Consider the following 56,746-nt stretch of genomic DNA (forward strand, 5'->3'; position numbering starts at 1 on the left):
AGCTCGAATGGTTTCTGCACGACACGAACGACCCGGCCCTGCATATCGACCCCGGCCGGCTGGCAGACGCCGTCAGCGGCCTGGAACAGCTCCCGCTGAACGCCGGGCTCACCCGTGAGCCGGGCGGCCAGATAGAACTCAGCTCCCGCCCCGCCGACTCCCTCGCGCAATGCGTCGAGGAGACCTCGGCCGACCTGGCCGCCGTCCGCGGCCATCTCAAGGCGCGGGGCCTCGTCGCCGCAGGCCACGGCCACGATCCCTACCGCACACCACGCCGCATCCTGGACCTCCCGCGCTATGTCGCGATGGAGGAGTACTTCGACCGGGCGGGCCCCGCCGGCCGTTCCATGATGTGCAGCACCGCCTCCGTGCAGGTCTGCGTGGACGCGGGCACCGACAGCCCCGGGCCGCACGGCATCCGTTCCCGCTGGCGGCTGGCCCATCTGCTGGGCCCCGTCCTGGTCGCCGCGTTCGCCAACTCACCGCTGCGCCAGGGCGTCCCCAGCGGCTGGCGGTCCACCCGTCAGGCCGTGTGGTCCCTGATGGACACCGCCCGCACCCTCGCCCCGCCGCTGGACCGCGAACCCCGCGCCGCCTGGGCCCGGTACGCCCTCGACGCGCCGGTGATGTGCATCCGGCAGCAGGACGGCCTGCCCTGGACCGCGCCCACCGAACTCACCTTCCGCGACTGGATCGGGAACGGCGGCCCGGACGGCTCCGCACCCACCCTCGACGATCTGCGCTACCACCTGACCACCCTGTTCCCGCCCGTCCGGCCGCAGGGCCACCTGGAACTGCGCATGATCGACGCGCAGTCCGGCGAGGACGGCTGGATCGTGCCGCTGGCCGTGGTCACCGCCCTGTTCGACGACCCCGTCGCCCACCAGGCGGCGCTCCAGGCCCTGCTGCCGCTGGGCGTGGGCGGCCCGGCCGCCCCGCGCAACCCGCTGTGGGTCCGCGCGGCCCGCCGGGGCCTGACCGACCCGGCCCTGCGCCGGGCGGCCGACGCCTGCTTCCGGGCCGCCCTCGAAGCGCTGCCGCGGATCGGCGCACCCGCGCACGTCCAGGCCACCGTCACCGAGTTCGCCGAGCGCTACATCGCGCGCGGCCGATGTCCCGCCGACGACCTGATCGACCAGGTCCGCTCCGCGTCCGGCCGCCCGCCGGCCCGGACCGGCACGCCGACCAAGGAGGACCGCGCGTGAACGACAGCACCGCCCCCGGGCGGGCCCCCGGGCAAAACGATGACGCGCTGCGCGCCCGCATCGCGGCGGCCCTGACCACCGCGCGCGCCCGCACCCGGACCCTGACCGAATGCGTCGAGGACCCGGACCTCACCGCCCAGCACTCACCGCTGATGTCACCCCTGGTCTGGGACCTCGCACACATCGGCAACCAGGAGGAGCTGTGGCTGCTGCGCACCGTCGGCGGCCACGAGCCGATCTTCCCCAGTGAGATCAACTCGCTCTACGACGCCTTCGAGCACCCCCGCGCGGAGCGGCCCCGGCTGCCCCTGCTGCCGCCCGGTGAGGCCCGCGGATACAACCACGAGGTCCGCGGCCGGGTCATGGACCTCATCGAGAAGACCCCGCTGCACGGCAGCGGCCTCCTCGACGCGGGATTCGCCTTCGGCATGGTCGCGCAGCACGAACAGCAGCACGACGAGACCATGCTGATCACCCATCAGCTGCGGACCGGCCCCGCCGTCCTCACCGCACCGTCGCCGCCCGCCGCACCCGCCGACGCCGCGACACTGCCGCGCGAGGTCCTGGTACCCGCCGGACCGTTCACCATGGGCACCTCCACGGAACCCTGGGCGCTGGACAACGAACGCCCCGCGCACAGCGTCCAGGTCGACGCCTTCCACATCGACACCACACCGGTCACCAACGGCGCCTACTTGGAGTTCATCGCGGACGGCGGCTACGACGACCCGCGCTGGTGGACAGGACCCGGCTGGGAGCACCGGCAGCGGGCCGGCCTGTTCGCCCCGCTGTACTGGAGCCGTGAAGGCGGCCAGTGGCTGCGCCGGCACTTCGGCGTCACGGAACCGGTGCCCGCGGACGAGCCCGTCCTGCACGTGTCCTGGTACGAGGCCGACGCCTACGCCCGCTGGGCCGGACGCCGGCTGCCCACCGAGGCCGAGTGGGAGAAGGCCGCCCGCCACGACCCGGCCACCGGCCGCTCCCAGCGCTACCCGTGGGGGGACGAGGACCCGGGTCCTGAACACGCCAACCTCGGCCAGCGGCACCTGCGGCCCGCCCCCGCCGGCAGCTACCCCGCCGGAGCCTCCCCGCTCGGGGTGCGCCAGCTCATCGGCGACGTCTGGGAGTGGACCGGCAGCGACTTCCTGGCCTATCCCGGATTCGCCGCGTGGCCCTACCCGGAGTACAGCGAGGTCTTCTACGGCGGCGACTACAAGGTGCTGCGCGGCGGAGCGTTCGCCGTCGACCAGGTCGCCTGCCGCGGCACCTTCCGCAACTGGGACCACCCCGTACGCCGGCAGATCTTCTCCGGCTTCCGCACCGCCCGCTCCCAGGACGGCCGCTGATGTGCCGGCATCTGGCCTACCTCGGGCCGCCCGTCGCGCTGCGCACCGTGCTCACCGAGCCGGCACACAGCCTGTACCGGCAGTCCTGGGCGCCCCGCGAGCAGCGCCACGGAACGGTCAACGCCGACGGATTCGGCGTCGGCTGGTACGCGGACCGCGATCCGGTGCCCGCCCGCTACCGCCGCGAAGGACCGATCTGGGCCGACGCCTCCTTCCCCGACCTCGCCCGCGTCATCAGCACCGGCGCGCTGCTGGCCGCCGTCCGCTCCGCGACCGAGGGCGGTGCGGCGGGCGAGAACGCCGCGGCGCCGTTCGCCGCCGACCGCTGGCTCTTCAGCCACAACGGGGCGCTCACCGGCTGGCCCGCGACCCTGGAGCCCGCCGCCGCGCGGCTGTCCGCCGCGGAACTGCTCTCCCTGGACGCGCGCTGCGACTCCGCCTTCGTCTGGGCGCTGGCCCTGCACCGGCTGCGGGCCGGGGAGCCGCCGGGCGACGCGCTCGCCGGCACCATCGCCGACCTCGCCCCGCACGACCGGGGGCGCCTCAACCTCCTTCTCACCGACGGTGCCGTCATCGCCGCCACCACCTGGGGCGACACCCTCTACTACCGCCACGAGCCGGGCCGTTCGGTCCTCGTCGTCTCGGAACCCCACGACGACGAGGACACCTGGGTCAGGGTCCCCGACCGGACCCTGCTCGTCGCCACCCCCGACGAGATCCAGCTCACGACGCTCAAGGAGCCGAACCGTTGAGTACCTTCACGCTCACCCGCCGCCTGCCCGCCGACGCCACCGCCGACGCCCTGCGCGCCGACGTACGCGAAGGGCTCACCGCCGACCCCAAGTGGCTGCCGCCCAAGTGGTTCTACGACGCCCGCGGCAGCGAGCTCTTCGAGGAGATCACCCGGCTCCCGGAGTACTACCCGACCCGCGCGGAACGGGAGATCCTGCAGTCGAGAGCGAAGGAGATAGCCGCCGCCACGGGAGCGGCCACCCTCATCGAGCTCGGCTCCGGATCGTCCGACAAGACCCGGCTGCTCCTCGACGCGCTGCTCGCCGCCGGGACGCTGAAGACGTACACGCCCGTGGACGTCAGTGAGGCGGCCCTGCAACAGGCCGGGGAAGCGCTGCTCAAGGAGTACCCCGGGCTGCGGGTCGACGCCCTCATCGGCGACTTCCTGGGCGACCTGCGGGTGCCCGGGGCCGAGGGGCCGCGGCTGGTCGCCTTCCTCGGCGGCACCCTCGGCAATCTGCTGCCCGTCGAACGCGCCCGCTTCCTGGCCGCGGTCCACGCCGGACTCGCCCCCGGCGACGCGCTGCTGATCGGCACCGACCTGGTGAAGGACGAGGCCACCCTCGTCGCCGCCTACGACGACGGGGCCGGGGTGACCGCGGAGTTCAACAAGAACGTGCTGCACGTCATCAACCGGGAACTCGGCGCCGACTTCGACGCGGGTGAGTTCGACCACATCGCCCTGTGGGACCGGCAACGCGAGTGGATCGAGATGCGGTTGCGGGCCCGCTCACACCAGACGGTGAAGATCCCGGAGCTCGACCTCGCGGTCACCTTCGAGCCGGGCGAGGAGATGCGCACCGAGATCTCCGCGAAGTTCCGCGAGGAGGGCCTGCGCGGGGAGCTCGAAGCCTCCGGGCTCGACCTGCGCCACTGGTGGACGGACACGGGCGGCCGGTTCGGGCTGTCGCTGTCCGTCGCCCGGTAACAGCGCTTCTCCGCGGGCACCGTGGCCGGCTCCCGCACCGCCGACGGCGGTGCGGGAGCCGGCTCATGTCAGGGGTGTTCGAGGGGTGTCACTTCCGGCGGGCTCGGCCCATGAGACTCTGGGCACCGCTGAACTGATGTACGACACCTACAGGAGGGGTCGCGGGTGCCCGCGATACGTTTGACCCGGACGCACCGGATTCTTGTCGGTGTGGTGGTCGCCGGTGCGGTGGTGATCGCCGCGATCGGTTTCGCGGGATCGTATGCCGCGGTGCGGGAGCTGGCGCAGAACAAGGGCTTCGGCTGGTTCGCGAACGTGTTCCCGATCGGTGTGGACGCCGGGATCGTGGTGCTGCTGGCGCTGGATCTGCTGTTGACGTGGATGCGGATCCCGTTCCCGCTGCTGCGGCAGACCGCGTGGCTGCTGACCGCGGCGACGATCGCGTTCAACGGTGCGGCCGCCTGGCCCGATCCGGTCGGGGTCGGGATGCACGGCATCATCCCGGTGCTGTTCGTGGTCTGTGTCGAGGCCGCCCGGCACGCGGTGGGCCGGGTCGCGGACCTGACGGCCGACAAGCACATGGAGTCGGTCCGTCTCACCCGCTGGCTGCTGGCCCCGTTCCCCACCTTCAAGCTGTGGCGCCGTATGAAGCTGTGGGAACTGCGCTCCTACGACCAGGTCATCCGCCTCGAGCAGGACCGCCTCGTCTACCAGGCCCGCCTCCAGGCCCGCTACGGCCGCGCCTGGCGCCGCAAAGCACCCATCGAAGCCCTCATGCCCCTGCGGCTCGCCCGCTACGGCATCCCCCTGGCCGAAACCGCCGCCCTCGGCCTCGCCGCCGCCGGCATCACCCTTCCCGCCGTGCCCGCGGTCACCGCCGGTCCCGGCGGAGCGGACAGCGCCACCGCTGAGGCCGCAGCCGCGGACGGTGAGGACACCGGGGCCACCCGCCATGAGCAGTCCGCCGCTCCGGACAGCGTCGACGGCCGGGCGCACCCGGGACAGCCGGCGGGGGACGACGGGAACGACGGGTACGAGAACCTCTGGTTCACCCCGGTCCCGGTGCTGCCCGCGGACGAGTCGGGCGAGCTCGGCGACTACCCGGCGCAGGACGACGGCACGGCGCCCGAACCGGCACCGGTGGCCGCCCGGGAGCAGCCGGCCGCCGCGCCCGCGGGTCCGGCCGGCGCCGCCTCGCGCCTCGACACCATCTACGCCGCGTTCGTCGAACTGACCGACGCGCTGGGCCAGTACCCGACCTTCGACGATCTCGCGAAGAGTCTCTTCGTCCGCTACAACGTCTCCGGCCGCGGCGGTCAGCCGCTGAGCCCCGACAGCCTGCGCCGCTACGCCGGCCAACTGCGGGAACGGTACGAGGCGGAGCGCTCGGGCGCGGAGTACGGCGTGGAGGTTTGAGAGCAACCTCCCCCGGAGGAGTGACCGTTGCGGGAAGTTGTCCTCCTGGGTGCCGACGGGCTGGGACACTCCAGTAAGAGCGGTTCGGCATGATCCGGTACCAATGCGTCGTATGGACGGGTTCGCCTCACCCGCCGCCAGCTGCCCCGCGCGGCCGGCGAGACAAGGAGGTGGCGGCGCTGGTGATCATGGTTCTGGAGTGGCTCGGTCTGTGGGTCGGGGTCAGCCTTGCCGCGGGTCTGCTGATCGCCGTGGCCGGATATCGTCGCAACACCCTGCGCCGCCGTGCCGAGGAGTCCCGCCGGATCGACCCGCCGGACGGCGAGCCCCAGGACTGACGTGCGGATCTGCCTCCGGACGAGGGGGGCCGGCGCGCTATCGCGACGGCGATCCGTGCGCAACACTGGATCCATGACGCCCGAGCAGCAGCGTGTTCTGGACACGATCGCGTTCCGGCTAGCCGCACGACTGGGCATCGACCGGGCCGAGGCCCGGATCGCGGTCGAGGACGCGGCCGACCGGCGTGGTCCCCATCTCGCCGAGGTCGACGCGGAGTTCCGCGCCGTGGCCGCGGAGCTGGCCGCCGCCGGGCAACCGGCCGTCCGGTTCGCCGCGGCGCTCCACCGGGCCGCCCGGCGCAGCGTCCGCGACGCGGTCCGGGAGCGGGAGCGCGGCAAGCGCTTCGTCGCCCGGCATCCGGACCTGGTCGCCCTCGACCACCGGCTCGACAGGCTCTACGAGCGCCCCACGTCCTGACGGCGGCCGCCGCTCCGGCGCGCTATCCGCCGCCGTGCCCGCGCTCCGCCACCGCGTGGCCGAGGTCCGTGCGGCGGTAGCGGATCTCGTGCCGGTGGCGCTCGCCGACGACGAAGCCCGCGTCCCGCAGGACCGAGAGGTGCTCCGAGACGGTGCCGCCCGCGAGGGCATGGCGGTGGGCGAGCGCCGAGGTCGAGGCGGGTTCCGTCAGACCGGTCAGCAGCGCGGCCCGGGTGCGCCCGATCAGCCGGGCCAGCGCGGCGTCCCCGGTGCCGCGCGGCGGCTGCCACAGGGTGCCGAGACCGCGCACCGGGTAGATGGCGGTGGGCTGCCAGGGCGGGTCGACGACGATGACGACCTCGTCCCACTTGAAGGCGCTGGGCACCAGCACCAGTCCCTCGCCGTGCAGATCGCGCCGGTCGTCGTCGCCGAACTCCCTCGTCAGGACGTTGTCGTGCCACCGCAGCATGGGATGGAGCTCGGCGAAGAGCCGGTCGAGACCGCCCTCGGCCAGCCGCCGGGACTGGAAGCCGACATCCGCGTCGAGCAGGTTGCGCACCCGCGGCCAGACCGGTTCGACCAGCGTGTGCCATGCCTCGCGGACCAGCCGCGTCAGCAGCGCGAGAACGCCGGCGGGCTCGCCGAGCAGCAGCCGGCCGGTCTCGCTGTCCGACGCCCCGGGGCTCTCCTGGAGCGAGCGGACGATCTCGGCGCGGACCTGTTCCGGCGGGGTCGCCGCGATGCGGGCGAGGTCCTCGTCGAACGTGGCGAGCGGACCGGTCGGCGGCGACAGGAAGTCGGGGGTGTATCCGCGCCGGGGCTGCAACAGGGTGATCGGCCGCAGGTCCAGCGTGCCGAGCGCGGGGCGGACCGAGTCCAGCCACCGCTGGTGGTGGCCAGGACCCTGTTCGCCGGTGGCGACGCGGACCGCGGCGAGCGTCTCCAGCGCCGGAGAGACCGCGAAGCGGCATCGCCGCAGGTCGGCGGGGCTGAACCGCAGAGTGACGGCGATGGTGTGCTCCCCGCGGAGATCGGGTGTCCCGGTGAGTGATTCGGTCCGGGCCGAATGACTGGTGGGAGCGTAGCAAGGCTCGCAGGATGGCCCCCATGAGCAGCGCCACCGCCGCCCGGCGGGGCGACCGTGAGGGGAGCACGACATGAGCGACACGACGAACGCGGCCGGTGCGGCGAACGCGACGGCGGGAACGGCCGGGACGGCCGCGACGGACGCCGGGTGGGAGCGGCGGACGGCCGAGCTGTGGGCGGCCATCGACGACCACAGCGAGGAGGACTTCCAGGCCCGGATGGAGAAACTCGCCGCCGAGCTGCCCCCGGACCATCCGGTGGGGGTGTTCGAACGCGCCGCCTCGTTCGACTCGACCGGCCACTCCGACCTCGCGGTCCCGCTGTACCGGCAGGCGCTCGGCCTCGGACTGACGGGTGAGCGACGCCGCCGGGCCGTGATCCAGCTGGCCAGTTCGCTGCGCAACCTCGGCCGCGCGCCGGAGAGCGTCGCCCTGCTGACCGCCGAGCGGGACGCCGGCTCCGACCACCTGGACGACGCCGTCACCGTCTTTCTCGCCCTCGCCCTGGCGGACACCGGCCGCGAACGCGAAGCGGTGTCGATCGCGCTGACGGCGCTGGCCGGCCATCTGCCCCGCTACCAGCGCTCGGCGGCCAACTACGCCCGGCTGCTGGTGGAGCCCGATCCCGCCGAGTAACGCCGCCCGGCCCGGCCCGTGCCCGGTGTCCGGACGTGCGCCGTCCCCCGTCTCCGGTTCGCGGAACGATGGCATGATGTCGGCCTTCGCGAGCGAGAGGGGACGCCACCGTGCGCATTCTGTTCACCTTCGTCGGAGGGAACGGCCACTTCGAACCGCTGATCCCGATCGCCGACGCCGCACGGGAGGCCGGCCACACGGTCGCGTTCACCTGTCGTCCCAGCATGGGCAGGACGGTGGCGGCGGCGGGATTCGACGTCCTGGAGGGGGACGCCGGCCACGAGTGGCAGGCGGAGCGGCGTCCGCTGCTCGCGGTCAGTACCGAGCGCGAGGACCAGGTGCTGCGGGACGCCTTCGCCGGCCATATGGCACGTGAGCGCGCCGCGAGCGGGGTCGGCCTGTACGCCGCGTGGCGGCCCGATCTGCTGGTGTGCGAGGAGATGGACTTCGGCAGCGTGATCGTGGCCGAACGCCTGGGACTGCCGTACGCACGCGTACTGGTCATCGCCGAGGGCTCGTTCGTACGGCACCACCTGATCGCGGAGCCGCTCAACGCGTTGCGCGCCGCGCACGGCCTGCCCGCCGATCCCGGGCTGGACATGCTCGGCCGCCATCTCGTCCTGGCGCCCTTCCCGCCCGGCTTCCGGCACCCGGACTTCCCGCTGCCGCCCACCGGGCAGGCGCTCCGGCCGCGCGGCCTCGACGCGGCGGCGGAGGAGGCCGAACCGAAGTGGATCGGGGAACTGGGAGACGCGCCGACCGTCTACTTCACCCTCGGCACCGTGTTCAACGTGGAGTCGGGGGACCTCTTCGCGCGGGTGCTGGAGGGGCTACGGGAGCTGCCGGTCAACGTGGTCGTGACGGTCGGCAAGGACATCGACCCCGCGGAGCTCGGGCCGCAGCCCGGCCATGTGCGCATCGAGCGGTTCGTTCCGCAGGCGGCGCTTCTGCCGCACTGCGACGTGGTCGTCTCGCACGGCGGGTCCGGGAGCGTGATCGGCGCGCTGGCGTACGGTCTGCCGTCGGTGCTGATCCCGATGGGAGCCGACCAGCCGCAGAACGCGGCCCGTTGTGCCGCGCTGGGCGTCTCCCGGGTGCTCGACGCCGTGCGGGCCACCCCGGACGACGTCCGCGAGGCGGTCGTCGAGGTACTGGCGGACGCGTCCTACCGGCTGGCCGCCGAACGCCTGCGGGACGAGATCGCCGCCCTGCCGGACGCCACCCGGGCCGTCGCGCTCCTGGAACGTCTGGTCGCGGAGTAGGGCCTGTTCGGCCCAGTCGGCCGGGCTTTGGTGAACGATTTCAGCGTGTTGGTCATTTTGGCAGCTTTTGGGATGTTTTAGCGTCTGGGGTGGTGTGGTTGGCGGGTGGCGTGGACTGTGGAGGTTCGGGTGGCGTCGTGCGGTGAGGCCGAGTGCACGGGATGCGCGTGCGATACGGACCGGGAGCGTACGGCGCCTGCTGGAAGCAGATTCGGCATCGAGTCCCGCTGGTGGCCGCTGGCGGCCTACTGGGTGGCCTCGCGGCTGGTGATGCTGGCCATGCTGCGCACCGGGCACGGGGACATCGCGGAAGAGGTGCACCGGCTGTACACGCGCTGGGCCGGGGAACTGGAGGCCGGATCGTTCCCGGCCAGGGACGTCACCTGGCAGTACCCGCCGGGCGCCGGGCTGGTCATGCTCGCGCCCACTCTGCTGCCCGTGGTGTCGTACCTGCAGGGGTTCGTCGCGCTGATGGTGCTGGCCGACGCCGTGGTGGTGCTGGCCCTGGTGCGCGCCGCGCGCGGCGGCGGCCCGGCCGGCGAGTCCGGCAGCGCGGCCGGCGCCTGGCTGTGGGCGGGTGGCCTGCCCCTGCTGCTGGCGCTGCCCTTCGCGCGGTTCGATGTGGCGGTCACCGCGCTGGCCGTGCTCTCCCTGCTGGTCATCGGCCGGCGGCCGTGGCTCGGCGGCACCCTCGCCGGACTCGCCGCGATGATCAAGGTGTGGCCGGCGCTCATCGTGCTCGGCACCCCCAGGGGCCGGTCCACCCGCGAGGCGTGGAGCGCGGTGCTGGTGTCCGCGGCGGTGCTGCTGACGGTGCTGGCGCTCGGCTTCCGCGGAACGTTCGGGTTCCTCTCGTCGCAGGGAAACCGGGGCGTCGAGGTCGAGTCGATGGGCGGCACCCTGCTGCACCTGGCCCGGCTGGGCGGCTGGCCCGGCCGCGTCAGGATGCACTACGGCTCGTTCGAGTTCCTCGGTCCCTACGTCTCCAGCGTCGCCCGCGGCTCCTTGCTGCTGACCGCGGTGGCGTTCGGATGGCTGCTGCTGTGGCGCTGGCGCGCCCGGGTCTGGAGCGAGGCCACCGTCTACGACGCGGCCCTCACGGCGGTGCTGCTGTTCACCTCCACCAGCCGGGTGATCAGCCCGCAGTACCTGATCTGGCTGATCGCCCTCGCCGCGGTGTGCCTGACGGTGCGCGGCACCACCCAGCGCCCGGTGGCGGTACTGCTGCTTCTCGCCACCGCCGTCACCGCCGTGGACTTCCCGCTGTTCTTCGGCGCCGTGCTGAACAGCTCCTGGCAGGGCGTCGCCGTCCTGGTGACGCGCAACAGCCTGCTGGCGGCCGCGACGCTGCTGTCCTGCGTACGGCTGTGGCGCGCGGCGGTCCCGGCCCGCCGCACCTCCCGCACGACCGGACGCCGCGCCGGACTGCGGCCGCTGCCCCTGGAGAGCGGAGCCGTCGGCGGCGGCTGACCCCATCCGGGCCACGCCGGGCCGCGCCGGCTTTAAGGTCGTGTCATGGCTGCAGACGAGGGGACCGTACGGGTCGACAGTTGGATCTGGTCCGTACGGCTGACGAAGACCCGGTCGATGGCCGCCGCGGCGTGCCGCGCCGGCCACGTCAAGGTCAACGGTGAACGGGTGAAACCGGCCCACACGGTGCGGGCCGGGGACGAGGTACGGCTGCGCGGGGAGGGCGCCGAGCGGATCGTGGTCGTCTCGCGCATCGTGCGCAAGCGCGTCGGTGCGCCCGTCGCGGCGGAGTGCTTCGTCGACAACAGCCCGCCGCCGCCCGCCCGCGCGGACCTGCTGGCGATCGGCCACCGCGACCGGGGGGCGGGCCGCCCGACCAAGCGCGACCGGCGGGAGTTGGAACGCCTCCGGGACATCGACGCCTGACCACGCCCGGGACGCGGTCACCGGCCGCCGCACGGCGGCCGTCAGGGGTCGCGGACCGCTTGCCGTGGGAGATCGGCGCACATAGCGTGAGTCGTGCCGGCCGGGCTCCCGGCCCACCGGATCGCGCAGCGCGGACCTGGGAGGCGATCATCACGGACCCGATCGAGTTCCCGGACCGCGTGCCCGCTCCCGCACCTCTCACGGGTGCGGTGCCGCTCCGGCTGCCCGGATCAGAACGGTAGGCCCCGCCATGTTCTCGATGTCGCGGGCGGCCCGGCGGAAAGCGGACGGGGCAGGGCAGCCGGGCGTGGCCGGGAAGCCCGGCGGGACCGGGACGGCCGGGGAGATCCGCGTCCGGTCGGCCGCCGGGCGGTGGGTGCTGGTGGCCTCGGTCCTCGGGTCGGCGCTCGCCGGTATCGACGCCACCGTCGTCAACATCGCCCTGCCGGCGATCGGCCGTGACTTCGGCGCCGGCTTCGGCACCCTGCAATGGGCGGTCACCGCGTACACCGTCGCACTGGCCTCGCTCATTCTGCTGGGCGGAGCGCTGGGCGACCGGTACGGCCGGCGCCGGGTCTTCAACGTCGGCGTCCTGTGGTTCGCCGCCGCGTCACTGCTCTGCGGGCTGGCGCCCACGGCCGGCCTGCTGCTGGCCGCACGAGCGCTGCAGGGCGTCGGGGGAGCGCTGCTGATGCCCGGCAGCCTGGCCATGATCCAGGCGTCCTTCCACCCGGAGGACCGGGCGCGGGCGATCGGTTCCTGGTCCGCCTTCGGCGGCGTCGCCACCGCGATCGGTCCTTTCCTCGGCGGCTGGCTCGTCCAGGCCGCCTCCTGGCGCTGGGTGTTCCTCATCAACGCCCCGCTCGCCGTCGCCGTCGTCCTCATCTCGCGGCGGCACGTGCCCGAGACCCGCGATCCGGCGGCCACCGGCCGGATCGACGTGCTCGGCGCGGCCCTGAGCTGTCTCGGACTGGCAGGCGTCACCTACGCGATCATCGCCGCCCCGGAGCACGGGGCCGGGTCGCCGACGGTGATCGTCAGCGGTGCGCTGGGCATCGCCGCCCTGGCCGGCTTCCTCGTCGCGGAAGCGCGCCAGGCACACCCGATGCTGCCGCTGAGCATGTTCGCCTCACGCCAGTTCAGCGCCGCGAACGGCGTCACGTTCGCCGTCTACGGAGCCTTCGGCGGAGTGTTCTTCCTGCTCGCCGTCCAGCTGCAGGTCGTCTCCGGATTCTCGCCGATCGCCGCGGGGACGGCGATGCTGCCGATCACGATCATGATGCTCCTGCTCTCCGCGCGCTTCGGCCGGCTCTCGCAGCGCATCGGGCCCCGGCTGCCGATGACGGTCGGACCGCTGATCTGCGCGGCCGCGATCCTGCTGATGTTCCGCGTCGGGCCGAACGCCGACTACCTCCGGGACGTGCTGCCCGCCGTCGTCGTGCTGGGCTTCGGCCTGGCCGTGCTGGTCGCCCCGCTCACCGCCACCGTCCTGGACGCCGTCGGCGCCGAGCACGCCGGTGTGGCCTCGGGGGTCAACAACGCCGTCGCCCGCGCGGCCGCCCTCATCGCCATCGCCGCGCTGCCCGCCGTCACCGGACTGTCGGGCCGCAGCTACGACGACCCCGAGGCGTTCTCGCACGGCTTCCACCTGTCGCTGGTCATCGCGGCGGCGCTGCTCGTGGCGGGCGCCGTGCTGGCCGCCACCATGATCCGCACCCCGACCGCGCCGCCGGCCGAGGTGCCGGCAGCGCCGCAGGAGGAGGAGCCGTCCGCGCCCCGTATGCACTGCGCGGTGGACGGCCCGCCGCTGACCGCCCGCGAATGCGACAGCGGCTGACGGCGGTCGGTCCAGCCGCGAGTGCGACAGCGGCCGACAGCGGTCAGTCCAGCGTCCGCCGCATCGTGTAGATGGAGTACGTCCCCATCTCGCCCCCGGGATCCAGCTCCCTGACCTTGTCGAGCATCCAGGCGGGTGCCATCCCCCGCGCGCTGTACTCGGCCTCGCCGCGCGCCTCGAGCAGCCAGCCCTCACCGCCCAGCCGGTCGAGCCGGGCCAGGATCAGCGTGGGGGTCTGGAGCGTCGAGTCCTCCAGCGCGACGATCTCCGCTCCTTCGCCGGTGACCACCAGCTCGTAGACCTTTCCCGCCCCCGGGGGCCCGTAGTACCCGATGTACAGAAAGCCGTACTGCCAACGCTCCACTGTCGTCCTCTCCAACCGGTCGGATGGTGGCGCGGTCACGTCACTGAGGACGCTTGCGCTCATACAGCCCCTGCCCCGCCAGCGCTCCCGCATAGATGACGAATCCGATGCCGATCAGCCAGGACTGGACGATCAGGACGGTTCCGATGGGCCCGTACGAGACCGCGCTGCTGGCGATCAGCGGTGAGAAGACGGTGATGGAGAAGAACCGGAGCCCGACCAGCCCGCCCACGGTCAGCAGGGCGCCCGGCAGCAGGAGCCGCCGGGCGATGCGGCCGCACAGCAGGAAGTGCTGCATCCACCAGAAGAACGCCACGCCTCCCACCGCCGTCACGACGATGCGGATGAGGGGCTGCAGCGGCGTGTCCTGCAGGACGTGGTCGCAGTACTCGGCCGTCAGCAGATAGCCGACCAGGACCGCGAGAGCCAGCGCCCGCCGCCAGGTGGCGTGCCAGGGTGCGGACGGCAGTTCCCAGATGCGTTCGTAGGCGGTCTGGATGGCGGCGATGAAGGACAGCCCGAAGACCGCCAGGGACGCGAGGCTGAGCGCGGTCGTCGTACTCAGCACCCGCGCCGGGCTGCTGAACAGGCTCTCCACCGCGCGCGCGGAACCGCCCGTCACCCCGAGCGCGTCCCGCACCCACGCCACGAACCCCTGACCGTTGTGCCCCAGCGCCGCCGCGACGACGATCAGCAGCGGAATCAGCGTCACCAGGCCGAGTGCGGCGAAGCCCATCGACCGCTGCATCAGCTCTATCTCGACGCCCCGCCGCCAGATCCGGCGCAGCACCCGGGCAGCCTTCGGCCCCCGGCGGGACGACGGACCGTCCGAGCCGGAGTGCGCGGTGCGGCGGGTACCGGGAACGGACTCCGAGCCCATGCAGGTCTGCTACCCCGTCCTCGGGCGTGTGCACGGGCCGACGGCCGTCGGTACGACCGTGTGCGGTTCCGCGGCGGGGGGAGCCGGATTCGGCCGAATGACCCGCTGCATCCGGCGATGCCGGGGCCGGGTGGCTGATCTCGGGCCGGGGAGGGCGTACCGGGCGGGACAGCCGGGTACGCGCAGCGCGTGGACGGGTCTCCCGTTCGTCTTGGCCGCAGATCACGAAGGACGGTAGTACGACATGGCGGAGTTCCTGACCGACATCGAAACGCTCCGGAGCCGGGCACGCAAGGAGATCGAGAAGGGTCCGGTGACGGATGCCTACGGCGCCGACCTCAAGCGGGTCATCCAGGTGCTGAACGAGGCGCTGGCCACCGAGATCGTGTGCACCCTGCGCTACAAGCGGCACTACTTCACGGCCACCGGGCTGTACTCGGAGCCCGTCGCGGCCGAGTTCCTGGAGCACGCCCAGGAGGAGCAGGCGCACGCGGACAAACTGGCCCAGCGGATCGTCCAGCTGGGCGGGGAGCCGGACTTCGACCCGGACACCCTCACCAAGCGCTCGCACGCCGAGTACGACGCGAGCCTCGGCCTGATCGACATGATCAAGGAGGACCTGGTGGCGGAGCGGGTCGCCATCGCCTCCTACACGGAGATCGCCCAGTGGCTCGGCAACGGCGACCCGACCACCCGCCGGGTGTTCGAGGAGCTCCTCGCGCAGGAGGAGGAGCACGCGGACGACCTGCGCGGGCTGCTGGAACGCATCCCCCAGGAGAAGTCGGGCCTCTGACGGCCCGAACTCCCGCCTGTCCGCCGCGGACCGGTGCGCAACACGCCAGAACTCCCGGGCGTGCAGCGCACCGGTCCGCGGCGCGTCGTGGGGTGCGCTCGGGTCCTCGTGGACCGCGGGAGCCCTGTCACGCCCCGGGCGTTTGCCGCCCCGCGCCGGGGGAAGCGGCTTCAGTACAGAGTTCTCCGGCCGGCCGGCGGACCTCCGCCCCCGTGCGGAGCTGAACCGGCCGGAGACCTGCCACCACGAGGTGTACGACGGCACGGTGCGGAGCACGGAGTATCGTCCGGCCGGAAGCACGGCCGGCGTTGACGAAGGAGTGCACGAGGCGGCCTCCGCCCTGGGGGCCAGACATCGCGGAGATACCCCATGGACGCTGACGAACACTCACAGCTCACACCGGACTTACCTGCCCTGGTCGAGGTTCCCGATCTCCCCGGAGCGGCCGCGTCGGCAACCGAGCGCGCCGCCCCTCCGGCCTCCGGGAAGCACGGTGCGGACCGCCGCGCCATCAGTCCGCTCAGCCGCACGGGGGAGGGACCCACACGATGGGCGCTGTAGAACTCACCGACGAGGAACGCCGGATCCTCAGCAGCATGGAAGTCAACTTCCGCCGTGAGGGACGGTTCCTGCGCAGGCTGGCCAGTTGGGTCGGCCCCGCCCGCCGCCGGGTGCGACGCCCGCCGGTCCGCTGGCTGGTGGCGCTGCTCGGCGGGCTGGCCGCCGGATCCCTGGTCCTGCTGATCGAAGCGGTACGCGCGGACGCACCGACGCTGATCTACACCTTCGTCGGCACCTGGACGGTCACGCTGATCGGACTCGGGGCCCTGACCCGCCGCGCCACGACCGTCTCCGTCCACCGCCCCCACTGGCACCGGAAGCACCGCGCACACCAACCGGACCGGGCCTCGCGAAGCGCGCCGCGGCACGAGGCCTCCTGAGCCGAACGGCCCGGGTCAGCTCGCGAAGCCGTTCCCGGCCAGGATCGCGTCGATGCGGGCACGATGCGCCGCTTCCCAGGCGTCGAGGGATTCGCCGGCCTCCTTGGCCAGCTTCGTGCGGGCCTCGGCCAGCACCTGCTGCTGACGGGCGCCGGGAGTGACGACGATGCCCTCCTCGTCGGCGACCACGATGTCGCCGGCGCTCACCCGCACGCCACCGCACCGCACCGTGCCGTTGAGCGGCACAACGGCCTTCTTGGTCCCCGGGATGGGGATGACGCCCCTGGCGAAGACGGGAAAGCCCATCTCGCGCACTTCGGCGAGGTCACGGATCACACCGTCGAGCACGAACGCCGCGATTCCCCGGCGCTGGGCGACGGCGCAGACGTTTCCGCCGGCGAGCGCGTAGTCCACGTCACCCGCTTCGACGACGATGACCGAGCCGGGCTCCGCGCGGTGGACGGCCGCGTGCAGCATCAGGTTGTCGCCGGGAGGGCACCGTACGGTGAACGCCGGGCCGGCGACCCGCGGCGACGGCCACAGCGGGCGAATGCCGATGTCCATGACCTGCTCACGGCCGAGGACATCGGCGAGGGTGGTCGGGGAAACGCTGGTGAATCTGGTGACGCCGTCCATGTTCTTCCTTCGCTCGGGAGCACCCGACTCGGGTCGCTCCCAGGCTAAACCGTTCCCCTGGCCCGCGATCAGCGGGGAGTTCCCGCGAGCAGCGAGTCGACTTCGGCCCGGGTGGGCAGCGCGTTCTGCGCGCCGTGGCGGGTGGCGGCCACGGCGCCGGCCGCGCAGGCCCGGCGGACGGACTCGGCGAGCGGGCGGCCGAGGCCCAGTGCGATGGCCAGTTGGGCGCAGAAGGCGTCGCCGGCACCGACGGTGTCCACCGCGTCGGCCGGGAAGCCCGGTTCGCTGAGCCCGCCCCGGGCATCGGCGGCGACCGCGCCGGCGGCGCCGAGCGTGACCACGACGGTCCCGGGCCCCAGCAGACGCAGCCGCTCGGCGCGCGCCGTCCAGTCCTCGTCCCGGCCCGCGGACGGTGCGTCCGGGAGGCCGAGCAGCCCGGCCGCCTCGGTCTCGTTGACGATCAGGACATCGACCGCGCGCAGCAGTTCGGCCGGCAGCGGGCCGGGACCGGGCAGCGGAGCGGCGTTGAGCACGGTCAGCGCCCCGGCGGCGCGCGCCTCACGGGCCGCGGCCAGCACGGTGGGCAGCGGCACTTCGAGCTGGAGCAGGACGGTGTCGGCGCGGTTCGCGACGGTCCCCTCCGTGAGGCTTCGCAACGTGGCTTCGTCCAGGTGGTGGTTGGCGCCGGGGGACAGGGTGATGGTGTTCTCGCCGTCGTGCTGCACCACGATCAGCGCCAGTCCGGAAGCGGTGGCCGGGAGGGTGCCCACCGTGCTGTCGTCGATCCCCTCCGCCGTCAGGGCCGCCCGCAGTTCGACGCCATGGGTGTCGTCACCGAGCATTCCGACCATCCGGACCCGTGCGCCGAGCCGCGCCGCGGCGACCGCCTGGTTGCCGCCCTTCCCGCCGGGCCCCCGCACGACATCGGCACCGGAGACCGTCTCGCCCGGCCGGGGGAGCCGCGGCACGGTGACCGAGAGGTCCATGTTGAGACTGCCCACCACGACCAGCCGTTCGTCCATCACCGATGTCCTTCTCTTCGTCGTCGCGACCGGGCCGCCCCGGAGCGCCGGGGTCATTCCTCCGCGAGCAGTCCGGTGATCGCGCGGCCGAACATCAGCCGGCCGGACCGGACCGTCAGGCCGTCGAACAGCCGCGGCAGTCTCCGTACCCGCAGATCCTCCCGCCACACGATCCGCGATCCGGTGTCCCGCGCGCCCACGTCGATCTCGGCCCACCCCACGACGACCGTGCCGCGCTTCTCCAGCCGGCAACGGCCGGTGCCACCCGGCGCGGGCGGTTCCCAGCGCACGACCTCCATGGGGTCGTCGAACCCGACAGGGCCCAGGCCGGTACGCGCCACGAAGACGGTGCCCAGTCGCGTGGGTGGCGGGGTCGTGACGGTGATGCTGGTCAGCGGCACATGGGCCGCGTGCCGCTCCCAGTGGGTGAGCCGCCGCCACACCTCCTCGACGGGCAGTGGGGACGAGCGCTCGATCCTGATCAAAGCCACCACACGACCCTATGCGAGCGCGCCCACGGGGCGCCGGGACCCGCCGTCGTGTCCTGATCCCGTCCCACGCCGTACTCACGCTCGCGGCTTCCCCTAGGATGGCCGGACTCCGAGCACCGCTCCCTGGAAGTACGCCGCAAACGGGAGCGCGCCCGCACGTCATCGCTCGTGCGAGATCACGGAGGGGCGGCATCGATTTCGTCCGCCCTTTCTGAGGAGTCCCGCATGAACATCGGTCTCGGTCTTCCCGTCGACGACCCCGGTCGGCTGCTGAGTTGGGCCCGTCGTGCCGACGCCGGCCCCTTCACCACCCTCGGACTGCTGGACCGGCTGGTACACGACAACCCCGAACCACTCATCACCCTCGCCGCCCTCGCCGGCGCCACGCACCGCATCCGGGTCCAGACCGAGGTACTGCTCGCACCCCTGCACCGGACCGCCCTGCTGGCGAAGCAGACCGCCACCCTCGACCGCCTCTCGGGCGGCCGCTTCACCCTCGGCATCGGGATCGGCGGACGGGAGGACGACTACCTGGCCACCGGAGTCGACGTCCACCGGCGCGGCCGCCGGCTCGACGAGCAGATGGCGGTACTGCGCCGGCTCTGGGCGGGCGAGCCCTACGGCGACGGTGTGGGACCGATCGGACCCGCGCCCGCGACCCCCGGCGGCCCCGAAGTGCTCTTCGGCGGCTTCACCCCCGCCGCGCTCGCCCGCGCCGCCCGCTGGGGTGACGGCTTCCTCGGCGCCGCGCCCTCACCGCACTTCACCGACCGCCTGTTCCGCCAGGCGGAACAGGCCTGGCGCGACGCCGGGCGCACCTCGGCGCCCCGGCTGGTGGCCCAGGTCAACGTCGCCATCGGACCGGACGCGGTGGTCGCGGAGGCCCGCGAGAACGTCGCCCGCTACTACGCGTTCCTGGGTGACGCCACCCACTTCGCCGACGGTCTGCTGGGCGATCCGCAGGAGATCAAGGCCGCGGTGAGTGCGTACGCCGACCTCGGCGCCGACGAAGTGATCCTCTACTGCTGGTCCCCGGACCCCGACCAGATCGACCGCTTCACCGACACCCTGTTCTGAGGTTCCGCCGGCTGTTTCGTGAGTGTCGTTCCCGGCCTGCCCGGGGCTGGAAGAGCGTCGGAACCGCGGATCACACCAGCCTGTGGAGCGCCAACGGCCAGTTCACCGTCGGCCGGGACATCAGCCCCGCGACACCCGGGGCAGCGGGCGCCCCCAACGCGTACTGGGACGGGACCGTGCACGGTCTCACCCCGCAGCTGAGTGCCCGGGTGACCGGCACCGACCCCTCCCGGCCGGTCCGTGCGCAGTTCTTGCTCCGGGACAACACCGATGCAAGCCTGCCGCAACCCGTCCTGATGGACGGTCCCGGCTCCGACACCCTGGACCCCGTGGGCTCGGTGGGCTCGGGAAGTGTCGCGGGCTCGGGCACCGTTCGGGTGTCCACTCCGAAACTGATCAGCGGTCACTCCTACGGCTGGTACGCAAGGACTGTCGAGGGTCCCCGCCACGCCCTCGCCCGCTCGTCCCCCACCAGCGCCGTCTGCCATTTCATCGCTGTCGCCGGCTGACTTCCGGAGGAGATCCGGCGGAAGGGGCGCGAGGCACGCCGGGAGGACGGTGCCGACCGCGCTCACGGGCGCGGGTCGTCCTCCGCCGCCGGGGGCGCGGGGTGGTGGCCGAGGTGGAGGGCCGGCTCGGGGGCGGTGTGGGGGGTGTCCAGTTCGGGTTCCAGGCCCTGGGCCGCTGAGGTGTGGGCGAGGCCCGCCTCCTGGCGCCAGGTCTGGAACGCGGCGGTGGTGGCGGCGAGTACGGCCAGCCCGAGCAGCCAGCCGCCCACCACATCGCTCGCCCAGTGCACGCCCAGGGCGACCCGGGTGTAGCCGACCCCGACCACGGAGATCACCGCCGCCGCCCACGGCAGCGCCCGCAGGCCGCGGGGGACCAGGGGCAGCAGGACGAGCAGCAGCACTCCGCAGGACGTCGTGGCGGTCATGGCGTGGCCGGAGGGGAACGAATAGCCGGGGGCGTGGGCCACCGGGTCCGGCAGTTGCGGGCGGGCGCGTTCCACGGCCGTCTTCACCATCACTCCCACCATGGAGCTCAGGGCGGACGTGACGGCGGCCCAGGCGGCCAGTCGCCAGGCCCGGCGGTACAGCAGCCACACCACGACCCCGGCCACCAGCAGCCGCATGACGGTGGGCGACCACGGTCCGTTGGTGAGGAAGCGCAGCACCGTCACCCATGCCGGGTGGTCCAGCGCCGCCCGGTGCAGGTTCTCGGCCGCGCTCCGGTCGGCGCGGTGCAGCGGGCCCCAGTGGGCCTCCACAAGGACCAGGACGAAGGCGAACGGCACGGTGGCGACGGCGCACACCGCCGCCGTGACCAGCAGCCGTACGCCGAGGCGCTCGTCCGCGCCGCGCAGCCGGCGGATCAGGTTTCCGGGGAATCGCGACAGTGCCCTCATGCCGGTGACGGCTACCCGCTCCGGCGGAGAATCATCAGTGCCGGGGCGAGAGGCCGGCCCGGCCGGGATCCGGCGCCGCACCGCTCAGACCCCCGGATCCTGGAGAACCGGCTCCTTGACGCGGGCGCGGACCGCCTCCAGCTGGGCGGCGAACGCGATGCCCATGAAGAGCGCTATCGCCGTCAGATAGGACCACAGCAGCAGTGAGATGAAGGCGCTCAGCGGGCCGTACACGGAGTTGAACGAACTGCTGAACTCGACGTACAGGCTGAGCAGCCAGGTCAGCAGGGTCCACAGCGCCAGGTAGACGGCCGCACCGAAGGCCAGCCAGGTGTAGCCGGGCTGCCGGCGGCGCGGCGAACTGCGGAAGACGACGGAGGCGGAGAACAGGGCGAGAAGGATGCCCACCGGCCGGCGCAACAGGTTCCAGGCCGTCGTCTGGTCCGGCGTCCAGTGGTACACCTGGGCCGCCGCTCCGGCGATGTCGGCGCCGCCCACCATGAGGATGGAACCCAGGCCCAGGGGCAATCCGGCGAGCAGCATCATCACCAGCCCGCGCCGGTACTTCAGGTGGAACGGCCGGTCGCGCTCCACGCCGTAGATGCGGTTCGCGCCGCGTTCGATCTGGCTCATCGCGGTGGTGACGTTGACCAGCGCGAACAGCAGACCGAACCACAGTGCCAGCTGTCCACCCTCGTCGGCGTGCCGGCGGCTGTCGGCGAGGGCGTTCTGCACGACATCGGAGCTCGGACCGCTCGACATGCGCAGCACGGTGAGTTCGGCCACCCGCCCGATGCCCTCGGCGTGCAGCACCGTGGACAGCCCGACGACGGCGATGGCGAACGGCACCAGCGACAGGACCGTCTGCAGTGCCAGTGCCCGCGCGTGGCTGAACCCGTCGGCGTACCGGAACCGCAGAAAGGCGTCACGGACCAGCTTCCATCCGCCGTAGCGGCGCAGGGTGGCCCAGGCCTCATCGCCCGAGAGCTCGTCGCCCGTGATGTCGCGGGTCTGCGGAACTCGTGTTGCCGTACCCATCGTGTGCTCCTGTCAGGGCTGCCGGTTCTTCGGTGCTCGCCGGCGCCGAGGACGATGCCGTGGGTGAGGCCGCCGGCAGCCGCATCAGCAGGGCGCCCGGATCGACCTCGATCACCAGGCGTACGCCGGGACCGACCGGTTCACCGTCCAACTCCCGTTCCTGGGGACGTTCGAAGGTCATCTCGATGCGCCGTGCGGTGAAGTACTCCAGCGCGCCGTCGGCGAACCGTCCACCGCGGCCCGGTGGCCGTGGCGTCCCGTCGTGGTGCGGCCGAGTCAGCACATGGGTGGCGGCGCGCAGCCAGCCGAGCGGTCCTGCCGGGTTGAGCAGCACGACGTCGAACAGCCCGTCGTCCGGCCGCGCGTCCGGGAGCAGCGGTACGCCGCCCTGCAGCGTGCCGACGTTGCCGACCAGCACCATCCGTGCCCGGTGGCCGAGCTCCGGTCCGTCGTCGAGCCGCAGCGTCAGCCGCATCCCGGGATCGCGCAGATGGCGCACCCCGGACACCAGATAGGCCGCCCAGCCGATGCCCGCCTTCATCCGGGAGGAGGCGTCCCCGACCACGGCGGCGTCGAACCCGGCACCGGCCATGGCGGCGAACCGGGCCCCGGAGATCCCGTCGCCGTCGGCCGTCCCGAGGTCGATGGGGTGGGTGGTGCCCTCCAGCGCGGCGACCAGCGCGGCGATGGGATCGACCGGGTAACCGAGGTTGCGCGCCAGCAGGTTGCCGGTGCCGCAGGGCAGGACGGCGACCGGGATACCGCTGTGCGCCAGGCCGTCGGCGCAGGCCATCACCGTGCCGTCCCCACCGCACACGACGATCAGGTCGGGTTTCCTGAGCGCGGCCCGCCGTCCGGCGCCGCTCCCCGGGTCCTCCTCGGTCGTCCCGTGCCAGGAGACGTCCTCGAAGCCGTGCCGCCCCAGCGTGCGGCGGATCGCGTCGTGCAGCGCATCGTCCACGACGGTCGGATTCACCACCACGGCGGCCCGCCGTCCGTACCGGGCGACGGCAGTCGCATCCGGAGAGGTGTCAGGACCGGCCTGTCCCGGCAGGTGCGGCCGGGCGCGCGCCGGCAGCAGCGAACGCCCCATGATCAGCAGGATCCCGGCCCCGTTGAGCAGGCCGAAGACCACATCGGTGGGATGGTGCATCCCCCGGTACAGGCGGGACACCGCGACCAGGACGGGAACGGCGAACAGCACCGCGGCCGGCACGAAGCGCCAGGTTCCGCGGAACCGGAGGAGGACGAGAACGGCCAGACCGCCGTACAGCGCCGTCGAGGCACCGGTGTGTCCCGACGGGAAACTGGACGTCGGCGGGGCCACATCCAGGTGTGCCACGTCCGGACGGGCCCGGTCGATGGCCGCGGTCACCATGAGGAAGACGACCGACTGCAAGGCCACCGCGGCGCCCAGGAACAGGGCTTCGCGGTTGAGCCGCTCGTACACCGGCAGCAGGAGCAGGGCCACCGACACCGCCGTCGTCAGCACGACGGCATGGGTGTTGCCCAGCTGGGACAGCCAGTACGTGACACTGTTCCAGCCCGCCGACCGGTGCGCGGCGAAGGCCCGGTTGACCGCGTCCTCCGAGGTGAACGGCGGGACCTTCACCAGCCATCGGGTGAGCAGCAGGCCGAAGCCCATCAACAGCGCGCCGTGCATCACGAGCAGCACGCCGACGCGTCGCGCGGCCACTTCGTCGCTTGGTCTCATAGGCGGCTTCTTGCCCGTCCCGGCCGAACAACTCCTGCCGCGGCCGGGTGTTCCGCTCCGGATTGGCGTGGCACTCGGCCCTTTCGCCGCTCTATAAGTTGTGCAAACGCTCGAACACGATGTGTCCTTTCACTCGCGTCACTCCAGGATCGCGCCCCGCCGGAGAGGGCGTCAACGGTCCCGGAAGGCAAGTGCGGGAAGCACGGATCCGCTGCGGGGAGAGCGGGAGCGAACTCGAACTGTTCGCCGAGTTTCTCCCGCGCGGAGCGAACGCGGGGTGCCGCGGGACCGGCCGGACGGTACCCGGCCGAGTGCGGCAACTCCCGCCGGGGCGAAAGGAATTCGCCATCCGGCCCGCCACACTTCCAGGTCAACGGGGGACGCTGCTCCTATCCTCCCGCGCCCGAAAGATGTAACCTCCCGGACGGGATCCGGGGAACCGAGTTGGCTTTCGCGGACGTTGACTGGGATGGTCTTACTCATACGGATGTCGGTGCAGCTCGGTCCGGCCCGGACCACGGGGACGTGATGTGAGCGTCCGTTTCGAATATCCCCTCATACGTTGATGGCTACCATCACGGTCATCAATGACGCGAAGTGAGCAACGAAAGGCGAGTGGTGTCCATGTCGGACGTCATGTCCAAGAGCCAGAGTCTGCAGGGCGAGTACGAAGCCCGCGTCGCCGCCGATCTGCGGCAGAACGACGGTGACCGCGACCGCGTTCTCGCGCAGATCGACGTGCTCCAGAAGGAGCTGGAGGTCCTCGTCCAGGACCGCGAAATGCTGCTGAGCATGCAGAGCGCCGTCGGCGCGACGAAGCAGCACTCCGCCTCCGAACAGGGCGAACCGCAGAAGAGCGAGCCGGAAGCGCACGTCGCGCCGCACACGAAGTCGGCGAAGGTGCCCGGCGCCAGGCGCCGTACCGCGCGCAAGTCGGTCCCGACCCAGGGCCGGGCCGGCCGCGGCCGCAAGACCGACGCGAAGAGCGCCGTGGCCGACGCCGCGCACGCCACCAAGGCGGCGCCCGCCAAGACCGCGACCGCGAAGGCCACCCCGGCCAAGACCGCCACCGCGAAGCCGGCGAAGGCCGCCGCGACGAAGGCCGCCACGGCCAAGTCCACGACCGCGAAGCCGGCGAAGACCGCCACCGCGAAGACCGCCGCTCCGAAGGCGGCCGACGCCAAGACGGCCGCCCCCAAGGCGGACAAGCTCGTGAAGGTCGTCGAGAACTACCTGGTCAAGCAGGGCGGCCCGGCCTCGGCGGCGGAGGTCGCCACCGCCATCTCGACGCCGGAGCGCTCCGTCACCATCATGAGCGTGCGTACCGCGCTCGAGGGCCTGGTCCGCAAGTCCGCGGCCCTGCGCTCCAAGCAGTCCCGCTCGGTCTACTACGAGTCCGTCCCGGCCGGCACCACCGTCACCGCGGCCGTCGAGGCCCCGCAGCAGAGTGAGCCCGTCACCCAGTAGGTCCCCGGCTGCCCACGTCGGCCAGGTACTGAGTGAGCAAGCGGAGGGCCGGCGCGGCTGCGGGGTGACGACCCCGCGGCTCAGTCGTCGATCGCCCGGTACGCCGAGGTCCAGAAGTCCTGGAAGACCGCGGGAGAAGTGGTGGAGTCCATGTGGCGCTGGGTCAGCAGAATGCCGACGAGGTCTTCCCCCGGGTCAGAGTAGGCGGAGGTGCCCGTACCGCCGTTCCACCCGAACCGGCCCGGGGTCGTCGCCAGATCGGAGCGCCGCACGGAGACGGAGACACCGAAACCCCAGCCCTCGTCGGGACCGAGGAAGCTGCGGGTTCCGGACCGCTGCTCCGCTGCCAGATGGTTGCTGGTCATGAGTTCGACCGAGGGCCGGGACAGCACCCGTCCGCCGCCGTGCCGCCCCCGGTCCAGCATCATCCGGCAGAAGGCCAGGTAGTCGTCGGCCGTCGAGACGAGCCCGCCACCACCGGACGGGAACGCCACCGGACGGCCCCAGCGGCTGTCGGCGGGATCGTCCTGGAGCACGAGTTCGCCGGTCGCGGGACGGGCCCGATAACTCGGCGGCAGCCGGTCCAGCTTCTCCGGCGGCACCTGGAACGCGGTGTCCCGCATGCCGAGCGGATCGAAGATCCGGTCGCTGAGGAAGGACGCGAACGACTGGCCGGCGGCGCGCGCGATCAGCACCCCCAGCACTTCGGAACCCGTGTGGTACATCCACCGCTCGCCCGGCTGATGCACCAGCGGCAGTGCGCCCAGCCGTTTCATCCACTCGTCGGGATCGATCGCCGGCGGGTTCGGACTGGGGGAGAGGCCGGCCTCGTCCATCGCCCGCTGGATCGGGTGGGTCCCCCGGGGAGCGAGCACCGCTCCGATCCCCAGCCGGAACGTCAGCAGATCCCGGAGGGTGATCGGCCGGCGTGCCGGAACGGTGTCGTCGAGCGGCCCTTCGAGCCGCTGGAGCACCCTGCGGTCGGCGAGTTCCGGCAGCAGCCGGTCCACCGGCTCGTCCAGCCGCAGCCGGCACTCCTCCACCAGGATCATCGCGGCCACCGCGGTGACGGGTTTGGTCAGCGACGCGATCCGGAAGATAGCGTCGCGGCGCATCGGGACGGTGCCACCGGCGGCCATCGTGCCGAGCGCCTCGACCCGTGTCGCACCGCGCCGGTGCACCAGCGTCACGAGCCCGGGTACGTCACCGCGTTCGACGTAGCCGGACATGACGTCGCGCATCCGGTCGAGCCGTTCCCCGGACAGTCCGCTGCCGCTCAAGGATGGTTCCCTTCGTCAGCCGGTGGATGAGTACCGGCGGTGGTCGACTCCGGTCACAGGACGGGTGCGCGTCGCTGCTGCTGTGGGTGGGTGCGCGTCAGGCCTTTCCGGAGGCGTCGTCCAGCGCCTTGGACACGATGGCCTTCGCCTCCTCCTGCACCTTGGCGAGGTGTTCAGGACCGTGGAAGGACTCCGCGTAGATCTTGTACACGTCCTCGGTGCCGGACGGCCGGGCGGCGAACCAGGCGTTGTCGGAGGAGACCTTGAGGCCGCCCAGCGAGGCGCCGTTGCCGGGTGCCGCGGTGAGGACCGACGTGACCGGCTCGCCGGCCAGTTCGCCCGCCGGGACCTGTTCGGGGGAGAGCGAGGCGAGGACGGCCTTCTGCTCGCGGGTCGCCGGCGCGTCGATCCGGGCGTAGGCGGGCTCGCCGAAGCGCGCGGTCAGGTCGGCGTAGTGCTGCGACGGGCTGCGGCCGGTGACGGCGATGATCTCCGCCGCGAGCAGCGCGAGCAGGATGCCGTCCTTGTCGGTGGTCCACACCGATCCGTCGCGGCGCAGGAAGGACGCGCCGGCGGACTCCTCGCCGCCGAAGCCCAACGAGCCGTCCAGCAGCCCGTCCACGAACCACTTGAAGCCGACCGGTACCTCCACCAGCTTCCGGCCGAGGCCCGCCGCCACCTTGTCGATCATCGACGAGGAGACCAGGGTCTTGCCGATACCGGCGTCCGACGGCCACTGCCCGCGGTGCTCGTACAGGTAGGAGATGGCGACGGCGAGGTAGTGATTGGGGTTCATCAGGCCGGCGTCCGGGGTCACGATGCCGTGCCGGTCGGCGTCCGCGTCATTGCCGGTGGACACTTGGAAGTCGTCGCGCCGCCGGATGAGCGAGGCCATGGCGTGCGGTGACGAGCAGTCCATCCGGATCTTGCCGTCCCAGTCCAGCGTCATGAAGCGCCATGTCGGGTCGGAGTCCGGATTGACGACCGTCAGATCCAGCCCGTGGCGCTCCGCGATCCGGCCCCAGTACGCGACCGACGCGCCGCCCAGCGGGTCCGCGCCGATCCGTACGCCGGCCGCCCGGACGGCCTCCAGGTCCACCACGGCGGGCAGGTCGTCGGTGTAGTGGGTGAGGAAGTCGTAGCGGCCCGTGGTGCCGGCGGCGAGCGCGCGGGCGTAGGGGATCCGCCGGACGTCCTTGAGGCCGCCCGCGATCAGTTCGTTCGCCCGGTCCTGGATCCAGGACGTGGCCTCGGAACCGGCGGGACCGCCGTTCGGCGGGTTGTACTTGAAGCCGCCGTCGGCCGGCGGATTGTGCGAGGGCGTGACGACCACGCCGTCCGCCAACCCCGAGGTGCGACCGCGGTTGTGCACCAGGATGGCGTGCGAGACCGCCGGGGTGGGCGTGTAGCCGTCGGCGCTGTCGATCAGCACCGTGACGTCGTTGGCGGCGAACACCTCCAGCGCGGTGGCCCGTGCCGGCTCGGACAGCGCGTGCGTGTCCGCCCCCAGGAAGAGCGGACCATCGGTCCCCTGTCCCGACCGGTACTCGCTGATCGCCTGGCTGGTGGCTGCGATGTGGTCCTCGTTGAACGCGACCGCCAGCGACGAACCGCGGTGGCCCGAGGTCCCGAACGCGACCCGCTGGCCCACCTCGCCCGGGTCGGGTCGGAGCGTGTAGTACGCGGTCACCAGCCGGGCCACGTCGACCAAGTCGGCGGGCTGTGCGGGCTGTCCGGCGCGCTCGTGCGGCATCTGGCTCTCTCCTCCGGGTGCGGGTCCGCCCCGCCACCGTGGGCCCGTGCCCGTGGTGGGAGGCGTTCCGCGTCGTTCGGCATTGTTCCCATTCTCCGTGCCCGGCGCGAGAGGGCGCACTCCACCGGCCACCGGACCATTGCCGTGTCGCGGGACAAGCCGCCCGCGGCCGCCTGTCGGCGGACCCCGTGACGTTTGCCGCCTGACGATCCGGTACAGAAGAGGGCTACGAGGCCTGCACCGATCGCCGCATCCCGGGCCGGCCCCGCTGATGCCGGAGCGGAGCGGCCCCGGACGGCAACGCCCAGGGCACCGGGTGATCAGCGGAGAGGTGGGACACGGTGAAGGTCGGGCTGTTAACGCGCGAGTATCCGCCGGACGTGTACGGCGGAGCCGGGGTGCACGCCGAGTTCCTCGCGCGGGAACTGCGCGGTCTCGTCGATCTCACCGTGCACAGCTGGAGCGTCGACGACCCCGGCTCCGGTGACGACGGCCCGGACGACGTCGCGGACAAGGCCTCGGGCCTCGTACGGCACCGGGCGGCCGCCGGACTGGACGGGGCCAACAACGCGCTCCGGACGCTGTCGGTGGACCTGTCCATCGCGGCTGCCGTGACGGACATCGACCTCGCCCACTCGCACACCTGGTACGCCAACATGGCGGGCCATCTCGCCAAACTGCTCCACGGCGTCCCGCATGTGATGACCGCCCACTCCCTGGAGCCGCTGCGCCCCTGGAAGGCGGAGCAACTGGGCGGCGGCTACGCGGTCTCCAGCTGGGCCGAGCGCACCGCCGCAGAGGCGGCGGACGCGGTGATCGCGGTGTCCCACGGCATGCGCGCCGACGTGCTCGCCTGCTACCCACGGGTGGATCCCGACCGGGTCCACGTGGTGCACAACGGCATCGACACCGCCCTGTACCGGCCCGACCCGCGGGTCGACGTCCTGGAGCGCCTCGGTATCGACCCGGCCCGGCCGTTCGTCCTGTTCGTCGGCCGGATCACCCGGCAGAAGGGCGTACCGCACCTGGTGCGCGCGGCGCGTGCGTTCGCCCCCGGTACCCAGCTCGTGCTGTGCGCGGGATCGGCCGACACCCCGGAGCTGGACGCGGAGTTCCGCTCCCTGGTCACCGAGCTGCGGGAGCGGCGCGACGGCGTGCTGTGGATCCCGCAGATGCTGCCCCGCCCCGACGTCGTCCAACTCCTCACCCACGCGGCGGTGTTCGTCTGCCCGTCGGTCTACGAACCGCTCGGCATCGTCAATCTGGAGGCCATGGCCTGCGGTACGGCGGTGGTCGCCTCTGCCGTCGGCGGCATTCCGGAGGTGGTCGAGCACGGCCGTACGGGGCTGCTGGTGCCGTACGAGGAGGCCGATCCGCGCGGCTTCGAGGCCGCGCTGGCGGCCGCCGTCAACGAGGTCGTCGGCGACGGCGCCCGGGCGCGGGCGATGGGGGAGGCGGGGCGGCGGCGGGCCGTGACGGAATTCGGCTGGGACGCGGTGGCACGCAGGACCGTGGAGGTCTACGAGTCGGTACTGGGGTGACCGGCTGCCAGCGGGCAGCCGGAGACGAAGGGGGTCAGGGTGAGCGGACGACCGAACGTGCTGGGCATCGTCCTCGCAGGGGGCGAAGGCAAGCGGCTGATGCCGCTGACCGCGGACCGGGCCAAGCCCGCGGTGCCATTCGGCGGGGTCTACCGGCTGGTGGACTTCGTCCTGTCGAACCTGGTGAACGGCGGGATCCACCGCATCTGCGTGCTCACGCAGTACAAATCGCACTCCCTGGACCGGCATGTGTCGACCACCTGGCGGATGACCGGCCTGCTGGGCGACTACGTCACACCCGTCCCGGCGCAGCAGCGCCTCGGCCCCCGCTGGTACCTCGGCAGCGCCGACGCCATCTACCAGTCGCTCAACCTCGTGCACGACGAGCAGCCCGACTACATCGTGGTCTTCGGCGCCGACCACGTCTACCGCATGGACCCGCGGCAGATGCTCGACCGGCACATCGACGCCGGCGCGGGCGTGACGGTCGCGGGTATACGCGTGCCGCGTGAGCAGGCCTCCGCGTTCGGCATCATCACCACGGCGGACCGCAGTTCACGCATCGACGGCTTCCTGGAGAAGCCCGCCGACCCGCCCGGCCTCGCGGACGACCCGGACCGGGTCTTCGCCTCGATGGGCAACTACATCTTCTCCACCAAGGTCCTCATCGACGCGCTCCAGCACGACGCCGAGGACGAGAACTCCGTGCACGACATGGGCGGCAGCATCCTCCCGCTGCTCACCGAGCGCGGCCAGGCGCAGGTCTACGACTTCGACGACAACGAAGTGCCGGGTGAGACGGACCGGGACCACGGTTACTGGCGTGACGTGGGAACACTCGACGCCTACTACGAAGCCCATATGGACCTCATATCGATCCAACCGGTCTTCAACCTCTACAACCGGCAGTGGCCCATCTTCACCAACCAGGCCCAGCGGCCACCGGCGAAGTTCGTCGCCGGCGGGATCGCCGGCGAGTCGATGGTCAGCACCGGCTGCATCATCAGCGGCCAGGTCACCGGATCCGTACTGGCCCCGGGCGTGATCGTGGAGCAGGGCGCCGTCGTGCAGGAGTCCGTCCTGCTGGAGGGCGTCCGGGTCGGCCGCGGCGCCGTCGTCCGCCGCGCGATCCTCGACAAGAACGTGGTCGTCCCCGCCGGAGCCACCATCGGCGTGAACCCCGAACACGACGCCCGGCACTTCACCGTCTCCGCCGGCGGAATAGTGGCCCTGGGCAAGGGCCAGCGGGTGCCCTGACGAGCCGCGCGGGCCCCGGCCGGGCGGGCTGCGGACACAGCTCGGCCCGGTCAGCAGGGGGGGAGAGCTGGCCGGGCCGGGACTGCGAGGTAAGGGGGGCCTCTGAACACTCGGCTGCCCGGGTTCGCGGGTATCAAACCTCTTGGGCTGATGTGACCTGCGTCACGTCGGAATCGGGGCGGTGGCCGTGCTGTTGAGACGGCCGAACGCCCATGTGTGTCCTGGGACTTGAGATCGTGGCTCAGAGGGTTCGGAGGGTGATGACGACCTTGCCGCGCGCGTGTCCCTCCTCCAGGTACCGCATGGCGTCGGGGACCCCGCTCAGCGGGTACGTCCTGCCGACGACCGGGGTGAGTTCGCCGGCCTCGATGAGCTCCGCCAGGTACCGCAGGTCCTTCTCACGCTGCACGGACATGAGTCCGCGCAGTTTCTGGCGCAGGAACGGGGACAGCAGCATCGCCCGGAGCTGGCGGTCCGAGCCCTGCAGCCATCGCCCGCCGCCCTCGGCCCCGACGATGACGAGCGTCCCCTCGGGGGTGAGGGCGCGCCGCAGCAGCGACAGGGGGCGGTTGCCCGCGGTGTCGAGGATGAGGTCGTAGCGCCGGGTGCCGTCCGCGAAGTCGTCCTGTGTGTAGTCGATGACGTCGTCCGCTCCGAGGGAGCGGACCAGGTCGGCCTTGGACGTGCCGCAGACACCCGTGACCTGCGCCCCGAACGCCTTCGCCAGCTGTACCGCGAACGTTCCCACGCCCCCTCCGGCGCCGATGACCAGGACCTTCTGGCCGGCCTGGAGCCGCCCCTGGTCGCGAAGGGCCTGCAGGGCGGCGACGCCGGAGCCGGGTACGGCCGCGGCCTGTTCCGCGCTGAGGTTCGCCGGTCTGGACGTGATGCGGTCCTGCCGGGCGCACGCGTACTCGGCGAAGGAGCCGTCGCAGGTGCCGAAGACCTCGTCGCCCGGCCGGAACCGGGTCACGTTCCCGCCGACCTCCTCGACGGTCCCCGCCACGTCGATGCCGCGGACACGGGCCCTGGGTCTGCGCAGTCCGAAGCCGAAGAGCCGGATCAGGTACGGCCTGCCGGTCATGACATGCCAGTCCCCGATGCCGGCACTCGCGGCGTGCACGCGCAGCCGCACCTCCTCGTCGCCGACGACGGGCGGGTCGATGTCCCTGACCTCCAGGACATCGGCCGATCCATAGGTGTCCTGAACGACCGCCTTCATGGTCTCTCTCCTTCGTCGTCCGGTTCGTCGTCCGGGTACTGGAACACCTCGCCGAGCGGCACCCTGAAGGCCCGTGCGATCTGGAACGCCATTTCGAGGGAGGGCGAGTAGCGGCCCTGCTCGATCGCGATGACGGTCTGCCGGGTGACACCGATGCGGTCCGCCAGGTCCGCCTGGGTCATCTCGGCGTTCACGAACCGCAGGCGCCGGATGTCGTTGGTGACCTTGGTCGGCTTTCCCACGGTTAGAACCCCCGGCGGTAGGTGACGAGCTTCACCGTGGTTCCGCAGAGCGCGGAGAGCACGAACGCCAGATAGATCGCATTGGCGATCCAGAAGTAGTCGATCTCCGCCATCGCCAGGCCGAGCGGAACCAGCACGCCCACGGCGAGCACCATTCCGCCGACGTACTCGCCGTGCCGGTGGATCTCCTTGTCCCGTTGGTCGGTCCTGCCGGCCTCCTTGGGCCAGGCGGCGGCGATCACGATGTGGCCCACGATCGATGCGGCCGTCGCGGCACTCACCGCGAGGATCATCGGCATGACGTAGGCGACCGTGGTGAGCGGGACGCCCTGCGCCCTGCCGAGGATGACCGCGAGGTAGCCCGCGTAGCCGCCGATCGCGACCACGGCGTAGACCCAGGCGTTCTTCTCGTCGTATGACATGGCATGAATGTATGGCAGAGCTGACACGATGTCTATGATTCTTTACATTGGATCGCGACGGGAACTGTGCGTGCTGCGCGGGCGGCGTGTTCTGTGCGTGCTGTGCGTGCTGCGCGTCAGGCCTTCGGGCGTCCCGCCCTGCGCTGCCATCGGGTGAGGGCGAGGCCGGTCGCGAGGGAGCTGGCGAGGCCGATGCCCACGCCGCCGGCGACGACGGTGCCGATGCCGATGCCGTCATGACCCACGTTGTCGTCGGCCGCCGCCTCGCTCGTCCGGTCGGCGACCGCGTCGTAGCTCGTCGACGGGTCGTCGCAGAACGACCGGTTCCCGGGGTCCATCGCCGGCACGACCGTCAGCGTCACGGCGGCGGCGGCCTGGCCGCCGGCCCCGGCCTTCAACTCCACGGTGTAGGGACCGGGTTCGATGTCGCAGAGCACCATGGCCATGGCCTTCGCGTACAACTGCCCGCCCTTGCCGTCGTGGAACCGATCCTTCGTGACACCGACCGGTTTGACGAAGGCACGGGACTCAAGGGTGAACGTCCCCTTGCCGTGGCTCAGGTCGGACTCGTCGACGGCGACGGTGAACGTGACCTCCCGGCCCCGCTGCCGGCTGGAGGCCGGATCCACGGAGAGCGACATGCCGGAGTCCGCGAGGGCGTACGGTGCGGCGGTCAGGAGCAGGGCCGCACCGAGCAGGGTCGTGGCGGTCGCGCGGGCGAAGGGCATGGGTGATGGCCTCGGTCTTCAGGGAGTACTGCCCAGTAGGACGGACCCCGGGTCCCGATGGTTGTCCGGCCGCGCCGACCGATCCGCCGACCCATCCGCCGGCCTCCGGTGTTCGCCGCGGTGTTCGGCGCTGCGGGAGGGGTGGTCTGGTCACTCTGCTTATTGTAGCGTCGGCGTAGCGTGGATTCGTGGGGTTCGTGGGCTGCGGTCGGGGAGGCTGAAGCACGTGAAGTTGTCGGTGTCGCTGGGCTATTGGCAGGACCGGCCGCCGGAGGAGGCGCTGCTCACCGCGGCGGCCGCCGAGCGGAGCGGGTACGAGGAGCTGTGGCTCGGTGAGATGGCCACCTATGACGTGTTCGCCCTCGCCACCGCCGTCGGACTCCGGACCCGGAGCATCCCGCTGACCGTCGGCCCGCTCGCCGTGGCCGTACGGGATCCGATGACGATCGCCCGCGGGGCCGCCTCGGTGGCGGCCCTCACCGGGCGGCGGGTGGATGTGGCGATCGGCAGTTCCAGCCCGGTCGTCGTCGAGCAGTGGCACGGCCGTTCGCACCGGCGCAGCGGGGTGGCGCTGCGGGAGTCGGCGACGGCGCTGCGACAGCTGCTGGACGGGGAGCGGACCACCTCGGAGGGGGAGGTCGTACACACCAGCGGTTACCGGCTGCGGCTGCCGGCCCCCAAGTCGCAGCTGACGGTGGCCGCCTTCGGCCCCGCCGCGGTCCGCACGGCGGCCGCGTTCGCCGACCGGATGGTGCTGAACCTCCTCACACCGGCCTCGGCGGCGAAGCTGGTCGGACGGATGCGCGCGGAGGCCGAGGCGCTGGGGCGCCCGTCGCCGCGGGTGGCCGCCTGGGTGACGGCCGCCGTCGATCCGTCCCCGGAGGCGGTGGAGCAACTGCGGCGCGGGGTGGTCGGCTACCTCGCGGCGCCCGGCTACGCCGAGATGTTCATCGAGGCGGGCTTCGCCGAGGTCGTGGAGTTCGCGCGGTCACGCCCGCACCCGCGGGAGCTGCTCGCGGCGGTGCCGGCCGAACTGACCGCAGCGGTCGGGCTGGTCGGCGACCTGGACACGGTACGGGCCCGGCTCGCGGAGTACGCGGCGGCAGGGGTGGACGAGGTCGCGGTCGTCGCGTCGAGCACGGACGCCGACCCGGGAGGCGAGCGGACGCTCGCCCTGTTGCGGGACCGGTAGCTCAGCCGGCTCAGCGCAGGGGTGGACCGGCCGATCGGTGGAGGGGAGAGACATCATGGGGGCACGGAGACTGCATCCGGCCGAACGGGTCGCCGAGTACACCAGGGCGGGCTGGTGGGACGGCGAGACCACGGACTCGCTGCTGCGGGAGCGCGTACGGCGGCATCCCGGCCGGCTCGCACTGGTCGACCCGCTGAACAAGCCGGACCTGGTGGGGATGCCGGTCCGCAGGCTGAGCTGGGCCGAACTCGACGCGGACGTGGACCGTTTCGCGGCCGTACTGCTGCGGCACGGCCTCGGTCAGGGCGATGTGGTGGGGGTGCAACTGCCCAACATCGTCGAGCTGGTGTGCGTCTATCTCGCCTGCTGGCGGATCGGCGTGATCGTCTCCCCGCTGCCGGTGCAGTACCGCGAGCACGAGACGGTGCAGCTGGGCGGACTGGCGGAGTTCACCGCGTTCATCACGGCGGTGCGGGTCGGCGAGCGCGAGATCGCCGCCGAGGTCGACGCTCTGCGCGACCGGCTGCCAGGGCTGCGGCTGCTGTTCGCATACGGAGCGTACGGAGAGTTCGGAGCATCCGACGCGGCCGGCCATCACCTGCCGGCCGGGGCGATATCGCTCGACGCCGAACTGCGGTCGCCGTACGACCCGGCCGACGTCGCGGCGTACACCCGCGAGCACCCCGTCGATCCGAACGACTGCGTCACCATCTGCTGGACCTCGGGCACCGAGAGCACCCCGAAGGGGGTTCCGCGCTGCCACAACGACTGGCTGGCCATCGCCTGGACGTGTCTCGAAGCGCCGAGGATGACCGCGGACGATGTGCTGCTCAATCCCTTCCCGATGGTCAACATGGCCGGTTTCGCCGGGCTGTTCCTGCCGTGGCTCCGGATCGGGTGCGTCCTCGTCCAGCACCACCCCTTCGATCTGCCGGTGTTCCTGCGGCAGATCGCCGAGGAGCACGTCACCTACACCGTCGCGCCGCCGGCGCTGCTGACCATGCTGCTCGCCAGGGACGAACTCCTCGCGAGCACCGACCTCTCCTCGCTCACCCGGATCGGTTCCGGCTCGGCGCCGCTCTCCCCGGCGATGGTGCGCGGCTGGCAGGAGAGGTACGGGATCGGCGTCATCAACTTCTTCGGGTCGAACGAGGGCACGGGGATGCTCACCGACCCGTACGACGTGCCGGATCCGGAGGAGCGGGCGCGTTTCTTCCCCCGGTACGGCGTGCCCGGCGTCGAGTGGTCCACCCGTGGCGCCGCCTGGACGAAGGTGCGGATCGTCGACGCCGCCACCGGTGAGGACATCGAGGAGCCGGGCCGGCCGGGGGAGTTGCGGATCAGGAGCCCACAGGTCTTCGCGGGCTATCTCGGCGGCACGGACCTGCCGAGCCCCTTCGACGACCAGGGGTATCTCATGACCGGCGACCTCTTCGAGATCGCGGGCGACCGCGGGCAGTTCCTCAAGTATGTGGACCGGGCGAAGGACGTGGTGATCCGCGGCGGGATGAACATCGCCCCCGCGGAACTGGAACAGCTCCTGGCCGGGCATCCCGCGGTGGCCGAGGTCGCGGTCGTGGGCTATCCCGACGAGGTGCTGGGCGAGAAGGCCTGCGCGGTGGTCGTCGCCCGGTCGCCGCTCGTGCTGGACGATCTGGTCGGCTACCTCAAGGAGCGGCACATCGCCTCGTACAAGCTGCCCGAACGGCTGGAGCTGCGCGACGCACTGCCGCGCAACCCCGTCGGCAAGGTGCTCAAACGGGTGTTGCGCGACAGCCTGTGACCGGCGGCTCCGACCGGCGGTTCGTCGGCCCCCGCGCTACGGGACGCGTTCGAGGAGGACCGCCACCCCGAGGCCGGCGGCGCCGCTGACCGCGGCGACGCCGTACCGGCCCGCCCGGCGCTCCAGTTCCTCGACGCAGCCGCCGACCATGACGGCCCCGGTGGCGCCGAAGGCGTGCCCCATGGCGATGGTCCCGCCGTTGGGGTTGAGCCGGTCGGGGCCCGCGTCGAGGTCGCGGCGGAACCGCAGACAGAGCGCGGCGAACGCCTCGGCGAACTCGAAGACGTCGATGTCGGCGGGGCGCAGACCCACCTTGGCGATGACCCGCTCCACGGCGGTCTGTCCGGCCGTCAGCATGATCACCGGGTCGGTGGCCGCGGTGGCGGAGGCGACGATGCGGGCGCGGGGGCGCCGTCCGGAGTCCGCGCCGCCCAGCAGGAGCAGGGCGGCGCCGTCGGCGAGGGCCGGTGACGTGCCGACGGTGTGCAGGTGCTCGATCCGGCCGGCCTCGGGGTGGGCGGCCAGCGCGAGGGCGTCCTGCCCCTCCGCCCCGAGGACCGCGAACGCGGGTTCCAGCGCGGCCAGCGACTCCGGTGTGGTGGCCGGGCGGATCAGTTCGTCGTGCTTCAGGCCGCCGGTCGGGATGACGCTCGCGTCGAAGTACCCGGCCTGCCACGCGGCGGCGGCCTTGTGCTGGGTCTCCAGCCCGTAGGCGTCGAGTTCGGCGCGCGTCCAGCCGTCGAGGGTCGCGTTGAGGTCGGCCGCGATGCCCATGTGGACCGAGCCCACCCGCCGGATGGTGTCGGGGTCGCAGAACAGCGGCCCGCGGTCGCTGAACATCGGGACCCTGGAGGTGCTCTCGACCCCGCCGGCCACCGCGGTCCGCAGATCGCCGGCCCGGATCCGGGCGGCGGTCTGGGCGACCGCGTCGATACCCGAGGCGCAGAAGCGGTTGACGGTGCCGCCGGGAACGCCGTCGCCCCAGCCGGCGAGCAGCGTCGCGGTTCTGGCGAGGTTCGCGCCCTGCTCGTCGACCTGGGACGCGGTGCCGATGACGACGTCCTCGACCAGCGCGGGATCCAGCCCCCGGTCGGTGAGGGCGTGTTGCAGGCCGACGGTGAGCTCGACGGGGCTGATGCCGTGCAGAGCGCCGCGCGAGGAGCCCTTGCCCCGTGGGGTGCGTACGTAGTCGAGCACGTAGACGTCGTCCATCGCGGTCCCTTCTCCGAGTGACTCTGTTAGTTGTAGCATCGCATCGGAGGTGACGGATGAACACATGGGTGCTGGGCGGTCATCAGACGGATTTCGCCCGCAACTGGGCGCGGGCCGGGCTGGAGTTCTCCGATCTGGTAGGGGAGGTGGTCGACGGGACACTGGCCGACGCGGGAGTGGAGCCCGAGGACATCGGCGTCATCCACGTCGGCAACGCCTTCGGTCAGCTCTTCACCGGCCAGGGCCAGCTCGGCGGGATGCCCGCGACCGTGGAGGACCGGCTGTGGGGCGTGCCCGCCTCGCGCCATGAGGCGGCCTGCGCCTCCGGCGGGATCGCGGTGCTCTCCGCCATGGCCGATCTGGAGTCGGGCCGCTACGACTGCGCGCTCGTCATCGGCGTGGAGCTGGAGAAGACGGTGCCGGGCGACGAGGCGGCCCGCCATCTGGGCGCGGCGGCCTGGACCGGGCACGAGGGCCAGGACGCGACCTTCATGTGGCCGTACATGTTCTCCGCGCTCGCCGACGAGTACGCGGCGCGGTACGGCCTGGACGACGCACATCTGCGGGCGATCGCCGAGCTCAACTACCGCAACGGGCGTGCCAATCCCAAGGCGCAGACCCGGGACTGGAAGCTCACCGAGGCGAGTTTCACCGCCGACGACCACGCCAACCCCGTCATCGAGGGCCGGGTGCGCCGCCAGGAGTGCAGCCAGATGACCGACGGCGGCGCGGGCGTCGTCCTGGTCTCGGACCGCTGGCTCGCGGACCGCGCGCCCGCCGGCCGTCGCGCGCGGAAGCCGGCCAGGATCGCGGGATGGGGACACCGCACGGCCGGACTGCCGCTGCGACAGAAGACCGACCGCAGCGCGGGGGAGCCGTACGTCCTCCCGCATGTGCGGCAGACGGTGCTCGACGCCTTCGGCCGGGCCGGGATCGACGGCATCGACCAGGTCGACGGGCTGGAGACGCACGACTGCTTCGCCATGTCCGAGTACATGGCGATCGACCACTGCGGCATCACGGCGCCGGGACAGAGCTGGCAGGCCGTCGAGAACGGCGACCTGGAGATCGGCGGCCGTATCCCGGTCAACCCGAGCGGCGGACTGATCGGCGGCGGCCACCCGGTGGGCGCCACCGGCGTGCGGATGCTGCTCGACGCGAGCCTTCAGGTCACCGGCCGGGCCGGCGGGTACCAGGTCGAGGGAGCACGGCGCTTCGCCACACTCAACATCGGCGGGAGCACGACCACCACGGTCGGCTTCGTCGTGGAAGGGGAGGAAACCCATGGACGTTGAGATCGTCGGGCGCGCCCTGTCGACGCTGCCGGAGGACGACGACCACCCGTATCGCACCGGCCCCTGGCGGCCGCAGACCACCGAGTGGCGGGCGGACGATCTGGAGGTGACCGGTGAGATCCCGGCCGACCTCGAAGGCGTCTATCTGCGCAACACCGAGAACCCCGTGCACCCCGCCATCTCGCTGTACCACCCCTTCGACGGCGACGGCATGATCCATGTGGTGGGCTTCCGGGACGGGAAGGCCTTCTACCGCAACCGCTTCGTGCGCACCGACGGCTTCGCCGCCGAACAGGAGGCCGGGAAGGCGCTGTGGGCGGGCATCGCCGAGCGGCCCGCGCTGTCGCTGCGCGCCGACGGCTGGGGTGCGCGCACCCGGATGAAGGACGCCTCCAGCACCGACATCGTCGTCCACGCCGGGCAGGCGCTGAGCAGCTTCTGGCAGTGCGGTGACCTCTACCGGCTGGACCCGCTCACCCTGGAGACCATCGGCAAGTCGCCCTGGGCGCCGGACTGGGGCGTCTCCGCGCACACCAAGGTCGACGAGCGGACGGGGGAGCTGCTCTTCTTCAGCTACGCCACCGAGGCGCCCTATCTGCGCTACGGAGTGGTCGGCCCGGACAACCGGCTCAAGCACCTCACCGACGTCCCGCTGCCCGGCCCGCGGCTGCCGCACGACATGGCGTTCACCGAGAACTACGCGATCCTGAACGACTTCCCGCTGTTCTGGGACCCGGCCCTGATCGCCCAGGGCAAGTACGCCTCTCGCTTCCACCGCGACCTGCCGAGCCGCTTCGGGGTCGTCCCCCGGTACGGCACCGAGGTCCGCTGGTTCGAGGCCGACCCGACGTACGTCCTGCACTTCGCCAACGCCTACGAGGACGGCGACGAGATCGTCATCGACGGCTTTCACCAGGGCTGCCCCGAACCGGCCGACCCCCGTGGGGAGGGCGTCTACCAGCGGATGTTCCGCTTCCTGGCGCTGGAGCGGATGGAGACCCGGCTGCACCGCTGGCGGCTGAACCTGGTGACCGGGCAGGTGAAGGAGGAGCGGCTCAGCGAGCGGTTCACCGAGTTCGGGATGATCAACCCGAACCTCGGCGGACAGCCGTACCGGTACACGTACGCCGCCACCCAGCGCCCCGGCTGGTTCCTCTTCGACGGCATCGTCAAGCACGATCTGCGCACCGGGAGCGAGGAGCGGTACGCGCTGCCCGAGGGCGTGTACGGCAGCGAGACCGCGATGGCCCCGCGACCCGGCGCGACCGCGGAGGACGACGGCTACCTTGTTACGCTGACGACGGACGTGAACGCCGATCGTTCCGAGTGCCTCGTCTTCGACGCCGCGCGCCTCACCGACGGGCCGATCGCCCGGGTGCGACTGCCGGAACGGATCTCCAGCGGTACGCACTCGACGTGGGCGGCCGGCTCCGCGCTGCCGGGCTGGCAGGACGGGACGAGCATGCTGTAACGCGAACGCGGAGGGAGCCGAGTGGACGACGCCGCACCGACCCGGTTGCCGCCCGGCGGGCAGAACGCGATCGCGGTGGCACTCGGCCTGCTGGGTGACGAGTGGACGCTGCTGATCCTCCGTTACGCGCTGCAGGGCGTCCGCCGGTACCAGGACTGGCACGACCGGCTGCCGATCTCGAACGCGGTGCTCACCGCCCGGCTCACCCGGCTGACCGACATGGGGCTGCTGGTGCGCGACGCGTACCAGCAGCGGCCGGTCCGCTACGCGTACCAGCTGACGCCGCGCGGGCGGGAGATCTGGCCGGTGCTGGTCTCCATCTGGGGCTGGGAGTACCGCTGGGTCGACGCGCACAGCGAGCGGCTGCCGTGGATGCGGCACCGCGGCTGCGGGCGGCACATGGAGCCGGTCATGGTGTGCGGCGGCTGCGAGCAGCCGGTGCGTCCGCGTGAGGTGAGCAGCGTTCTCGGACCGAGCGGGGCCGCCGGACGCTCCATCCCGTCGGGCGCCACCCGGCGGCGCAGCGCCGCGGGCGCGGAGAGCGGTGCCGGGCTGTTCCCCGAGACGATGTCCCTGATCGGCAACCGCTGGTCGGTCGGGCTGCTCGGTGCGGCGTTCCTCGGCGCCCATCGCTTCGGCGAGTTCCAGCAGCGGCTCGGTGCCCCGCCGGCGATGATCGCCGACCGGCTGCGGACCTTCTGCGCGCTGGGCGTGCTGGAGGCCCTGCCGGGCGAACCGGGCCGCGGCTCGTACCGGCTCACCGCGAAGGGCCGCGCCTTCTTCCCCGTCGTGATGACGCTGATCGACTGGGGTCAGCACTGGTTCCTGGCTCCCGAGGGGCCGGCCCTGCTCTCCACCCACCTGGGCTGCGGGGCGGACTTCGCGCCGCGGCTGGTGTGCGACGGATGCCGTCAGGTGCTGTGCGACAGCGGCGTACAGGTCATCGGCGAGGAACCGGCCGCGCCCGTCCCGGCCCGGTCCAGGTGACGCGTCCGGTCCTCCTCCTGCACCGCTCGACCCGTCACAGGCCGCTGCCGTTCCGGGCCGGTCACAAACTGCGGCCGTTCCGGGAGAAGTGCTGGTAGTCGGGGTTGTCCCAGCGGCCGCCCCACTGCCAGCCGATGGCCTGCATGGCGCTGTGCACGACATCGCCCGGCCGGATCATCCCCGGTACGGACCGGTCGCGGTCCAGGAACTCCGCGGCTTCGCCGGGGTGGACCTGGCCGTTGACGTCGACATAGGGATTCTCGACGGTGTTGATGTCGATGGCGTCGCCGTAGGAGTGCTGCGACTCCGTCCCCGGATCCCCGGTGACCTGGCGGCAGTTGAACGCCGAGGTGTTGTCGGCCCGCATCGCGGCCTCGTCGTCGCCGTGGAAGTCGGCCATCACCTGCATCCGCGCGATGGGGAAACGTGCCGCGAACGCCTTGGTGAAGACTTCCACCACGGGATCGACGACGTTCTTGTGGACGATGAGTTCGCCGGGATGCACCGTCCCGTCGTAGCCCCAGTAATTCATCCGGATCAGCCGCAGATCGTCCGGACCCACCGGGCAGCCGGCGCGGTAGGTGTCGACCAGTTTCTCCAGGGGGACGGCTTCGACGGTGGCGTCGAGGGCCGGGTCCGGCGCCGCGGCGGCGATGGCCTGGGGCCAGCCGCAGAGAAGAGCGGCGGTCAGCGCCAGCGCCCCGAGCCGGTGGGCCGTGCTTCGAGAAGGTCGCATGGGAGGAGGGGTACCAGGGAGGGCCGTGGTCAACCGGCTGCGGTGGCCGGGTCGCCCGGGCGGCGCACCCCACCCGGGCGCGGTGACCCGAACGGCCCTGTGCCGAGCGCCGGGCCGGGGTGCCGGGGCCGGGCTCGTCCTGTTGCCGACTCAGCGGCAGCACGGCCAGCCCCCACCAGCGACGCGACGCAGCCGGTGGGGCGGTCACAGGTGCGGGGGACTTGCCGTCGGTGGTCACATGGGCCCCGTATCTTCCGGACGACCGGGCTGCGCAAAGGCGCGGAGCTGACCTACGGGGTCAGTATCACTCCGCCGGCTGCGCCCCACGAGTCAGCCGCCGCCGGGGGTGGTCACCACCCGGCCGGCGGCTGCCAGCGGCTCCCCGGACTCCGGTCCGGACAGCCGGGCAGCGGGACCGGCGGTGCTCGGTGATCCACTTGCCGTGCGGCGCGTGCGGGTGTGACCTGGAGAGAGACAGCGGAAGGAGTTCCGTCATGGCCGCTTCCACAACCGTGCCGGTACGGCACCAGGGCTCGCTCGGGGTGGCACTGCCCCTGACGCTGGGCGTGATCTACGGCGTCTGGGCGGCCTTCATCGCGCGCGGGGGCGAGGGGCTCACCGCAGGCGACATCGGACTCGGTGTGGTCGCCGGCTTCGCCGTGGCCGTGCTGTGCTTCCTGCTCGGCAGAACGCAGAAGGCCCTGCCGCGCGAGCTGCGCGCCGCCGCCTACGGGACACTGGCCGGCTGCTCGGTCGGATTCCTGCACAGCCTGACCGACGAAAGCATCCTCAGGTGCGTCGGCATGGGCATCGGCTTCGGCGCGGCGGCCGCGGCTGCTTCGTACTACATCTTCTACACCCACGAGCCCTGATCGCATTCGGTACCGGGTCCGGTCCCGGCGTCGTGCACGCAGCGTGCGACCTGGACCCGGTTCGAGACCTCCAGCTCGGCGAACACGCTGCCGACGTGTGTCTTGACGGTGGCCACGCCCATGTAGAGCGATGCGGCGATCTCCGAGTTCGTCAGACCCTCGCTGACCGCGAGTGCGACGTGGTCAGGATGACGATCCGGGCGGCGGTGCCCAGCTCCCGCAGTCTGCGGGTGGCGGCCGGTCCGTCCATCCGCGGCATCCGGATGTCCATCCCTGGAAGCGTGCCTGAAACCGGCTCGAAGCCGGCGTGAAGGCGGCCGGCCGCCGCCGCTGAAGGACGAGGCGGGGCGGGTCACGCCGTAGTCCTCCAGGAACGGTGAGAGAGCCGAGGCCCGGTCGACTCACAACCTTGCGGGCAGCCATCGATGTTTTGCGTCAAGTCATGGACTTGCTGCGGATCGGCTCGTAGGGTCGGGGATGCCTGGACCAGAGGTGCGTGTCATCGGCCCGAGCGAGCGCGCACAGCGCGGCCGCGTTCCGGGCCTGCGCCGCCTGATCGTCCGTCATCCGGGTGGGGGCCCGGCGGCGGACCGGTGTGGGCCGTCCCTCAGCGAGGTACGGCCCACACCCGGTATGTCAGACGGGCCGTCGCCCGTCGGCCCGAGTCTCGCCCGACCCGCGGACGATGAAACGGGTCAGCAGGATCACCGAACGCGGCGCCGAGCGGTCGCCGTCGATCCGGGAGAAGAGCAGGTTCGCCGCGGTGCTGCCGAGTGCCACCGGGTCCTGGCTCACCACCGTCAGCGGCGGGCTCAGCCGTTCGGCCAGCGGGAAGTCGTCGAAGCCGACGATCGCGATCCGGTCGAACAGACCGCCCTCGGCCTGGCCGAGACCGTCCATGACACCGATGGTGATGAGGTCGTTGCTGGTGAACAGCGCGGTCGGCGGGTGGCGCAGGGCACGCAGCTCGGCCAGCGCCGCGGCCGCGTCGGGCTGGGAGCGCAGTTCGTGCCGGACCAGTTCGGGATCCTCCGTCACCCCCCGGGCCGCCAGGGCCTCCTGATAGCCGGCGTAGCGCTCGCGCTGGGTCCAGATGCCGAACCGGTCGCCGAGATAGGCGATCCGGGTGTGCCCGTGGTCCAGCAGATGCGTGACGGCCCGGTTCGCCCCGGCACGGTTGTCGACGGTGACGGTGTCGACCGCCAGCCCCTTGGCGGGCCGGTCGACACAGACGACCCGGGTGCCGCCCTCCATGGGCTGCTTGAGGAATCCGTGGTTGCCGATGGTCGGCACGAGGATCAGCCCGTCGACCTGCCGGGCGCAGAACGCCGCGACGACCTCCTGCTCCCGGCGCGGCTCGTCGTTGGTGCTGCCGACCAGGACGAGATAGCCGCGCCGGTGCGCCTCGTCCTCCACGGACCGCGCCATCAGGGCGTAGAACGGGTTCGCCAGATCGTCCACCACCAGTCCGATGGTGGACGTCCCCAGGTTCTTCGACCGCAGGTTCCGGGCGTTGTCGTTGCGCTGGTACCCCAGCTTCCGCACCGCCTGCTCGACTCGGGCCGTGGTGTCCGGGGACACGGCCGACTCGCCGGATATGACACGGGAGACCGTCATGGGACTCACTCCCGCGGCACGGGCCACGTCCTTCATCGTCGGGCGCTTCACGGGCCTCCTCATCGACGGGTTCCGGTGCGGTGCCGGAACCCGACGCGTGGTTGATGGCCGGCGGGACCCTCCGCACACCCCGCGTGCGGTCCGGGCACCGGCGGCGCCAACGTTACCCACCCATGCCGCCGGGACCGGGGGCGGGACCGGGTGAACACCCAGGTCCCGCCCCCGGCCCGGGAATCAGCAGGCGGACTTGTAGAAGTACTTGGTGATGGCGGGATCGGTCATGTTCTGCTTCGTGATGGCGACCATGGGAGTGCCGATCTGCGCGGTCACCTTCTTGCCCTGGATCGCGGCCAGCGCCTGGTCGACGCCCTGGGTGCCGATGCCGCCCGGGTCCTGGGCGACCAGGACGTCCAGGGTGCCGTTCTTGAGTGCGGTGATCTCGTCGGGTTCCGCGTCGAACGCGGCGACCTTGACCTTGCCCTGCTTGCCCGCGGCCTGCAGTCCGGTGGACACGCCCTGGGCGGTGTTGGTGTTGCCCGCGAAGACGCCGCCGAGGTCGGGGTGCGCGGCGAGGGTCGCCTGGATCTGCGACGCGGCGGTGGCCGGCAGGTCGTTGTCGTACAGCACGGGAAGCAGCGTGATCCCGGAGTGGTTGCTCTGCATCTCCTCGGTGAAGCCCTTGATGCGGGCATCGGTGGTGGAGACACCGGGCTTGACACTGATCACGATGGCCGAGCCCTTGTCGCCCATCAGCTGCGCGAGGGCCTTCGCCGCGGCCTTGCCGCCGGCCTCGTTGTCGGAGGAGATCCGGGAGACGCCCACCGAGGCCTCGGTGACCGAGGTGTCGACGAGCACGACCTTGGTGCCCGAGCCCTGGATCTGCTGGAGCGAGGGGGTCAGCGCGGTGCTGTCCACCGGGGATATCAGCAGGCCGTCCGGGTGGGTGGCGGCGACCGAGTCGATGATCGGCCGCTGCACCGCGACGTCCCACTGCGCCGAGCCGTTGGTCTTGAGGTCCACGCCGGCCTTCGCGGCCTCGGCCTGGGCGGCGCACGCCATCGTGATGTAGAAGGGGTCGCTCTTGACTCCGGTGATCAGCTGGATGGTCTTCTTCCCGGAGCCGGATGACCCGTTGTCGTCGCTGCTGCAGCCGGCGGTGGTGGCCAACACGGCCAGCACCGCGCAGCATCCGGCGAACTTCGTGGCTCTGTGCATGGCGGAGATCCTTCTGTGAGGGTGCGGCCCGAGGGGGAGCGGAGGAGCAGGGGGAGGGTTCGGGGCCGGCGGTCAGCCGTGGTCGCGGCTGCGCCTGCGGAACTGGTCGAGGTAGACGGCGAGGACCAGGACCACGCCGATGGCGACGTCCTGCCAGTACTGCTGGACGCCGATGATGATCAGGCCGGTGGTGAGGACCGCCGGGATGAAGACACCGATCACCGTGCCGAGCACCGAACCGCGCCCGCCGAAGAGGCTGGCCCCGCCGAGCACGACCGCAGTGATGACCTTGAGGTTGTCGGTGGAGTGGCCGGCGATGGACGTGGTGCCGAAGTAGGCCAGCCACATCACGCTGCCGAGCCCGGCCAGCAGTCCGGCCAGGGCGTAGACCAGGACGAGATGCCGGTCCACCGAGATGCCGACCCGGCGCGCGCCCTCCGCGTTGGAGCCGATCGCGTACGTGTAGCGGCCGAACCGGGTGTAGGCGAGCACCAGGCCGAACAGGACGGTGGTGCCGAACGCGATGACCACCAGCCAGGGGATCTGCCCGAAGAGCTTGCCGAAACCGATGCTGTGCTGCAGCTTGCCCGACACGGCTCCGGTGAGGTCCTGCCCGCCGGTGATGATCTGGGCGAGACCCAGGGCCGCGCCGAAGCCGCCGAGGGTGACGATCAGCGGTGGCACCTTGGCCTTGGCCACCAACAGGCCCTGGACCGCGCCCCACACCAGGCCGGTGGCCAGGGCTATCAGCGCGGCGACCGTGATGGTGCCCCAGCCGGACTCGGCGCCGCCGTGGTGCACGGTGTACTCGCCGGACAGCACGGCGGCGAGCACGAGTACCGAGCCGACCGACAGATCGATCCCGGCGACGATGATGACGAAGGTCATGCCGACGCCGAGCACCAGGTAGATCGCGGCGTTGGTGGCTATCTGGGTGATGTCGTACTGGGTGAGGAAGGTGCCGGGCGCGGCGATGGTGAAGAAGGCGACCAGGAGGACCAGGACGCCGAACGTCCAGGCCTCGTTGACCGCCGCGATGCGCTTCGCCCACTCCGGCACGGTGATCCGCGGCCGCGGGGGCACCGGCGAGCCGTCCCCGGCCGGTACCGGGGACCCGGTGGGTGCCGGCTCCCCGGCTTCCGTCCCCTCCAGCCGCGGCTTTCCTGTTTCCGTCATGTCCTGTCCCGCCATTTCCGACTTCACGCCGCGCCACCGTTCGACGCCGGGTCCAGTGCCCCGGTCATGGCGCCGACCAGTTCCTCGACCGACGACTGCGCGGCGGTGAACCGCGCCACCCGGCGGCCCAGCCGCAGCACCTCGACGCGGTCGGCCACCGACAGCACCTCGGGCATGTTGTGGCTGATCAGGACGACGGCGATACCGCGGTCCCGGACGCGTCTGATGGTGTCGAGCACCCGTCCCCGCTGCACCACACCGAGGGCGGCGGTGGGCTCGTCCATGAAGATGATCCGATTGGCGAAGGCGACCGCCCTGGCCACCGCGACCGACTGGCGCTGACCACCCGACAGGGACGCCACGGGGACGCCCACATCCTGCAGATCGACCCCGAGTTCGGCGAAGGCCGCGACGGCCGACCGGCGCATCGCCGCCCGGTCGAGCACATGGAGCCGGCCGAGCAGACCGCCGCGGAACAGCTCCCGGCCCAGATGCAGATTGGCCGCCGCGTCCAGGTCCGGGGCGAGCGCCAGGTCCTGGTACACGGTCTCGATGCCGTACCGCCGGGCGTCCAGCGGGCTGGTGAGCCGCACCGGCGCGCCGTCCACCAGGATCTGCCCGCCGTCCGGTCTGATGGTGCCGGACAACGTCTTGACCAGAGTGCTCTTCCCGGCGCCGTTGTCGCCGATGAGTGCGACGACTTCGCCGGGCCACGCGGTGAAATCAGCGCCCTGGAGAGCCTGGACATGACCGAAGTGCTTGGTCACCCCCCGCGCCTCCAGGAGTGGTTCTGTCATCGAGAAGCCTCCCCGGGCCTTGGTAACGTTCTCAGCGATTCCCGGATTGTGGGGGTGGCCTGATGTTGTGTCAATACTCTGCGCACAGGTGCGTTTTAGCCGCCCAGGTCCGGACAATTTCGCGATTCTCGGCGCAGTGAGCACTCTTGACAGGGAATCAGGGACACGTCAAGAATCCTGTTTCGATTGATAACGTTCACATGCACTTCGAGCATCCTCCGTGCCTTCAGGACGCCGGCCCCGCGGCCGGCGGCCTCCCCCACGACAAGGTGGTTCTCCGTGCTCCGATCGCATTACGTCCGGCACTGTGCTGCCCCGGGCGTCAGTCCACCACCCGAACGGGCGACCCCGCTGCTGAGACTCGGTGTGGCCTTCTCCTGCCTGCTGCTGACCGCGGTCGGCGCGGTCGCGTTCGCCTCGCCCCCGGCGCACGCCGCCGTGTCGAACCCGGCCCAGTACGTCGACCCGTTCATCGGCACCGACGACAGCACCGCGCCCAACCCGGTGCCGGGCGGCGCCGGCGGAAGCACCTATCCGGGCGCGGTGGTCCCGTTCGGCGGCGTCCAGCTGAGCCCGGACACCCCGACCGCCTCACCGTCCGGCTACCGCGCCTCGGACACCACCATCGAGGACTTCAGCGCCACCCACTTCGACGGTGCGGGCTGCTCGAACAACGAGGACCTCCCGATCCTCCCGGTCACCGGCGCGCTGGGCGCCTCGCCCGGCACCAGCTGGACCAGCTACGCGTCCGGCTACACCAAGGCGAACGAGGCCGCGGCGCCCGGCTACTACAAGAACCGGCTGGACAAGTACGCCACCAACGTCGAGCTGACCGCGACCACGCGCACCGGCATGGGCAAGCTCGCCTACCCCGCGGGCACCACCTCCCGGCTGCTGATCAACACCAGCCGCAGCGCCACCGGCAACCGCAGCGGCTCGGTCCAGATCAGCGGCTCTGAGGTCACCGGCAGCGTCACCGCCGGCGGCTTCTGCGGCTCGTCGAAGACGTACCAGATCTTCTTCGACATCCGCTTCGACAAGGCCCCCACCGGCTTCGGCACCTGGAGCGGCGGCACGGTCACGGCGGGCTCGGCGAGTGCCAACGGCACCAACACCGGCGCCTACGTCACCTTCGACACCACGGCCAGTCAGAACGTCCAGTTCAAGGTCGCCCTGTCCTACGTCAGCGTCGCCAACGCGAAGACCAACCTCACCACGGAGAACAACGGCTGGGACTTCAACGCCGTACGCACCGCGGCGGACACCTCCTGGAACCAGATCCTCAACCGGGTCCAGGTCTCCAGCGGCGGCGCCACCGAACTGCAGAAGTTCTACACCTCGCTCTACCACGTCTTCCAGAGCCCGAACGTCGCCAGCGACGTCAACGGGGACTACCGCGGCTTCGACGGGGCGGTGCACAACTCCGCCCACCCGGTCTACCAGAACTACTCCGGCTGGGACATCTACCGTTCCTGGGCGGCCCTCATCGCGCTGATCGCGCCGACCGAGGCGAGTGACATCGCCAAGTCGATGGTCCTCGACGGCCAGCAGGGCGGGCTGCTGCCCAAGTGGTCGCAGCAGACCAACGAGGACTTCGTGATGACAGGCGATCCAGGACCCATCATCGTGAGCAGCATGTACGCCTTCGGCGCCCGTGACTTCGACACCGCCGCCGCGCTGACGCTGATGGAGAAGTCCTCCAACGGCGGCACCGCCCAGGGCACCGCGATCCGCGGCCGGCAGTCCACGTTCACCAGCCTGCACTACATCAACGGCGACCCGTCGGACTCACTGGAGTACTCGGCCTCCGACTTCGCCACGGCGCAGTTCGCCAAGTCGCTGGGCAACACGACGAGCTACAACACGCACATGACGCGCGCCCAGTGGTGGCGCAACACGTTCAACGCCGAGTCCGGGTTCGTGCACCCGCGCAACAGCGACGGCAGCTGGCCCTGGCCCCTCGACCCGGCCAGCCAGTCCACCTTCACCGAGGGCAACGCGGCCCAGTACACCTGGATGGTCACCTACGACTTCGCCGACCTCATCAACTCGATGGGCGGCCGGCAGACCGCCGTACAGCGTTTGGACCACCACTTCACCGAGGTCAACGCCGGGCAGAGCCGGCCGTACTACTACATCGGCAACGAGCCGGAACACGGGGTGCCGTGGGCGTACGACTACGCCCGTCACCCGTCCGGCGCCTCGGACGCGGTGCGCAAGGTGATGACCGAGTCGTTCACCACCGGACCGGGCGGACTGCCCGGCAACGACGACCTGGGCGCGACCTCCGCCTGGTACGTCTGGGCGGCGCTCGGCATGTACCCGGCCACCCCCGGCGCCGACACGCTCGCCGTGCACGGCCCGACGTTCCCCTCCATCACGATCCAGCGGGCCGCGGGGGACATCACCATCAACTCCTCGGGCTCCGGCAACTATGTCCAGGGTCTGAGCGTCAACGGCACCTCCACCAGCCACAACTACCTGCGGTACCCGGATGTGGCGGGCGGCGGCACGCTGAACTACACGATGGGCGGAACGCCGAGCGCCACCTGGGGCACCGGCGCCAACGACGCGCCGCCGTCCTTCCAGGACGGCGGGACCTCGGTCCCGGCCGCTCCAGAACTGGGCGCGAACCTCGCCCAGGGCAAGCCGGTGACCACCGCCTCGACCCCCTGCGCGGCGGCGGAGTCGGCGGACAAGGCCGTCGACGGCGCGCTGAAGAACAACAGCAAGTGGTGCACGAACTCGACGGGCCCGGCGATGCAGGTCGACCTCGGGTCCGTGCAGACGGTCTCCTCGTTCGTCCTCGAGCACGCCGGACTGGGCGGCGAGAACACCGCCTGGAACACCGGTGCCTACCAGATCCAGACCAGCACCGACGGCACGACGTGGTCCACCGCGACGACCGTCACCGGTTCCCGGTCCAGCAGGACGTACAACACCGTCGCCGCCCGGCAGGCCCGCTACGTCAAACTCGCCGTCACCTCACCCGGCAACAGCGGAGCCACCGCCGTGCGGATCTACGAACTGGAGGTCTACGGGGGTGGCAGCAGTGGCCCGGCCAACCTGGCGCTGAACCGGCCCGCCACCGGGTCCGCCTCCTGCACCACCACCGAGACACCTGACAAGGCGGTCAACGGCAGCGTCTCCGGAGGCAACACCGACAAGTGGTGCTCGGGCGCCGCCGGAACCAAGACGCTCCAGGTCGACCTCGGCGGATCGCACGCGCTCAGCTCGATCACCGTGCGGCACGCCGGCGCCGGCGGGGAGTCGGTCGGCTGGGACACCAAGGACTTCGATCTGCAGGTCTCCCCGGACGGCACCACCTGGACCACGGTGGCCCAGGTGCGCGGCAACACCTCCGACGTCACCAGCAACCCGTTCACCGCCACCGCCCGATACGCCCGTCTCGCCGTCATCACGCCCACCCAGAACACCGACACCGCCGCCCGGATCTATGAATTCGAGGTCTACGGCAGCTGATCACCCGCCCTTCCGAGCCCCGGTCGTCGGTCGACGACCGGGGTTCGGCCATGTCTCACTTCGAAGGTGCTTGAAGGAGTTGCGGCCTCCACCCCCCTCAATGAGGCTGGGCACCGCCGACCGAGCAACCGTTTCAGGCCAACGGGGGACGGGTCGGCCGGCCGGCGGGGGGACCAACACGGGGGTGTGGTCCACCCGCCCGCCCCTCTTCGGCCGCCGGCCGCCGCCGCACCCTTCCTCCCGCGCGCCCGTTTCGGTCCGCCATAGGTTTTGAACACGTTCAATGTTATGTTCTTCGCCATCGCACCAGAGATGACGCATGAGCGGGGGCAGCATGAGCGTGACCACATTCGCCGGCTGGACACGGGGATTCGAGGCCGAGATCGAGCACCGGCGCGCACAGGGCGAACCTGACTGGGCGGGCGGCGCGAGCCTGGCGCGGCCGCTCGCGCGCAGCCTGCAGCGCTTCCAGGTCGGCGAGGACGGCGACGGGGCGAATCTGATCCGCAAGGCCGACGAGGCCGGGGACCGCGACTACGCCGCGGCGGTCCGGCTGTTCGTGGCGGAGGAGCAGAACCACGCGCGACTGCTGTCGCTGCTGCTCGGCGCGGGCGGGATGCCGACCATCGCGGCCCACTGGAGCGACTCGGTCTTCGTCCGGCTGCGCAGACTGCTGGGCCTGAGACTCGAACTGCTGGTCCTGATGATCGCCGAAGTGGTGGCCCTGCGGTACTACCGGGCCGTCAGCGAGGGCACGGGGGACCCGCTGGTCAGCGAGGTCGCGGCGCGGATCCTGGCGGACGAGCGGCGGCACGTCCCCTTCCACTGCCTGCGGCTGCGGGAGGCACTCGGCGCACTGCCCGCGGCGCTGCGCGTCCTCACACTCACCGGCTGGCGACTGCTGCTGCTCGGTGCCACTGTCGTCGTCGCCTGGGACCACGGTTCGGCGCTGCGCCATCTCGGCGTGCCGCGGCGCCGGTTCATCGCCGATGTCATGCGGTCGTCCACGGACGTCGTCGCCGACATCCTGGGCACCCGGCCGCTGCAGCCGGCCGATGCCGCGCCCGAGCGGACGCCGGAATCGCGTTGCGGAGAGGTGCCGCCGGGTACCAGGCTGGGTTCATGGGAGAGCACGGATGCGGCTGAAGGTGCGGGAGTTCCGGCCCCGGATCGGGCCGGTGGAGTACCGCGTCGTCCAGCCGTGGGAACCGTTGCGGCACACGGCGCTCGGCAATCCGGACGGGTACGGCTGTCTGATCGGTGACCATGAGGGGCTGGCGCGGCTCGCGGCGCTGTTCTCCTTCGCGGCGTACTCGCCCCGCACGATCGTGCATGTGCCGCTGCGCAAGGGCGTGCCCCTCGGCGAGTCCGAGAACTTCATCGAGAGCTGCGGCGGCCGGGTCGACCTGGTCCTGGTCCATCACTCGCTGGGACTGCGCGTGACGAAGTGGCCCGAGCTGCGCCGCAGGCTGGTCGACGGCCGACCGATCACCGTGCGGACCGACGAGGCCCGGACCGACCGCGACCACGCGACCTGGATGCGGCGGATGGACGACGACGAGAACCGGGACTGGTTGCGTCCCGCCGTGCACGCGAGCACGCTCTCCGGGCCGGCGCCTGCCCCCGCCCGAGGCGGGCCGGGACCCCACGCGCCGATAGGGGGTCTGGCACCACCATCGCCGGGTGCCCAACCCCACTGACCTGGCCGTCTTCCTGTCGCAGACTCGTGCATGTCAGCAAGTACGAGCGAGCACGGGGAGTTCGGCGATGAAGGGTCACACGCGACGGGACGTAGTACGCAGCGCGGCGATCGTGGCGGCGGGAGGGTTCGCGGCGCAGCTGGTGGGTGGCGGCTCCGCCGGGCTGACGTCGGCGGGCGCGGCGACGAGAACAGCGGCGGGCGGCGGCAGCGGCTTCCCGTTCCTCCAGGGGGCCTTCGCACCGGTGACGAAGGAGGTGACGGCGTTCGACCTGCCGGTCACCGGCCGCATTCCCCGCGAACTGAACGGCCGCTATCTGCGGAACGGCCCGAACGTGCTGGGTCTCGAGGACCCCCGGGCGCACCACTTCATGCTCGGCGAGGGCATGGTGCACGGTGTCCGGCTGCGCGACGGCCGCGCCGAGTGGTACCGCAACCGCTGGATCCGTTCGTCCGGTGTGGCCAGGAAGCTGGGGGAGCCGTACCACGGTCCGGTGCCGGAGAACGACTTCGCGAACAACACCCATGTGATCGCGCACCAGGGCCGCGTCCTTGCGCTGCAGGAGAGCGGGCCGCTGCCCTACGAGCTCGACGAGGAACTCAACACCGTCGGCACGTACGACTTCGGCGGGACGCTGAACGGCCCCTACACCGCGCACACCAAGTACGACGCCCACGCCGGTGAGCTGCACGCCGTCACCTACTACCCGACGTGGGACCACATCCGGCATCTCGTGGTCGACCACGCGGGCCGGGTGGTCAGGACCACCAGGATCCCGGTGGCGGACAGCCCGATGATGCACGACTTCGCACTCACCAGGAAGTACGTGATCATCTTCGACATCCCCGTCACGTTCGACCCGGTGGCCGCCGAGGCGGGCAAGCTGGTGCCGTACATCTGGAACGACGACCACCCGTCACGGGTCGGGGTGCTGCCGCGGGACGGCGGGCGGATCCGCTGGTTCGAGGTGCCGCCCTACTTCCACTCGCACACCCTCAACGCCTATGACGAGGGCGATTCGGTGGTCGTGGACATCACCACCTACCCGGCCCCCTTCTACGTCGACGGACGGGGCTCCGACGGTCCCTCGTCGTTCAGCACCCCGTCGCTGAACCGGTGGACCATCGACCTGGCGCACGGCCAGGTGCGGTTCGCCCTGCTCGACGACCGGCCGCAGGAGTTCCCCCGGGTCAACGAGACGATGGTCTCCCGGCGGCACCGGTACGGCTACTCGGCCGCGGCCGCCGAGATGTTCACGGCCTACGAGACGGTCGACGGTGTCCCGCCGGACGAGTCCTTCAGCAACGCGCTGATCAAGCAGGACCTGGTCCGCGGCACCTCACAGGTGCACCGGCTGCCGAAGGGCGCCGCGGCCGGTGAGGCGGTCTTCGTCCCGCGGCACGGCTGCGATCCGCATCCGACGGCGGCCGAGGACGACGGCTACACGCTGGCGTACGTGCACAACCCGGACCGCGGAGCCACCGACCTGGTGATCCTGGCCGCGCAGGACTTCACCGGCAAGCCGCTCGCCCGCATCCAGCTGCCGGCACGGGTACCGCTCGGCTTCCACGGCAGCTGGGTCGCGGACGAGTGACCTCGCTCCGGCCGGCCCCCGCCGGCTCAGCCGCTCACCGCCACGGGCGCCGCACCCGCCGTACGGGTGCGGCGCGCGGCGGGGACGACGAGCGGGGTGCCGGTCTCGGGGTCGTCGATCACCTGGCAGCGCAACCCGAAGACCCGTTCCACCAGTTCCGCGGTGACGATGTCCCGCGGTGCGCCCTCGGCCACGACCTTTCCGTCCCGCAGCGCGATGAGGTGCGTGGCGTAGCGGGCGGCGTGGTTGAGGTCGTGGAGGACGGCGACGAGGGTGCGGCCCTGCTGCTCGTGCAGATCGGCGCAGAGGTCGAGGATCTCGATCTGGTGCTGGATGTCGAGGTACGTCGTCGGCTCGTCGAGCAGCAGCAGCGGGGTCTGCTGGGCGAGCGCCATCGCGATCCAGACGCGCTGGCGCTGGCCGCCGGAGAGCTCGTCGACATAGCGGTCGGCGAGGTCGCCGACCGCGGTGGCGGCCATCGACTCCCCGACGATGCGTTCGTCGTCCCGCGACCACTGGCGCAGCAGCCCCTGGTGCGGATAGCGGCCGCGTGCGACGAGATCGGCGACGGTGATGCCGTCGGGTGCGACCGACGTTTGGGGGAGCAGCCCGAGGATCCGGGCGGCCTTCTTCGCGGGGAGCGACCCGATCGCCTGTCCGTCGAGCAGCACGGAACCGGCCGTGGGCTTGAGCATCCGCGACAGGGCGCGCAACAGGGTCGACTTGCCGCAGGCGTTCGGGCCGACGATGACGGTGAAGGAGCCGTCGGGGATCGCGACCGAGAGGTTCTCGGCGATGACGCGCTCGTCGTAGGCGAGGGTGAGGCCCTCGGCGGTGAGCCGCGGGGCTCCGGCACGGTGCTGCATGGGGTCCTTCCCGGCGGGACGGTTGACGGGGTGCGTCGCGGGTGTCATATCCGGCCCGCCTTGCGTTCGTTGACCAGCAGCCACAGCAGATAGCCGCCGCCGAGCATCCCGGTGACCACACCGGCCGGCAGCAGACGGTCGCCGAACAGCCGCTGGGCCGCCCAGTCGGCGCCGATCAGCAGGGTGGCGCCCATGCAGGCGGCGGCCGGCAGGTTGGGGCCGGCGGAGCGGGTGAGCCGGCGGGCGAGCTGGGGCGCGGTGAGGGCGACGAAGGCCACCGGGCCCGCGGCGGCGGTGGCGGCCGCGGTGAGCAGGACGGCGGCGAGCATCAGCACCAGCCGGGTGCGTTCCACCCGGACCCCCAGCGCGTACGCGGCGTCGTCGCCCATCTCGAGCATGCGCAGCGCCCGGCCGCGGCCGAGCACCAGCGGGACGAGGACCGCGCAGGTGATGAGCAGCGGCCGGACCTGGGTCCAGTCCCGGCCGTCGAGCGACCCGGTCAGCCAGACGACGGCGCGGGCGGCGTCGACGTAGTCGGCCCGGGTGAGCAGATAGCCGTTGACCGCGCCGAGCACGGCCGCCGCGCCGATCCCGACGAGCACGAGGCGGTAGCCGTGGATGCCGCGTTTCCACGCCAGCAGATAGACGGCGGTGCCGGTGGCCAGCGCCCCGGCGAAGGCCCCGCCCGTGACGGCGTACGTCCCGCCGTGGAAGAGCACGATGACGGTGAGCGCGCCGGCGGCGGAGCCCTGGCCGAGACCGATCACGTCGGGGCTGCCGAGGGGGTTGCGGGAGACGCTCTGGAACACCGCGCCCGCGATGCCCAGGGCGGCGCCGACGAGCAGCCCGACCAGGACGCGCGGCAGCCGCACGTCGTTGACGATGAACTCCTGGGCGGCGGTGCCACCGCCGGTCAGGGTGCTGAGCACCTCGCCGGGTGACATCGGGTAGTCCCCGGTGCCGATGAGTGCCACGGCGAGCACCGCCGCCAGGGCGGCGAGCAGCAGGACGACACCCGCGGCCCGGGTGTCGAGGCGGACGGACAGCCCGCCCCGGGTGCGCAGTACGGAACCTCTCACAGCTGGGCCATCCTTCGGCGGCGTACCAGGTGGATGAAGACGGGCCCGCCGATCAGGGCGGTGACGATGCCGGCCTGCAGTTCGCCCGGCCGGGCGACGAGCCGGCCGGCGATGTCCGCGCCGAGCAGCAGGACGGGCGACAGGATCGCGGCGTACGGAAGCGTCCAGCGCAGGTCGGGGCCGGTGATCGAGCGGACGATGTGCGGCACCATCAGACCGATGAAGACGATCGGCCCGCA

53 protein-coding genes and 1 pseudogene (2 of these 54 cut by a window edge) are annotated in these 56,746 nt (G+C 71.8%); 29 read left to right on the top strand and 25 right to left on the bottom strand.

The window, feature by feature from the left end; genetic code table 11:
- The 7 genes from egtA to LNW73_RS31745 all read left to right on the top strand — a co-directional run.
- Positions 1 to 1,205 carry the 3' portion of an ergothioneine biosynthesis glutamate--cysteine ligase EgtA gene (gene egtA, locus LNW73_RS31715; protein WP_250993102.1) on the top strand. Its footprint begins 130 nt before the window's first position, so only the last 1,205 of its 1,335 coding nucleotides appear in the window; its start codon lies off the left edge, out of view; the stop codon is at positions 1,203 to 1,205.
- Positions 1,202 to 2,551 (top strand): ergothioneine biosynthesis protein EgtB, encoded by a 1,350-nt coding sequence (gene egtB / locus LNW73_RS31720; protein WP_250992301.1) that lies wholly within the window; start codon positions 1,202 to 1,204, stop codon positions 2,549 to 2,551. The genes egtA and egtB overlap by 4 nt, the downstream gene beginning before the upstream one ends.
- Positions 2,551 to 3,303, top strand: a complete 753-nt coding sequence (gene egtC, locus LNW73_RS31725; RefSeq protein WP_250992302.1) for an ergothioneine biosynthesis protein EgtC — start codon at positions 2,551 to 2,553, stop codon at positions 3,301 to 3,303. The genes egtB and egtC overlap by 1 nt, the downstream gene beginning before the upstream one ends.
- Positions 3,300 to 4,271 (top strand): L-histidine N(alpha)-methyltransferase, encoded by a 972-nt coding sequence (gene egtD, locus LNW73_RS31730; protein WP_250992303.1) that lies wholly within the window; start codon positions 3,300 to 3,302, stop codon positions 4,269 to 4,271. Before egtC ends, egtD begins: the two co-directional genes overlap by 4 nt.
- A 165-nt stretch (positions 4,272 to 4,436) precedes the next feature.
- The gene (locus LNW73_RS31735) at positions 4,437 to 5,687 is read left to right on the top strand and encodes a DUF2637 domain-containing protein (protein WP_250992304.1); all 1,251 of its coding nucleotides are present in this window, start codon (positions 4,437 to 4,439) and stop codon (positions 5,685 to 5,687) included.
- A 170-nt stretch (positions 5,688 to 5,857) separates the two neighbouring features.
- The gene (locus LNW73_RS31740) at positions 5,858 to 6,025 is read left to right on the top strand and encodes a hypothetical protein (RefSeq protein ID WP_250992305.1); all 168 of its coding nucleotides are present in this window, start codon (positions 5,858 to 5,860) and stop codon (positions 6,023 to 6,025) included.
- Between the two features lie 73 nt (positions 6,026 to 6,098).
- On the top strand, positions 6,099 to 6,443 hold the full coding sequence (locus tag LNW73_RS31745; RefSeq protein WP_250974243.1) for a hypothetical protein: 345 nt from the start codon (positions 6,099 to 6,101) through the stop codon (positions 6,441 to 6,443).
- Between the two features lie 22 nt (positions 6,444 to 6,465).
- On the opposite strand, the gene LNW73_RS31750 is transcribed toward LNW73_RS31745, so the two are convergent.
- A complete protein-coding gene (locus LNW73_RS31750; RefSeq protein ID WP_250992306.1) occupies positions 6,466 to 7,602 on the bottom strand; it encodes a DUF5937 family protein in 1,137 nt (378 codons plus the stop codon).
- Here LNW73_RS31750 and LNW73_RS31755 point away from each other — a divergent pair.
- From LNW73_RS31755 to LNW73_RS31775, 5 genes are all read left to right on the top strand, one after another.
- Positions 7,601 to 8,164 carry a tetratricopeptide repeat protein gene (locus LNW73_RS31755; RefSeq protein WP_250992307.1) on the top strand — a complete coding sequence of 188 codons (564 nt, stop codon included), beginning with the start codon at positions 7,601 to 7,603 and terminating at the stop codon, positions 8,162 to 8,164. The two genes, LNW73_RS31750 and LNW73_RS31755, sit on opposite strands and share 2 nt — an antisense overlap.
- 110 nt (positions 8,165 to 8,274) lie before the next feature.
- Positions 8,275 to 9,426 (top strand): glycosyltransferase, encoded by a 1,152-nt coding sequence (locus tag LNW73_RS31760; RefSeq protein WP_250992308.1) that lies wholly within the window; start codon positions 8,275 to 8,277, stop codon positions 9,424 to 9,426.
- Between the two features lie 129 nt (positions 9,427 to 9,555).
- The gene (locus LNW73_RS31765) at positions 9,556 to 10,896 is read left to right on the top strand and encodes a glycosyltransferase 87 family protein (protein WP_250992309.1); all 1,341 of its coding nucleotides are present in this window, start codon (positions 9,556 to 9,558) and stop codon (positions 10,894 to 10,896) included.
- A 45-nt stretch (positions 10,897 to 10,941) separates the two neighbouring features.
- A complete protein-coding gene (locus LNW73_RS31770) occupies positions 10,942 to 11,322 on the top strand; it encodes an RNA-binding S4 domain-containing protein (RefSeq protein WP_250974238.1) in 381 nt (126 codons plus the stop codon).
- Positions 11,323 to 11,581: 259 nt separating this feature from the next.
- A complete protein-coding gene (locus LNW73_RS31775) occupies positions 11,582 to 13,159 on the top strand; it encodes a DHA2 family efflux MFS transporter permease subunit (RefSeq protein WP_374118290.1) in 1,578 nt (525 codons plus the stop codon).
- A 43-nt stretch (positions 13,160 to 13,202) separates the two neighbouring features.
- On the opposite strand, the gene LNW73_RS31780 is transcribed toward LNW73_RS31775, so the two are convergent.
- Together LNW73_RS31780 and LNW73_RS31785 are read right to left on the bottom strand one after the other, a co-directional pair.
- The gene (locus LNW73_RS31780; RefSeq protein ID WP_250992311.1) at positions 13,203 to 13,523 is read right to left on the bottom strand and encodes a hypothetical protein; all 321 of its coding nucleotides are present in this window, start codon (positions 13,521 to 13,523) and stop codon (positions 13,203 to 13,205) included.
- Positions 13,524 to 13,563: 40 nt separating this feature from the next.
- Positions 13,564 to 14,403, bottom strand: coding sequence for a YhjD/YihY/BrkB family envelope integrity protein (locus tag LNW73_RS31785; RefSeq protein ID WP_250992312.1), 840 nt, complete (start codon positions 14,401 to 14,403; stop codon positions 13,564 to 13,566).
- A 244-nt stretch (positions 14,404 to 14,647) separates the two neighbouring features.
- Between LNW73_RS31785 and LNW73_RS31790 the strand changes: the two genes are divergently transcribed.
- Positions 14,648 to 15,196 (top strand): ferritin-like domain-containing protein, encoded by a 549-nt coding sequence (locus LNW73_RS31790; RefSeq protein ID WP_250974234.1) that lies wholly within the window; start codon positions 14,648 to 14,650, stop codon positions 15,194 to 15,196.
- Between the two features lie 548 nt (positions 15,197 to 15,744).
- Positions 15,745 to 16,137 (top strand): hypothetical protein, encoded by a 393-nt coding sequence (locus LNW73_RS31795; protein WP_250992313.1) that lies wholly within the window; start codon positions 15,745 to 15,747, stop codon positions 16,135 to 16,137.
- A 15-nt stretch (positions 16,138 to 16,152) separates the two neighbouring features.
- Here LNW73_RS31795 and LNW73_RS31800 read toward each other — a convergent pair whose 3' ends face one another.
- From LNW73_RS31800 to LNW73_RS31810, 3 genes are all read right to left on the bottom strand, one after another.
- Positions 16,153 to 16,773 (bottom strand): RraA family protein, encoded by a 621-nt coding sequence (locus LNW73_RS31800; protein WP_250992314.1) that lies wholly within the window; start codon positions 16,771 to 16,773, stop codon positions 16,153 to 16,155.
- 68 nt (positions 16,774 to 16,841) lie between these two features.
- The gene (locus LNW73_RS31805; RefSeq protein ID WP_285391943.1) at positions 16,842 to 17,795 is read right to left on the bottom strand and encodes a ribokinase; all 954 of its coding nucleotides are present in this window, start codon (positions 17,793 to 17,795) and stop codon (positions 16,842 to 16,844) included.
- A 53-nt stretch (positions 17,796 to 17,848) separates the two neighbouring features.
- Positions 17,849 to 18,286, bottom strand: a complete 438-nt coding sequence (locus tag LNW73_RS31810) for an SRPBCC family protein (RefSeq protein WP_250992316.1) — start codon at positions 18,284 to 18,286, stop codon at positions 17,849 to 17,851.
- 225 nt (positions 18,287 to 18,511) lie between these two features.
- Between LNW73_RS31810 and LNW73_RS31815 the strand changes: the two genes are divergently transcribed.
- Positions 18,512 to 19,363: an LLM class flavin-dependent oxidoreductase gene (locus LNW73_RS31815; protein ID WP_250992317.1), complete on the top strand. Its 852-nt coding sequence runs from the start codon at positions 18,512 to 18,514 to the stop codon at positions 19,361 to 19,363.
- A 176-nt stretch (positions 19,364 to 19,539) separates the two neighbouring features.
- Positions 19,540 to 19,872, top strand: coding sequence for a hypothetical protein (locus LNW73_RS31820; protein WP_250992318.1), 333 nt, complete (start codon positions 19,540 to 19,542; stop codon positions 19,870 to 19,872).
- A 62-nt stretch (positions 19,873 to 19,934) separates the two neighbouring features.
- On the opposite strand, the gene LNW73_RS31825 is transcribed toward LNW73_RS31820, so the two are convergent.
- From LNW73_RS31825 to LNW73_RS31835, 3 genes are all read right to left on the bottom strand, one after another.
- Entirely contained in the window at positions 19,935 to 20,768 is an 834-nt protein-coding gene (locus LNW73_RS31825) for a phosphatase PAP2 family protein (protein WP_250992319.1), read from the bottom strand.
- Positions 20,769 to 20,852: 84 nt separating this feature from the next.
- Entirely contained in the window at positions 20,853 to 21,806 is a 954-nt protein-coding gene (locus LNW73_RS31830; protein WP_250992320.1) for a YihY/virulence factor BrkB family protein, read from the bottom strand.
- Positions 21,742 to 23,520 carry a diacylglycerol kinase family protein gene (locus LNW73_RS31835; protein ID WP_250992321.1) on the bottom strand — a complete coding sequence of 593 codons (1,779 nt, stop codon included), beginning with the start codon at positions 23,518 to 23,520 and terminating at the stop codon, positions 21,742 to 21,744. Before LNW73_RS31835 ends, LNW73_RS31830 begins: the two co-directional genes overlap by 65 nt.
- A gap of 624 nt (positions 23,521 to 24,144) precedes the next feature.
- On the opposite strand from LNW73_RS31835, the gene LNW73_RS31840 reads away from it, so the two are divergent.
- A complete protein-coding gene (locus LNW73_RS31840; RefSeq protein ID WP_250992322.1) occupies positions 24,145 to 24,987 on the top strand; it encodes a hypothetical protein in 843 nt (280 codons plus the stop codon).
- 80 nt (positions 24,988 to 25,067) lie between these two features.
- Here LNW73_RS31840 and LNW73_RS31845 read toward each other — a convergent pair whose 3' ends face one another.
- Both LNW73_RS31845 and pgm read right to left on the bottom strand, forming a co-directional pair.
- Positions 25,068 to 26,267 (bottom strand): serine hydrolase domain-containing protein, encoded by a 1,200-nt coding sequence (locus LNW73_RS31845; RefSeq protein ID WP_250992323.1) that lies wholly within the window; start codon positions 26,265 to 26,267, stop codon positions 25,068 to 25,070.
- Positions 26,268 to 26,364: 97 nt separating this feature from the next.
- Positions 26,365 to 28,020, bottom strand: coding sequence for a phosphoglucomutase (alpha-D-glucose-1,6-bisphosphate-dependent) (gene pgm, locus LNW73_RS31850; protein ID WP_250992324.1), 1,656 nt, complete (start codon positions 28,018 to 28,020; stop codon positions 26,365 to 26,367).
- A gap of 341 nt (positions 28,021 to 28,361) precedes the next feature.
- On the opposite strand from pgm, the gene glgA reads away from it, so the two are divergent.
- Together glgA and glgC are read left to right on the top strand one after the other, a co-directional pair.
- Positions 28,362 to 29,561: a glycogen synthase gene (gene glgA, locus LNW73_RS31855; RefSeq protein ID WP_250992325.1), complete on the top strand. Its 1,200-nt coding sequence runs from the start codon at positions 28,362 to 28,364 to the stop codon at positions 29,559 to 29,561.
- A 39-nt stretch (positions 29,562 to 29,600) separates the two neighbouring features.
- On the top strand, positions 29,601 to 30,818 hold the full coding sequence (glgC, locus tag LNW73_RS31860) for a glucose-1-phosphate adenylyltransferase (RefSeq protein WP_308401880.1): 1,218 nt from the start codon (positions 29,601 to 29,603) through the stop codon (positions 30,816 to 30,818).
- Positions 30,819 to 31,059: 241 nt separating this feature from the next.
- On the opposite strand, the gene LNW73_RS31865 is transcribed toward glgC, so the two are convergent.
- The 4 genes from LNW73_RS31865 to LNW73_RS31880 form a co-directional block, all read right to left on the bottom strand.
- Entirely contained in the window at positions 31,060 to 32,040 is a 981-nt protein-coding gene (locus LNW73_RS31865; protein WP_250992326.1) for an NAD(P)-dependent alcohol dehydrogenase, read from the bottom strand.
- Entirely contained in the window at positions 32,037 to 32,282 is a 246-nt protein-coding gene (locus LNW73_RS31870) for a helix-turn-helix transcriptional regulator (protein ID WP_250992327.1), read from the bottom strand. Before LNW73_RS31870 ends, LNW73_RS31865 begins: the two co-directional genes overlap by 4 nt.
- A 2-nt stretch (positions 32,283 to 32,284) precedes the next feature.
- The gene (locus LNW73_RS31875) at positions 32,285 to 32,704 is read right to left on the bottom strand and encodes a hypothetical protein (RefSeq protein WP_250992328.1); all 420 of its coding nucleotides are present in this window, start codon (positions 32,702 to 32,704) and stop codon (positions 32,285 to 32,287) included.
- A gap of 116 nt (positions 32,705 to 32,820) precedes the next feature.
- Positions 32,821 to 33,432 (bottom strand): hypothetical protein, encoded by a 612-nt coding sequence (locus LNW73_RS31880; RefSeq protein WP_250992329.1) that lies wholly within the window; start codon positions 33,430 to 33,432, stop codon positions 32,821 to 32,823.
- Positions 33,433 to 33,658: 226 nt separating this feature from the next.
- Here LNW73_RS31880 and LNW73_RS31885 point away from each other — a divergent pair, with 226 nt between their 5' ends.
- Both LNW73_RS31885 and LNW73_RS31890 read left to right on the top strand, forming a co-directional pair.
- Positions 33,659 to 34,624 carry an LLM class F420-dependent oxidoreductase gene (locus tag LNW73_RS31885; protein WP_250992330.1) on the top strand — a complete coding sequence of 322 codons (966 nt, stop codon included), beginning with the start codon at positions 33,659 to 33,661 and terminating at the stop codon, positions 34,622 to 34,624.
- A gap of 55 nt (positions 34,625 to 34,679) precedes the next feature.
- Entirely contained in the window at positions 34,680 to 36,407 is a 1,728-nt protein-coding gene (locus LNW73_RS31890) for a class I adenylate-forming enzyme family protein (RefSeq protein ID WP_250992331.1), read from the top strand.
- Between the two features lie 36 nt (positions 36,408 to 36,443).
- Here LNW73_RS31890 and LNW73_RS31895 read toward each other — a convergent pair whose 3' ends face one another.
- Complete coding sequence (locus LNW73_RS31895; protein ID WP_250992332.1) at positions 36,444 to 37,619, bottom strand: acetyl-CoA C-acyltransferase; 1,176 nt, start codon at positions 37,617 to 37,619, stop codon at positions 36,444 to 36,446.
- Positions 37,620 to 37,675: 56 nt separating this feature from the next.
- Here LNW73_RS31895 and LNW73_RS31900 point away from each other — a divergent pair, with 56 nt between their 5' ends.
- The 3 genes from LNW73_RS31900 to LNW73_RS31910 are packed head-to-tail and all read left to right on the top strand — an operon-like array spanning position 37,676 to position 41,372.
- Positions 37,676 to 38,914 carry an acetyl-CoA acetyltransferase gene (locus LNW73_RS31900; RefSeq protein WP_250992333.1) on the top strand — a complete coding sequence of 413 codons (1,239 nt, stop codon included), beginning with the start codon at positions 37,676 to 37,678 and terminating at the stop codon, positions 38,912 to 38,914.
- Complete coding sequence (locus LNW73_RS31905; protein ID WP_250992334.1) at positions 38,904 to 40,385, top strand: carotenoid oxygenase family protein; 1,482 nt, start codon at positions 38,904 to 38,906, stop codon at positions 40,383 to 40,385. Before LNW73_RS31900 ends, LNW73_RS31905 begins: the two co-directional genes overlap by 11 nt.
- A gap of 21 nt (positions 40,386 to 40,406) precedes the next feature.
- Positions 40,407 to 41,372, top strand: a complete 966-nt coding sequence (locus tag LNW73_RS31910) for a winged helix-turn-helix transcriptional regulator (RefSeq protein WP_250992335.1) — start codon at positions 40,407 to 40,409, stop codon at positions 41,370 to 41,372.
- A 61-nt stretch (positions 41,373 to 41,433) separates the two neighbouring features.
- Here the strand turns inward: LNW73_RS31910 and LNW73_RS31915 are convergent, their stop codons facing one another.
- Positions 41,434 to 42,108, bottom strand: a complete 675-nt coding sequence (locus LNW73_RS31915; RefSeq protein ID WP_250992336.1) for a M15 family metallopeptidase — start codon at positions 42,106 to 42,108, stop codon at positions 41,434 to 41,436.
- A 494-nt stretch (positions 42,109 to 42,602) separates the two neighbouring features.
- Here LNW73_RS31915 and LNW73_RS31920 point away from each other — a divergent pair, with 494 nt between their 5' ends.
- Entirely contained in the window at positions 42,603 to 42,980 is a 378-nt protein-coding gene (locus tag LNW73_RS31920) for a hypothetical protein (RefSeq protein WP_250992337.1), read from the top strand.
- Here the strand turns inward: LNW73_RS31920 and LNW73_RS31925 are convergent.
- The 5 genes from LNW73_RS31925 to LNW73_RS31945 all read right to left on the bottom strand — a co-directional run bounded on the left by LNW73_RS31925 (position 42,962) and on the right by LNW73_RS31945 (position 47,785).
- Positions 42,962 to 43,102, bottom strand: a complete 141-nt coding sequence (locus LNW73_RS31925; RefSeq protein WP_374118233.1) for a hypothetical protein — start codon at positions 43,100 to 43,102, stop codon at positions 42,962 to 42,964. The genes LNW73_RS31920 and LNW73_RS31925 overlap by 19 nt on opposite strands.
- Positions 43,103 to 43,616: 514 nt before the next feature.
- On the bottom strand, positions 43,617 to 44,660 hold the full coding sequence (locus LNW73_RS31930; protein WP_285391955.1) for a LacI family DNA-binding transcriptional regulator: 1,044 nt from the start codon (positions 44,658 to 44,660) through the stop codon (positions 43,617 to 43,619).
- A gap of 171 nt (positions 44,661 to 44,831) precedes the next feature.
- Positions 44,832 to 45,812: an ABC transporter substrate-binding protein gene (locus tag LNW73_RS31935; protein WP_250992339.1), complete on the bottom strand. Its 981-nt coding sequence runs from the start codon at positions 45,810 to 45,812 to the stop codon at positions 44,832 to 44,834.
- 72 nt (positions 45,813 to 45,884) lie between these two features.
- Complete coding sequence (locus tag LNW73_RS31940; RefSeq protein ID WP_250992340.1) at positions 45,885 to 46,988, bottom strand: ABC transporter permease; 1,104 nt, start codon at positions 46,986 to 46,988, stop codon at positions 45,885 to 45,887.
- Positions 46,989 to 47,011: 23 nt separating this feature from the next.
- Complete coding sequence (locus LNW73_RS31945) at positions 47,012 to 47,785, bottom strand: ATP-binding cassette domain-containing protein (protein WP_164292761.1); 774 nt, start codon at positions 47,783 to 47,785, stop codon at positions 47,012 to 47,014.
- Positions 47,786 to 48,064: 279 nt separating this feature from the next.
- Here LNW73_RS31945 and LNW73_RS31950 point away from each other — a divergent pair, with 279 nt between their 5' ends.
- The 4 genes and pseudogenes from LNW73_RS31950 (at position 48,065) to LNW73_RS31965 (ending at position 54,562) form a co-directional block, all read left to right on the top strand.
- Positions 48,065 to 51,268, top strand: a complete 3,204-nt coding sequence (locus LNW73_RS31950) for a GH92 family glycosyl hydrolase (RefSeq protein ID WP_250992341.1) — start codon at positions 48,065 to 48,067, stop codon at positions 51,266 to 51,268.
- A 334-nt stretch (positions 51,269 to 51,602) separates the two neighbouring features.
- Positions 51,603 to 52,310 (top strand): annotated as a pseudogene (locus LNW73_RS31955) (ferritin-like domain-containing protein); the annotation flags it as partial.
- Positions 52,311 to 52,446: 136 nt separating this feature from the next.
- Positions 52,447 to 52,968, top strand: coding sequence for a hypothetical protein (locus LNW73_RS31960; RefSeq protein ID WP_308407758.1), 522 nt, complete (start codon positions 52,447 to 52,449; stop codon positions 52,966 to 52,968).
- A 67-nt stretch (positions 52,969 to 53,035) separates the two neighbouring features.
- Positions 53,036 to 54,562 (top strand): carotenoid oxygenase family protein, encoded by a 1,527-nt coding sequence (locus tag LNW73_RS31965; protein WP_250992342.1) that lies wholly within the window; start codon positions 53,036 to 53,038, stop codon positions 54,560 to 54,562.
- 26 nt (positions 54,563 to 54,588) lie between these two features.
- Here the strand turns inward: LNW73_RS31965 and LNW73_RS31970 are convergent, their stop codons facing one another.
- The 3 genes in view from LNW73_RS31970 to LNW73_RS31980 are tightly spaced (at most 44 nt apart) and all read right to left on the bottom strand, a layout consistent with a single transcriptional unit that may run on beyond the window.
- Entirely contained in the window at positions 54,589 to 55,428 is an 840-nt protein-coding gene (locus LNW73_RS31970) for an ABC transporter ATP-binding protein (protein WP_250993103.1), read from the bottom strand.
- Between the two features lie 44 nt (positions 55,429 to 55,472).
- Positions 55,473 to 56,507, bottom strand: coding sequence for a FecCD family ABC transporter permease (locus tag LNW73_RS31975; protein ID WP_250992343.1), 1,035 nt, complete (start codon positions 56,505 to 56,507; stop codon positions 55,473 to 55,475).
- On the bottom strand, positions 56,504 to 56,746 hold the end of the coding sequence (locus tag LNW73_RS31980; protein ID WP_250993104.1) for a FecCD family ABC transporter permease. The gene runs 723 nt beyond the window's last position; the window shows 243 of its 966 coding nt (coding positions 724–966); the start codon falls outside the window, past its right edge; its stop codon occupies positions 56,504 to 56,506. Before LNW73_RS31980 ends, LNW73_RS31975 begins: the two co-directional genes overlap by 4 nt.

It is taken from the genome of Streptomyces sp. RKAG337 (assembly GCF_023701715.1).
GTDB lineage: Bacteria > Actinomycetota > Actinomycetes > Streptomycetales > Streptomycetaceae > Actinacidiphila.

Coding starts and splice junctions, on each gene's coding strand:
- egtC (WP_250992302.1), top strand. CDS start 2,551: ATGTGCCGGCATCTGGCCTACCTCGGGCCGCCCGTCGCGCTGCGCACC.
- LNW73_RS31745 (WP_250974243.1), top strand. CDS start 6,099: ATGACGCCCGAGCAGCAGCGTGTTCTGGACACGATCGCGTTCCGGCTA.
- LNW73_RS31755 (WP_250992307.1), top strand. CDS start 7,601: ATGAGCGACACGACGAACGCGGCCGGTGCGGCGAACGCGACGGCGGGA.
- LNW73_RS31750 (WP_250992306.1), bottom strand. CDS start 7,602: ATGTCGTGCTCCCCTCACGGTCGCCCCGCCGGGCGGCGGTGGCGCTGC.
- LNW73_RS31770 (WP_250974238.1), top strand. CDS start 10,942: ATGGCTGCAGACGAGGGGACCGTACGGGTCGACAGTTGGATCTGGTCC.
- LNW73_RS31775 (WP_374118290.1), top strand. CDS start 11,582: ATGTCGCGGGCGGCCCGGCGGAAAGCGGACGGGGCAGGGCAGCCGGGC.
- LNW73_RS31785 (WP_250992312.1), bottom strand. CDS start 14,403: ATGGGCTCGGAGTCCGTTCCCGGTACCCGCCGCACCGCGCACTCCGGC.
- LNW73_RS31790 (WP_250974234.1), top strand. CDS start 14,648: ATGGCGGAGTTCCTGACCGACATCGAAACGCTCCGGAGCCGGGCACGC.
- LNW73_RS31795 (WP_250992313.1), top strand. CDS start 15,745: ATGGGCGCTGTAGAACTCACCGACGAGGAACGCCGGATCCTCAGCAGC.
- LNW73_RS31800 (WP_250992314.1), bottom strand. CDS start 16,773: ATGGACGGCGTCACCAGATTCACCAGCGTTTCCCCGACCACCCTCGCC.
- LNW73_RS31805 (WP_285391943.1), bottom strand. CDS start 17,795: ATGGACGAACGGCTGGTCGTGGTGGGCAGTCTCAACATGGACCTCTCG.
- LNW73_RS31815 (WP_250992317.1), top strand. CDS start 18,512: ATGAACATCGGTCTCGGTCTTCCCGTCGACGACCCCGGTCGGCTGCTG.
- LNW73_RS31825 (WP_250992319.1), bottom strand. CDS start 20,768: ATGAGGGCACTGTCGCGATTCCCCGGAAACCTGATCCGCCGGCTGCGC.
- LNW73_RS31830 (WP_250992320.1), bottom strand. CDS start 21,806: ATGGGTACGGCAACACGAGTTCCGCAGACCCGCGACATCACGGGCGAC.
- LNW73_RS31835 (WP_250992321.1), bottom strand. CDS start 23,520: ATGAGACCAAGCGACGAAGTGGCCGCGCGACGCGTCGGCGTGCTGCTC.
- LNW73_RS31840 (WP_250992322.1), top strand. CDS start 24,145: ATGTCGGACGTCATGTCCAAGAGCCAGAGTCTGCAGGGCGAGTACGAA.
- pgm (WP_250992324.1), bottom strand. CDS start 28,020: ATGCCGCACGAGCGCGCCGGACAGCCCGCACAGCCCGCCGACTTGGTC.
- LNW73_RS31865 (WP_250992326.1), bottom strand. CDS start 32,040: ATGAAGGCGGTCGTTCAGGACACCTATGGATCGGCCGATGTCCTGGAG.
- LNW73_RS31875 (WP_250992328.1), bottom strand. CDS start 32,704: ATGTCATACGACGAGAAGAACGCCTGGGTCTACGCCGTGGTCGCGATC.
- LNW73_RS31880 (WP_250992329.1), bottom strand. CDS start 33,432: ATGCCCTTCGCCCGCGCGACCGCCACGACCCTGCTCGGTGCGGCCCTG.
- LNW73_RS31890 (WP_250992331.1), top strand. CDS start 34,680: ATGGGGGCACGGAGACTGCATCCGGCCGAACGGGTCGCCGAGTACACC.
- LNW73_RS31895 (WP_250992332.1), bottom strand. CDS start 37,619: ATGGACGACGTCTACGTGCTCGACTACGTACGCACCCCACGGGGCAAG.
- LNW73_RS31900 (WP_250992333.1), top strand. CDS start 37,676: ATGAACACATGGGTGCTGGGCGGTCATCAGACGGATTTCGCCCGCAAC.
- LNW73_RS31905 (WP_250992334.1), top strand. CDS start 38,904: ATGGACGTTGAGATCGTCGGGCGCGCCCTGTCGACGCTGCCGGAGGAC.
- LNW73_RS31915 (WP_250992336.1), bottom strand. CDS start 42,108: ATGCGACCTTCTCGAAGCACGGCCCACCGGCTCGGGGCGCTGGCGCTG.
- LNW73_RS31920 (WP_250992337.1), top strand. CDS start 42,603: ATGGCCGCTTCCACAACCGTGCCGGTACGGCACCAGGGCTCGCTCGGG.
- LNW73_RS31925 (WP_374118233.1), bottom strand. CDS start 43,102: ATGGGCGTGGCCACCGTCAAGACACACGTCGGCAGCGTGTTCGCCGAG.
- LNW73_RS31930 (WP_285391955.1), bottom strand. CDS start 44,660: ATGAGGAGGCCCGTGAAGCGCCCGACGATGAAGGACGTGGCCCGTGCC.
- LNW73_RS31935 (WP_250992339.1), bottom strand. CDS start 45,812: ATGCACAGAGCCACGAAGTTCGCCGGATGCTGCGCGGTGCTGGCCGTG.
- LNW73_RS31940 (WP_250992340.1), bottom strand. CDS start 46,988: ATGACGGAAACAGGAAAGCCGCGGCTGGAGGGGACGGAAGCCGGGGAG.
- LNW73_RS31945 (WP_164292761.1), bottom strand. CDS start 47,785: ATGACAGAACCACTCCTGGAGGCGCGGGGGGTGACCAAGCACTTCGGT.
- LNW73_RS31965 (WP_250992342.1), top strand. CDS start 53,036: ATGAAGGGTCACACGCGACGGGACGTAGTACGCAGCGCGGCGATCGTG.
- LNW73_RS31970 (WP_250993103.1), bottom strand. CDS start 55,428: ATGCAGCACCGTGCCGGAGCCCCGCGGCTCACCGCCGAGGGCCTCACC.